50 protein-coding genes and 13 pseudogenes are annotated in these 49,651 nt (G+C 52.1%); 36 read left to right on the top strand and 27 right to left on the bottom strand.

Translation table 11 applies throughout. The features are described from left to right. A pseudogene (locus tag ACLJRU_RS21745) lies at positions 1–359 on the top strand (conjugal transfer protein TraD); the annotation flags it as partial. Positions 360–367: 8 nt separating this feature from the next. Here ACLJRU_RS21745 and vapC read toward each other — a convergent pair. Further along, positions 368–766 (bottom strand): type II toxin-antitoxin system tRNA(fMet)-specific endonuclease VapC, encoded by a 399-nt coding sequence (vapC, locus tag ACLJRU_RS21740; RefSeq protein ID WP_000911322.1) that lies wholly within the window; start codon positions 764–766, stop codon positions 368–370. Continuing rightward, positions 766–993 (bottom strand): toxin-antitoxin system antitoxin VapB, encoded by a 228-nt coding sequence (gene vapB / locus ACLJRU_RS21735; protein ID WP_000450263.1) that lies wholly within the window; start codon positions 991–993, stop codon positions 766–768. The genes vapC and vapB overlap by 1 nt, the downstream gene beginning before the upstream one ends. 81 nt (positions 994–1,074) lie before the next feature. On the opposite strand from vapB, the pseudogene mobF reads away from it, so the two are divergent. The 8 genes and pseudogenes from mobF to ACLJRU_RS21695 form a co-directional block, all read left to right on the top strand. Beyond that, positions 1,075–2,508, top strand: a pseudogene (gene mobF / locus ACLJRU_RS21730) (MobF family relaxase); the annotation flags it as partial. 360 nt (positions 2,509–2,868) lie between these two features. Beyond that, positions 2,869–3,534 carry a conjugative transfer relaxase/helicase TraI domain-containing protein gene (locus ACLJRU_RS21725; RefSeq protein WP_408990119.1) on the top strand — a complete coding sequence of 222 codons (666 nt, stop codon included), beginning with the start codon at positions 2,869–2,871 and terminating at the stop codon, positions 3,532–3,534. 53 nt (positions 3,535–3,587) lie between these two features. Beyond that, positions 3,588–4,328, top strand: coding sequence for a conjugal transfer pilus acetylase TraX (gene traX / locus ACLJRU_RS21720; protein ID WP_000177630.1), 741 nt, complete (start codon positions 3,588–3,590; stop codon positions 4,326–4,328). Positions 4,329–4,382: 54 nt separating this feature from the next. Continuing rightward, entirely contained in the window at positions 4,383–4,946 is a 564-nt protein-coding gene (locus ACLJRU_RS21715; RefSeq protein WP_000139307.1) for a fertility inhibition protein FinO, read from the top strand. 116 nt (positions 4,947–5,062) lie between these two features. Continuing rightward, positions 5,063–5,336 (top strand): annotated as a pseudogene (locus ACLJRU_RS21710) (disulfide bond formation protein DsbA); the annotation flags it as partial. Continuing rightward, positions 5,310–5,507 (top strand): hypothetical protein, encoded by a 198-nt coding sequence (locus tag ACLJRU_RS21705; protein ID WP_223155440.1) that lies wholly within the window; start codon positions 5,310–5,312, stop codon positions 5,505–5,507. The pseudogene ACLJRU_RS21710 and the gene ACLJRU_RS21705, both read left to right, overlap by 27 nt. Positions 5,508–5,557: 50 nt before the next feature. Continuing rightward, positions 5,558–5,727, top strand: a pseudogene (locus tag ACLJRU_RS21700) (phospholipase); the annotation flags it as partial. A 131-nt stretch (positions 5,728–5,858) separates the two neighbouring features. Continuing rightward, positions 5,859–6,104 (top strand): replication regulatory protein RepA, encoded by a 246-nt coding sequence (locus tag ACLJRU_RS21695; protein WP_000078115.1) that lies wholly within the window; start codon positions 5,859–5,861, stop codon positions 6,102–6,104. A 38-nt stretch (positions 6,105–6,142) separates the two neighbouring features. Here the strand turns inward: ACLJRU_RS21695 and ACLJRU_RS21690 are convergent. After that, a pseudogene (locus tag ACLJRU_RS21690) lies at positions 6,143–6,265 on the bottom strand (replication protein RepA). Positions 6,266–6,353: 88 nt separating this feature from the next. On the opposite strand from ACLJRU_RS21690, the gene tap reads away from it, so the two are divergent. Further along, complete coding sequence (tap, locus tag ACLJRU_RS21685) at positions 6,354–6,431, top strand: RepA leader peptide Tap (protein ID WP_001541552.1); 78 nt, start codon at positions 6,354–6,356, stop codon at positions 6,429–6,431. After that, complete coding sequence (gene repA / locus ACLJRU_RS21680; RefSeq protein WP_001676666.1) at positions 6,412–7,293, top strand: incFII family plasmid replication initiator RepA; 882 nt, start codon at positions 6,412–6,414, stop codon at positions 7,291–7,293. Before tap ends, repA begins: the two co-directional genes overlap by 20 nt. 463 nt (positions 7,294–7,756) lie before the next feature. Here repA and ACLJRU_RS21675 read toward each other — a convergent pair whose 3' ends face one another. The 5 genes from ACLJRU_RS21675 to pefB form a co-directional block, all read right to left on the bottom strand. Next, a complete protein-coding gene (locus ACLJRU_RS21675) occupies positions 7,757–7,933 on the bottom strand; it encodes a hypothetical protein (protein ID WP_162299956.1) in 177 nt (58 codons plus the stop codon). A 17-nt stretch (positions 7,934–7,950) separates the two neighbouring features. After that, the gene (pefD, locus tag ACLJRU_RS21670; protein WP_001038509.1) at positions 7,951–8,643 is read right to left on the bottom strand and encodes a fimbrial chaperone PefD; all 693 of its coding nucleotides are present in this window, start codon (positions 8,641–8,643) and stop codon (positions 7,951–7,953) included. Continuing rightward, positions 8,636–11,044, bottom strand: a complete 2,409-nt coding sequence (gene pefC, locus ACLJRU_RS21665; protein WP_187790683.1) for an outer membrane usher protein PefC — start codon at positions 11,042–11,044, stop codon at positions 8,636–8,638. The genes pefD and pefC overlap by 8 nt, the downstream gene beginning before the upstream one ends. Before the next feature lie 226 nt (positions 11,045–11,270). Continuing rightward, complete coding sequence (pefA, locus tag ACLJRU_RS21660) at positions 11,271–11,789, bottom strand: major pilin PefA (RefSeq protein ID WP_079961207.1); 519 nt, start codon at positions 11,787–11,789, stop codon at positions 11,271–11,273. A 274-nt stretch (positions 11,790–12,063) separates the two neighbouring features. After that, positions 12,064–12,366, bottom strand: a complete 303-nt coding sequence (pefB, locus tag ACLJRU_RS21655; RefSeq protein WP_000979451.1) for a transcriptional regulator PefB — start codon at positions 12,364–12,366, stop codon at positions 12,064–12,066. Positions 12,367–13,071: 705 nt separating this feature from the next. Between pefB and ACLJRU_RS21650 the strand changes: the two genes are divergently transcribed. Together ACLJRU_RS21650 and ACLJRU_RS21645 are read left to right on the top strand one after the other, a co-directional pair. Then, on the top strand, positions 13,072–13,458 hold the full coding sequence (locus tag ACLJRU_RS21650; RefSeq protein ID WP_001541549.1) for a YgiW/YdeI family stress tolerance OB fold protein: 387 nt from the start codon (positions 13,072–13,074) through the stop codon (positions 13,456–13,458). 52 nt (positions 13,459–13,510) lie between these two features. Further along, positions 13,511–13,639 (top strand): annotated as a pseudogene (locus tag ACLJRU_RS21645) (recombinase); the annotation flags it as partial. Positions 13,640–13,960: 321 nt separating this feature from the next. On the opposite strand, the gene ACLJRU_RS21640 reads toward ACLJRU_RS21645, so the two are convergent. Together ACLJRU_RS21640 and ACLJRU_RS21635 are read right to left on the bottom strand one after the other, a co-directional pair. After that, a complete protein-coding gene (locus tag ACLJRU_RS21640) occupies positions 13,961–14,950 on the bottom strand; it encodes a RepB family plasmid replication initiator protein (protein ID WP_000461383.1) in 990 nt (329 codons plus the stop codon). 493 nt (positions 14,951–15,443) lie between these two features. Then, positions 15,444–15,739 (bottom strand): annotated as a pseudogene (locus ACLJRU_RS21635) (cytoplasmic protein). A gap of 11 nt (positions 15,740–15,750) precedes the next feature. Here ACLJRU_RS21635 and ACLJRU_RS21630 point away from each other — a divergent pair. Beyond that, positions 15,751–16,179 (top strand): annotated as a pseudogene (locus ACLJRU_RS21630) (hypothetical protein); the annotation flags it as partial. Positions 16,180–16,222: 43 nt separating this feature from the next. Here ACLJRU_RS21630 and ACLJRU_RS21625 read toward each other — a convergent pair. Next, positions 16,223–16,744 (bottom strand): hypothetical protein, encoded by a 522-nt coding sequence (locus ACLJRU_RS21625; protein WP_079961209.1) that lies wholly within the window; start codon positions 16,742–16,744, stop codon positions 16,223–16,225. 675 nt (positions 16,745–17,419) lie between these two features. On the opposite strand from ACLJRU_RS21625, the gene ccdA reads away from it, so the two are divergent. The 10 genes and pseudogenes from ccdA (at position 17,420) to ACLJRU_RS21575 (ending at position 22,543) form a co-directional block, all read left to right on the top strand. Next, a complete protein-coding gene (gene ccdA / locus ACLJRU_RS21620; RefSeq protein ID WP_000813641.1) occupies positions 17,420–17,638 on the top strand; it encodes a type II toxin-antitoxin system antitoxin CcdA in 219 nt (72 codons plus the stop codon). A 1-nt stretch (position 17,639) separates the two neighbouring features. Beyond that, positions 17,640–17,945: a type II toxin-antitoxin system toxin CcdB gene (gene ccdB / locus ACLJRU_RS21615; protein ID WP_001541545.1), complete on the top strand. Its 306-nt coding sequence runs from the start codon at positions 17,640–17,642 to the stop codon at positions 17,943–17,945. Between the two features lies 1 nt (position 17,946). Beyond that, entirely contained in the window at positions 17,947–18,237 is a 291-nt protein-coding gene (locus ACLJRU_RS21610; RefSeq protein ID WP_001266176.1) for a hypothetical protein, read from the top strand. Further along, positions 18,234–18,755, top strand: a complete 522-nt coding sequence (locus ACLJRU_RS21605; protein WP_000198608.1) for a hypothetical protein — start codon at positions 18,234–18,236, stop codon at positions 18,753–18,755. The genes ACLJRU_RS21610 and ACLJRU_RS21605 overlap by 4 nt, the downstream gene beginning before the upstream one ends. Positions 18,756–18,789: 34 nt before the next feature. Then, entirely contained in the window at positions 18,790–19,572 is a 783-nt protein-coding gene (locus ACLJRU_RS21600) for a site-specific integrase (protein WP_000082169.1), read from the top strand. 8 nt (positions 19,573–19,580) lie between these two features. Continuing rightward, entirely contained in the window at positions 19,581–20,132 is a 552-nt protein-coding gene (locus ACLJRU_RS21595) for an EAL domain-containing protein (RefSeq protein ID WP_000545754.1), read from the top strand. 143 nt (positions 20,133–20,275) lie between these two features. Beyond that, on the top strand, positions 20,276–20,785 hold the full coding sequence (locus tag ACLJRU_RS21590) for a CaiF/GrlA family transcriptional regulator (RefSeq protein ID WP_001541544.1): 510 nt from the start codon (positions 20,276–20,278) through the stop codon (positions 20,783–20,785). Next, positions 20,779–21,264, top strand: a complete 486-nt coding sequence (locus tag ACLJRU_RS21585) for a membrane protein (protein ID WP_000905606.1) — start codon at positions 20,779–20,781, stop codon at positions 21,262–21,264. The genes ACLJRU_RS21590 and ACLJRU_RS21585 overlap by 7 nt, the downstream gene beginning before the upstream one ends. A 252-nt stretch (positions 21,265–21,516) precedes the next feature. Beyond that, positions 21,517–22,104, top strand: a complete 588-nt coding sequence (locus ACLJRU_RS21580; RefSeq protein WP_001541543.1) for a LysM peptidoglycan-binding domain-containing protein — start codon at positions 21,517–21,519, stop codon at positions 22,102–22,104. After that, positions 21,999–22,543: pseudogene (locus ACLJRU_RS21575) on the top strand (inverse autotransporter beta domain-containing protein). Before ACLJRU_RS21580 ends, ACLJRU_RS21575 begins: the two are co-directional and overlap by 106 nt. Positions 22,544–22,609: 66 nt before the next feature. Here the strand turns inward: ACLJRU_RS21575 and ACLJRU_RS21570 are convergent. Next, positions 22,610–22,960 (bottom strand): helix-turn-helix domain-containing protein, encoded by a 351-nt coding sequence (locus ACLJRU_RS21570; protein ID WP_001541541.1) that lies wholly within the window; start codon positions 22,958–22,960, stop codon positions 22,610–22,612. A 56-nt stretch (positions 22,961–23,016) separates the two neighbouring features. On the opposite strand from ACLJRU_RS21570, the gene tnpA reads away from it, so the two are divergent. Continuing rightward, complete coding sequence (gene tnpA / locus ACLJRU_RS21565; protein WP_000064919.1) at positions 23,017–23,442, top strand: IS200/IS605 family transposase; 426 nt, start codon at positions 23,017–23,019, stop codon at positions 23,440–23,442. A gap of 126 nt (positions 23,443–23,568) precedes the next feature. Here tnpA and spvD read toward each other — a convergent pair whose 3' ends face one another. From spvD to spvR, 7 genes and pseudogenes are all read right to left on the bottom strand, one after another. Further along, positions 23,569–24,219 carry an SPI-2 type III secretion system effector cysteine hydrolase SpvD gene (gene spvD / locus ACLJRU_RS21560; protein WP_001541540.1) on the bottom strand — a complete coding sequence of 217 codons (651 nt, stop codon included), beginning with the start codon at positions 24,217–24,219 and terminating at the stop codon, positions 23,569–23,571. 260 nt (positions 24,220–24,479) lie between these two features. Next, entirely contained in the window at positions 24,480–25,205 is a 726-nt protein-coding gene (gene spvC, locus ACLJRU_RS21555) for a type III secretion system effector phosphothreonine lyase SpvC (RefSeq protein WP_079961210.1), read from the bottom strand. A gap of 280 nt (positions 25,206–25,485) precedes the next feature. Beyond that, a complete protein-coding gene (spvB, locus tag ACLJRU_RS21550; RefSeq protein ID WP_079961211.1) occupies positions 25,486–27,261 on the bottom strand; it encodes an SPI-2 type III secretion system effector NAD(+)--protein-arginine ADP-ribosyltransferase SpvB in 1,776 nt (591 codons plus the stop codon). 51 nt (positions 27,262–27,312) lie between these two features. Beyond that, positions 27,313–27,480 (bottom strand): hypothetical protein, encoded by a 168-nt coding sequence (locus ACLJRU_RS21545; protein ID WP_001526987.1) that lies wholly within the window; start codon positions 27,478–27,480, stop codon positions 27,313–27,315. Further along, positions 27,443–28,210, bottom strand: coding sequence for a virulence protein SpvA (gene spvA, locus ACLJRU_RS21540; RefSeq protein ID WP_001541537.1), 768 nt, complete (start codon positions 28,208–28,210; stop codon positions 27,443–27,445). The genes ACLJRU_RS21545 and spvA overlap by 38 nt, the downstream gene beginning before the upstream one ends. A gap of 173 nt (positions 28,211–28,383) precedes the next feature. Next, positions 28,384–28,624, bottom strand: a pseudogene (locus ACLJRU_RS21535) (lysozyme); the annotation flags it as partial. A gap of 97 nt (positions 28,625–28,721) precedes the next feature. Beyond that, positions 28,722–29,615, bottom strand: coding sequence for a virulence genes transcriptional activator SpvR (gene spvR / locus ACLJRU_RS21530; RefSeq protein ID WP_001541536.1), 894 nt, complete (start codon positions 29,613–29,615; stop codon positions 28,722–28,724). A 608-nt stretch (positions 29,616–30,223) separates the two neighbouring features. Between spvR and ACLJRU_RS21525 the strand changes: the two genes are divergently transcribed. Then, positions 30,224–31,261 (top strand): IS630 family transposase, encoded by a 1,038-nt coding sequence (locus tag ACLJRU_RS21525; protein ID WP_001121399.1) that lies wholly within the window; start codon positions 30,224–30,226, stop codon positions 31,259–31,261. Between the two features lie 188 nt (positions 31,262–31,449). On the opposite strand, the gene ACLJRU_RS21520 is transcribed toward ACLJRU_RS21525, so the two are convergent. The 5 genes and pseudogenes from ACLJRU_RS21520 to ACLJRU_RS21500 form a co-directional block, all read right to left on the bottom strand. Next, a complete protein-coding gene (locus ACLJRU_RS21520) occupies positions 31,450–32,475 on the bottom strand; it encodes an ExeA family protein (RefSeq protein WP_077905935.1) in 1,026 nt (341 codons plus the stop codon). Continuing rightward, positions 32,408–34,072, bottom strand: coding sequence for a DDE-type integrase/transposase/recombinase (locus ACLJRU_RS21515; protein WP_187790684.1), 1,665 nt, complete (start codon positions 34,070–34,072; stop codon positions 32,408–32,410). Before ACLJRU_RS21515 ends, ACLJRU_RS21520 begins: the two co-directional genes overlap by 68 nt. Continuing rightward, positions 34,056–34,616 (bottom strand): recombinase family protein, encoded by a 561-nt coding sequence (locus tag ACLJRU_RS21510; RefSeq protein WP_010904491.1) that lies wholly within the window; start codon positions 34,614–34,616, stop codon positions 34,056–34,058. Before ACLJRU_RS21510 ends, ACLJRU_RS21515 begins: the two co-directional genes overlap by 17 nt. A gap of 206 nt (positions 34,617–34,822) precedes the next feature. After that, positions 34,823–35,563: a carbonic anhydrase gene (locus ACLJRU_RS21505; RefSeq protein WP_001541566.1), complete on the bottom strand. Its 741-nt coding sequence runs from the start codon at positions 35,561–35,563 to the stop codon at positions 34,823–34,825. A gap of 654 nt (positions 35,564–36,217) precedes the next feature. Then, a pseudogene (locus ACLJRU_RS21500) lies at positions 36,218–36,706 on the bottom strand (cytoplasmic protein). Between the two features lie 258 nt (positions 36,707–36,964). On the opposite strand from ACLJRU_RS21500, the gene ACLJRU_RS21495 reads away from it, so the two are divergent. The 4 genes and pseudogenes from ACLJRU_RS21495 (at position 36,965) to ACLJRU_RS21480 (ending at position 39,759) form a co-directional block, all read left to right on the top strand. Then, entirely contained in the window at positions 36,965–38,080 is a 1,116-nt protein-coding gene (locus tag ACLJRU_RS21495) for a DNA-binding protein (protein WP_001247118.1), read from the top strand. Then, positions 38,073–38,713 (top strand): annotated as a pseudogene (locus ACLJRU_RS21490) (3'-5' exonuclease). The gene ACLJRU_RS21495 and the pseudogene ACLJRU_RS21490 overlap by 8 nt, the downstream one beginning before the upstream one ends. Further along, the gene (locus ACLJRU_RS21485) at positions 38,685–39,101 is read left to right on the top strand and encodes a hypothetical protein (RefSeq protein WP_010904490.1); all 417 of its coding nucleotides are present in this window, start codon (positions 38,685–38,687) and stop codon (positions 39,099–39,101) included. Before ACLJRU_RS21490 ends, ACLJRU_RS21485 begins: the two are co-directional and overlap by 29 nt. A gap of 56 nt (positions 39,102–39,157) precedes the next feature. Next, a pseudogene (locus ACLJRU_RS21480) lies at positions 39,158–39,759 on the top strand (DUF2913 family protein). Here ACLJRU_RS21480 and ACLJRU_RS21475 read toward each other — a convergent pair. Further along, the gene (locus ACLJRU_RS21475) at positions 39,756–40,697 is read right to left on the bottom strand and encodes an Rpn family recombination-promoting nuclease/putative transposase (RefSeq protein WP_000728917.1); all 942 of its coding nucleotides are present in this window, start codon (positions 40,695–40,697) and stop codon (positions 39,756–39,758) included. The pseudogene ACLJRU_RS21480 and the gene ACLJRU_RS21475 overlap by 4 nt on opposite strands. 414 nt (positions 40,698–41,111) lie before the next feature. Here ACLJRU_RS21475 and ACLJRU_RS21470 point away from each other — a divergent pair, with 414 nt between their 5' ends. Then, a complete protein-coding gene (locus ACLJRU_RS21470; protein WP_000427676.1) occupies positions 41,112–42,317 on the top strand; it encodes an AAA family ATPase in 1,206 nt (401 codons plus the stop codon). Beyond that, positions 42,317–43,291, top strand: coding sequence for a ParB family protein (locus tag ACLJRU_RS21465; RefSeq protein WP_000064274.1), 975 nt, complete (start codon positions 42,317–42,319; stop codon positions 43,289–43,291). The genes ACLJRU_RS21470 and ACLJRU_RS21465 overlap by 1 nt, the downstream gene beginning before the upstream one ends. An 81-nt stretch (positions 43,292–43,372) precedes the next feature. Here ACLJRU_RS21465 and ACLJRU_RS21460 read toward each other — a convergent pair whose 3' ends face one another. Further along, positions 43,373–44,647, bottom strand: a complete 1,275-nt coding sequence (locus ACLJRU_RS21460; RefSeq protein WP_001541560.1) for a Y-family DNA polymerase — start codon at positions 44,645–44,647, stop codon at positions 43,373–43,375. Then, positions 44,647–45,069, bottom strand: a complete 423-nt coding sequence (umuD, locus tag ACLJRU_RS21455; RefSeq protein WP_000925627.1) for a translesion error-prone DNA polymerase V autoproteolytic subunit — start codon at positions 45,067–45,069, stop codon at positions 44,647–44,649. Before umuD ends, ACLJRU_RS21460 begins: the two co-directional genes overlap by 1 nt. Positions 45,070–45,370: 301 nt before the next feature. Here umuD and ACLJRU_RS21450 point away from each other — a divergent pair, with 301 nt between their 5' ends. The 4 genes from ACLJRU_RS21450 to traD all read left to right on the top strand — a co-directional run. Continuing rightward, positions 45,371–46,072: a hypothetical protein gene (locus ACLJRU_RS21450; protein WP_148201696.1), complete on the top strand. Its 702-nt coding sequence runs from the start codon at positions 45,371–45,373 to the stop codon at positions 46,070–46,072. Then, a complete protein-coding gene (locus tag ACLJRU_RS21445; RefSeq protein ID WP_024131413.1) occupies positions 46,069–46,311 on the top strand; it encodes a hypothetical protein in 243 nt (80 codons plus the stop codon). Before ACLJRU_RS21450 ends, ACLJRU_RS21445 begins: the two co-directional genes overlap by 4 nt. 302 nt (positions 46,312–46,613) lie before the next feature. Beyond that, positions 46,614–47,345 carry a conjugal transfer complement resistance protein TraT gene (traT, locus tag ACLJRU_RS21440; RefSeq protein WP_001541558.1) on the top strand — a complete coding sequence of 244 codons (732 nt, stop codon included), beginning with the start codon at positions 46,614–46,616 and terminating at the stop codon, positions 47,343–47,345. A gap of 371 nt (positions 47,346–47,716) precedes the next feature. Next, positions 47,717–49,651 (top strand): type IV conjugative transfer system coupling protein TraD (traD, locus tag ACLJRU_RS21435; RefSeq protein ID WP_410957184.1); only part of this gene is annotated, 1,935 nt, incomplete at its 3' end.

The raw sequence follows: 49,651 nt of genomic DNA, 5'->3' as shown, positions 1-49,651 counted from the left end.
AACAGCCGCAACAGCCGCAACAGCCGCAACAGCCGCAACAGCCGCAACAGCCGCAACAGCCGCAACAGCCACAGCCCACGGTTGTCAGCGATAAAAAATCAGCAGCGGCGGGTACCGCCGTGAATACGCCTGCAGGCGGTGTCGGACAGGAACTGAAAATGAAGCCGGAAGACGAAGAGCAGCCACTGCCCCCCGGGATTAATGCGTCCGGTGAGGTGGTGGACATGGCGGCGTATGAGCGCTGGCAGCAGGAGCAGGAGGTGAATACTCAGCAGCAGATGCAACGGCGGGAGGAGGTGAATATCAACGTTCACCGTGGGCACGGAAAGGATGAACCGGAGCCGGGAGATGATTTCTGATGGCGGTATCAGCTCCAGTCCTCAGTTCTCAGTCCACCCACACGTTCAAACTCCCGGGTGTTGTTCGTGACAACAATCAGTCCCCGGCTGCGTGCGTGACCGGCAATCATCTGATCGAATGGCCCGACAGGGCGTCCCTGACGGGCAAGCTCTGCCCTGATCTGCCCCGTATGGGTGGCGGCCGGCGTGTCATAATCCAGAACATCAAGTCGGGAAACAAACCCCTCTATCACAGCGAGATTTCTTTCGGGCATCTGGCTTTTTTCGGCACCGTAAATCAGCTCCATCAGGGTGACCGAGCTGATACACATTCTCCCCTGGTTCAGGTTAAAACGCTCCCTGACGCTGGCAGGTTTGTTTTTTATCGTGAAAATGCAGATGTTAGTATCCAGCATAAACTTCAGCATCAGAATGATTCCCGTTCCTGCACAGAGGGTTGTTCCCGGTTATCCATAAAATCGGCGCTGACGTTGTTCCCGTCGAACCATTCATCCCACGATTCTCCGGCCGGCGTGATGATCCGGGTTCGCCCGACAGCGATAACTTCCACACGTTTTACATGTTCCGGCAATGCCACTGCTTTTGGCAGTCTGACCGCCTGACTTCGGTTACTGAGAAATACGCTGGTTTCCATCATGTGCCTCCTTACAGGGATATGTCTTACGTATATCCATTATGGTTTTTGTGATGGGATATGTCAAAGGGATATACATTTATGATGAGCATTGCACAGGTCCGGTCAGCGGGGAGTGCCGCCGGTTATTACAGCGACAGGGATAACTACTACGTGCTGTGCAGTCTGGAGGAACGCTGGGCCGGAAAAGGCGCGGAGCAGCTGGGGCTGCAGGGCGCCGTCGATAAGGAGGTGTTCACCCGGGTACTGGAAGGCAGACTGCCCGACGGGGCTGATCTGAGCCGGCAGCAGGACGGCGGCAACAAACACCGCCCCGGCTATGATCTGACCTTCTCTGCCCCCAAAAGTGTTTCCCTGATGGCCATGCTGGCAGGCGATAAACGCCTGACTGAGGCACACAACCAGGCGGTGGATATCGCTGTCCGTCAGGTGGAAGCGCTGGCCTCCACCAGGGTGATGACGGACGGGCAGTCAGAAACGGTGCTCACCGGTAATCTGGTGATGGCGCTGTTCAACCATGACACCAGTCGTGACCAGGAGCCGCAGCTGCATACCCATGCCGTGGTGGCCAACGTCACGCAGCATGACGGGGAATGGAAGACCCTGAGCAGCGATAAGGTGGGAAAAACGGGATTTATCGAGAATGTCTATGCTAACCAGATAGCCTTCGGGAAGATTTACCGCGCGGTGCTGAAAGAGAAGGTTGAAGCGCTGGGCTATGAAACGGAAGTGGTCGGTAAGCACGGTATGTGGGAGATGCCCGGTGTCCCGGTGGAGGCCTTTTCCAGTCGTTCGCAGACTATACGGGAAGCAGTAGGTGATGACGCGTCGCTGAAATCCCGGGATGTGGCGGCGCTGGATACGCGTAAATCCAAACAGCATGTCGATCCGGAAGTGAAAATGGCTGAGTGGATGCAGACCCTGAAAGATACCGGTTTTGATATCAGCGCATACCGTGAGGCTGCGGACAGGAGGGCGGAAATACAGGCAGCGCAGCCTGTTCCGTCACAGGAGCAGCCGGATATTCAGCAGGCGGTGACGCAGGCCATTGCCGGGTTAAGCGACCGGAAGGTTCAGTTTACGTATACCGACGTGCTGGCCAGAACGGTCGGGATGCTGCCGCCGGAAGCCGGCGTGATTGAGAAGGCCCGGGCCGGGATTGATGAAGCCATCAGCCGCGAACAGCTTATCCCCCTCGACCGGGAGAAAGGACTGTTCACCTCAGGTATTCATGTGCTCGATGAGCTGTCTGTCCGGGCACTCAGCAGCGATATCATGAAGCAGAACCGGGTGACCGTCCATCCGGAGAAGAGCGTGCCCCGCACGGGAAGTTACAGCGACGCGGTGAGTGTCCTGGCCCGGGACCGCCCGTCACTGGCCATTATCAGTGGTCAGGGCGGTGCTGCCGGTCAGCGGGAGCGGGTGGCAGAACTTACGATGATGGCCCGGGAGCAGACGCTGATTGTCACGCATCTGAATGAGGATCGTCGGGTGCTGAACAGTATGATTCAGGATGCACTGGCTAAACCGAGTGAGCAGCAGGTCACTGTCCCTGTACTTACCACCGCGAATATCCGTGACGGGGAGCTGCGCCGTCTGTCCACCTGGGAGAATCATCAGGGCGCGCTTGCCCTGGTGGATAATGTGTATCACCGGATTGCCGGTATCAGTAAGGAGGACGGGCTGATAACCCTGCAGGATGCCGACGGCAACACGCGCCTGATTTCCCCCCGGGAAGCAGCGGCAGAGGGCGTCACACTGTACAATCCGGAAACTATCCGGGGGGGGGGGGGGGGGGCCAGTGAGACGTTTGCCATTGCGCTGTAGGGAACCGAAGGGGGCCGGAAACAGATGGCCGGTTTTGAGTCGGCGTATGTGGCGCTGTCGCGTATGAAGCAGCATGTGCAGGTGTACACCGACGACCGTCAGGGCTGGGTTAAGGCCATCAACAGTGCGGAGCAAAAGGGCACGGCCCATGACGTGCTGGAGCCTAAATCAGAGCGTGAGATGATGAACGCAGAGCGCCTGTTCAGCACCGCCCGGGAACTGCGGGACGTGGCTGCCGGCCGTGCCGTGCTGCGCAACGCCGGACTGGCGCAGGGAGACAGCCGGGCGCGTTTTATTGCACCGGGGCGCAAGTATCCGCAGCCATATGTGGCGCTGCCGGCGTTTGACCGTAACGGTAAATCCGCCGGTATCTGGCTGAACCCGCTGACAACGGATGACGGTGCCGGGCTGCGGGGATTCACCGGGGAAGGTCGGGTGAAAGGCAGTGAAGAGGCGCAGTTTGTGGCCCTGCAGGGCAGTCGTAACGGCGAAAGCCTGCTGGCTGGTAGCATGCAGGATGGCGTCCGGATTGCCCGGGAGAACCCCGACAGCGGCGTGGTGGTGCGAATTGCCGGTGACGGGCGTCCATGGAATCCCGTCGCCATTACCGGCGGCAGGGTGTGGGGCGATATTCCTGACAGTAACGTGCAGCCCGGCGCGGGAAAACCGGGGCTGGGAGCGGCTGCAGCAGATGGAGCAGGAGATGGTGCGTGACCTGCAGAAAGAGAAAACCCCGGGCGGGGACTGATACGGGAAGATAAACCACGATGACGATGGATAACGCCACACGTAACGATTCGCGGGCAGTCCGGGTGGATACCCGGCTGCAGCGACTGCTGGCCTGGTCGCCGGGACAGAGAGATCTCATCAAAACCGTGGCGCTGCTGCTGATGGTGGCTGACCATATTAACCGTATCCTGCACCTGAACCAAGAGTGGCTGTTTCTGGCCGGGCGCGGGGCGTTTCCGCTGTTTGCCCTGGTGTGGGGGCTGAACCTGTCCCGGCATACGCATATCCGCCAGTCTGCGATTAACCGGCTGTGGGGATGGGCGGTTATCGCGCAGTCCGGATATTTTCTGGCGGGATTTCCGTGGTATGAAGGGAATATTCTGTTTGCCTTTGCGGTGACCGCGCAGGCGCTGAAGTGGTGTGAGCAGCGCTGCCTGTTTCACTCTGCGGCCGCGCTGTTACTGCTGACGGCGTGGATACCCCTGTCCGGAACCAGCTACGGCGTTGCCGGCGTGCTGGTGCTGGTCATCTGTTACCGGCTGTACCGGATCACAGATACTGAAGAACATCTGGCGCTTGCGGCCTGCTTGGTGGTGGCCGTCCCCGCGCTGAATCTGGTCACCAGTGATGCCGCGGCGGTGGCAGGACTTCTGGTGACCGGGCTGACGGTATGGCTTGTTTCGCTGACAGGCAAATCACGGCCCCGGTTCTGGCCGGCTGATTTTTTCCCGGTATTCTACACCTGCCATCTGGCTGCCCTGGGCGTTCTGGCGATGTGACGGGTGTGGTATCTTTGGCGGTATGAGCAGGATTTGGCAGGGGCAGCATACAGCATGACTGAGCAGAAACGACCGGTACTGACACTGAAACGGAAAACGGATGGGGAAGCGCCGGCCCGCAGCCGCAAAACCATTATTAACGTCACCACGCCCCCGAAGTGGAAGGTGAAGAAACAGCAACTGGCTGACAGGGCTGTCCGGGAAGCGTCACTGGCAGAAAAAAAAGCCCGGGCAAGAAAAGATCTGTCCATCTACCTGCGATTTCAGTCAGTGGAGGAAGCGGTCAGCACGCTGAAACCCTGGTGGCCGGGGCTGTTTGACGGCGACACGCCCCGTCTTTTCGCCTGTGGCGTGCGTGAGGCGCTGTTTGAGGACGCCTCCAGGCGTGGTATCCCGCTGTCACACAAAAAGATAATCCGTGCGCTGAAAGCGATTGCCCGTTCTGAAGCATATCTCAGCGCGATGAAAGCCGGGGCCTGCCGATATGACACGGAAGGGTATGTGACGGAGCATATTACCGTGGAGGAAGAACAGTACGCGCTGGCGCGACTGGCAAAGGTCCGGGCGCAGAACGCCAGAAAAGCGGAACTCCGCGCGGTGCTGGCGCAGACGGTCTGAACCGGAGAAGCCCAGTATAATGAGTGAACGGATGAAACAGAAAGATCGTCTGTACGGCGTGGCACCGGCCTTACCCCGATGCTGCAGGCTGTGAAGCTAGGCCGCAGGTCCGCTATGTGTTTAAGTACTGGCCCACATTTGTACAGCAGTGGGAAAACTCGCTGAAAGCCGCACAGAAGGGGCTGGAAATCAGCGAGGGCGGATGCCTGGCTTGCGTATCACAACGGTATTTTTGCCACCAGTCATTATGAAGGCGCGCTCACCAGTGAAGATATCAGTAGTGCGGCGGCCGCCGTCCTGAAAGGGCATAAAATCAGGGGTGGAAACGTGAACACGAAAAGCATACTGGATGCCAGTAACCGACTGGCACATACGCTTGCGCTGCAGGGCTCGCCGGTGATGATAATGATGCCGGTTAAGAAGGCCACGGAGAAGAACGTGACAGTGATACCGGGCGGCGCGGGACAGGAAACTCTGGAAAACGCGGCCGTGCTGATTCTGGCCGGGATGGAGCGTAATGATCGTGCCACCACTAGGGAAGGCAATAACAATTTATCCTGACGCCTCCGCCGCTCGCGTCGTTGTCCAGCCCCGGCAATCCGGGAAAAACGAGCGACGGTCGCCACACCGAAGTGGGATCGTTTAACTATTCCCGTGCAGCAGACCGTTCGAATTCGGAGAACGTGCTGTCGTCTGGGATGACTCAGTCCTAGCCCGCAGCTACCTGAACCACTGGACATCCCGCTGGGCGCAGGGAACGGACTGGAAACAGACGTACTGACATCCCAGGAAACGATCTTGAAACGTAAACCGTGCGCCAACACAGGTTACGTTCATAAAGTAAGTCGCTGATTTTAGAAATCTGTAGTATTCTCTGCAAACGATCTAGGTTTGATCCTTGAGGAGACAGAGATGTCGCAGATTGAAAATGCAGTAACTTCCTCATCGAAACGCATTTACAGAAAGGGTAATCCCTTATCTTCCGCTGAGAAGAAGAGATTATCTATTTCACGAAAAAAGACGACGCATAAAGAGCTCAATGTTTTCATACAAAACATACATAAAGAAAGCTTGCAGCAGCTTTGTGAAGAGACTGGAACTACTCAGGCTCAAATGATTGAGCTACTAATTGAACGGGAAATGGCTAAAAGAGCCTGAGATAAGAAGGTGAATGAGTAACTTTCTTGATCGTCTCGTCAGTGAGTGTTAGATTGCTGATCGTCTAAAGAATTTTGATGGCTGGCCACGCCGTAAGGTGGCAGGGAACTGGTTCTGATGAGGTGCCTACCCGGGACCAGAAAAGCAAAAACCCCGATAATCTTCTCATTTCTTGGCGGGAACGAAAGATTAACGGGGCCTACTTAAACTGTATAGCCACCAATCAGGCTATGCAGGGAGTATAGTTTTATGCTCAGAAAATTTCAATACTTGTTTCTGTGGCATTTACTCCTTCCGTGCATTGTAAGTGCAGGCAGAAGTGACTGACACCCGAACACTGTTCACTCATTACCGACAGGTCAAAAATCCGAATCCGGAATTCACGCCGAGAGAAGGGAAAAAGACCCTGCCGTTCTGTCGTAAGCTGATGGCGAAAGCCGAAGGGTTCACGTCCCGTTTTGATTTTTCCGTCCATGTGGCGTTCGTTCGTTCGCTGGGAAAGCGTCACCGGATGCCGCCTTTGCTGCGCCGTCGTGCCATCGATGCGCTGCTTCAGGGGTTGTGCTTCCATTATGATCCACTGGCCAACCGTGTACAGAGATCCATCACCAATCTGGCTATAGAGTGCGGTCTGGCCACTGAGTCAAAAAGTGGTAATCTGTCCATCACCCGCGCCACACGGGCGCTGAAGTTTATGGCAGAGCTGGGGCTGATTACCTACCAGACCGAGTACGATCCGCAGATTGGCTGCAACATCCCGACTGATATCACCTTCACGCCGGCACTGTTCTCCGCGCTCGACGTTTCTGACGTGGCTGTTATGGCCGCCCGCTGCAGTCGTGTCGAATGGGAAAATCAGCAGCGCAAAAAGCAGAATCTGGAGCCACTGGAGATGGACGAACTGATAGCGAAAGCCTGGCGATTTGTGCGCGAACGGTTCCGCAGCTACCAGTCTGAACGTAAACTGCACGGACTGAAACGCGCCCGGGCGCGGCGTGACGCGGACAGAACCCGTAAGGACATCGAAACACTGGTGAAACAGCAGCTGACGCGGGAATACGCCAGCGGACGCTTTACCGGCGGGCTTGATGCCATGAAGCGGGAGCTGCAGCGGCGCGTGAAAGAGCGCATGATGATGTCGCGGGGCAAAAACTACACGCGACTGACCATGGCCACCGTCCCCATATAACCCACCAGATTATGAAAATCCGGCTGACGTCGGAGGATTTTGTACGTCTGTCGCCGGGCGCCGCCTGTTTTCTGCGCGGAACGCTCGTTCTTCCTGCTAAAATATCTCTCATTCTGCTGCCAGAATGGCCAGAAATGTTCCCGCCTGAGTCATTTCCGGTCGCAATATTCAGTTACTCACAAATAACTGCAAGGGACCTTTCCATAAAGTTACAACCGATATACTGACAAAGCGCCAGGCGACCTGATTTCAAAGTGCGTGGTTTCCTTTAAACCCCAGATCTGTACTTCTTTTAAAGACATAATCTTTCTCTCTTATAAATAAATAACCTGTTCATCACCTGCCCTGTGGACAGGTTCCAGAGGAGAATGCCCGCCCTTGCAGCGGACTCACGTCCGCGCCGGTTCGGAAACAACATTAGTACCTCCCGTCGCGATGCGCCGGGCCCCGGTCATGCAAATAGTTACAACATCCAAAATCCTGACCAACGAAACCGAAGCAAAAACCTGATATCCAGCCCATTCCCACCACTGAAAAGCGCCGCCGCCCCGGCCACCAGGGGAAGCAGCAGCCCGGCGGCCAGCATGCCCGCACGCATGTGTCGCGTTATCCACACGGTCCGGTATTCTTTCTGTTTCATTATCCTGCCCTCCCGGCTCATTTCAGCGTGTAGTCCTGGGTGCCGCCCCAGTCGTTAACAGCCTGTACCGTCACCGTTCCGTTCAGCGACAGTTTCCCCAGCGCCACCTCACTCTTCGGCGCCAGCTGCGCAATCTCATTCATCACCCTGTCGTTCAGCCTGACCGGCTGTCCGTTCAGTTTCACCCCGGTGACCGCAAAGTAGTACGGCGTCGGGTTCTTCAGGTAAGCCTCACCGCCGCGGTGCGTAATCTGCAGGTTCTTCTCGGCATTACGGCGTCCCTCAACAAGCGCTTTCGGCCGGTAAATCAGCTTCACCTTCGTGTTCACGGCCACCGCCAAGACATTCCCTTCCGACGCCTTTGGCTTCGGCGGGATTTCCTGAACGTTCAGCCAGAACAGCGACTCACGGTCTGACGGCAGCGCGCTGTCCGTCTTCATGATGCGGATAATCTGCTTTTCTTTGGGCCTGACCTTAAAGAACGGCGGCGCCGGTACCATATACACCGTACTGCTGCCCTGGGTGGTGTTGTCTATCCACACTTGGCCGCCAAAGGTCTCATCCGCCTGGTTGGTCACCTCAAATGAGGTGTTCTTTCTCCCTTCCTCATAGATAAAACGCGTGCCGTTCAGCACAAAGGCTGCCATGGCCTGCCCGCTGACGGCCAGGGACAGCAGGGACACCAGTCCCCACTTCATCATCTTATTCACAATAAACCTCCTGAACTTTGCCGGTATTGGGCACAATACCTTTCACTGAAAAATGGCAGACGCTGCCGTCCCCCCGCTCGACGCTGACCCGTGACGGCGCGCTCAGCATATTCATCAGCAGGACGCCGTTACCGGCAATGAACCCGGCATCCAGTCCCTGCTCCGTCTGCGCGCTGCCCCCGTTCAGTATCCGTCCGTCACGCTCCTTCACCCGCAGGATGTAGCGCAGCACATGCTCGGCGCCAAACTCACGGTACACGACAGCTTTTTCCGTCGGCACCACGTTAAAGGAGGTGGTCTGCAGCTCCAGGTCATCCGGCACGTTTTCCATGTCCACGCTGACCCGGTTCAGGGAGTAATCCGACAGGTTCACCACGGTGTATCCCTTGCTGTTGGTGGGGGCTGAGCCGTTAATCCTCACGCCCTTCACCCCCGGAATGCGCGCCACGCCCAGCGTGTTCCCGGTTTCCTTCGTCATCATCAGGCCGCTGTCTGCCGTGCCCAGAATGGTGCCGCTCACGCTGCCTGACACGGTGGTGTTATCACGTCCCTGCGACAGCATCATGTTGGTCTGGATGGCATCAAAGCCATACGAGAGGTTGCCGCTCAGGCTGCGGTCGCCCTTATCACTCAGGTTGGTGTTGAGGCCGTAGCTCAGGCGGTCCGTCGGACTTGCTGACACCCCGCTGTTCATCCCCATCCTGCCGCTGCTGCTGTAGCTCAGTCCGGTACTGCTGTAATGGCGCACGCCACCCAGGGTGAACGGAATGCTGAAGGAGAGCGACGTGCTGTAGTCCGGTTTGTCCAGGTACGGGCGTTTGCTGTAGCTGCCGTTCAGGAAGACCGACACACCATCAAGAATGGTGGTGCTGAGGGAGACATCGCCCCCGGTGGCCTTTCCCTTCATCCACCAGTAGTCCTCCTGCCAGCCGGCCAGGTTCAGGTTGCTGTTCCCCAGACGTTGCGAGAAGCGCATCTCATAGCGTGATTTTGTGTTGTAGCGGGTATACCGGTCCGTGCTGTAGAAGTCCGCGAATTCCACATACCCCTTACTCTGGTAACGGTAGGCCAGCAGCTGCAGGTCCGAGCTGTCAGAGAAGCTTTTGGCATACTTGGCGCTGACGCTGTGCCCGCGCTTGTTGTCCCTGTTGTCGTATTTCGCCTGTGACAGGTTCATCCCGGCAGACACGGCGCCGAAGCCCCCCAGGGCCTGCGTCACGCTCACCCCGCCGGCCTGGTATTTACCGTGCAGGATGGAGGCGGCATTCAGCGTGGTGGAGTCAAAGCCGTACCCCACGCCTCCCATCCAGAACGTGCCGCTTTCACCGTCCCGGAACGGTTTTTTCAGCTGATAGTTACTGGACTTGCGACCGGCCGCCACGTTGTATTCAATCTCCCCGGGACGCAGCAGCGTCGGCAGGGTGGTGACCGGATAGACGGTGGTGGTTTTGTGGCCGGACGCATCCTCCACGGTCACCACCAGGTCACCGTTCCCCACGGAGCGGACATCATCCAGCTGGTACGGGCCGGGCGGCACCACTTTTGAGTACACGGTGTACCCGTTCTGGCTGATGGTGACGCGGGAGGTGGAGTTTGCCACCCCGGTGATAAGCGGGGCATACCCGCGGGCCTCCCACGGCAGCATGTTACTGTTGGAGCGCAGTGCCGCCCCGTAAAAGCCGAAATCAGAGAACAGGGCGCTGCGGGTCTGGGATTTACCGAGCAGCAGGTCCCCCTGCACTTGGCTGATGGCGGTGGACAGCGTGATATCCCGGGCGGTGAACTCACCGGAGCCGTCAGCGTACCGGGATGCGCTCATGTTACTGGCCAGCACCCAGCGGCCAAGGTTGACCATCAGGTCGGCATTCGCATAGGCACTGGTGCTTTGCCCGGACGTCTGCGAGGCGTTGGCGGAGTACTTCAGGCGCGCCGCCGGCACGCCGTAGTCCCAGCGGCTGGGGTCCGTTTTACCGACCAGGAACGACTGGGGAATACTGAACACCAGGCTCTGGGAGCCATAGCTGAAGTCCACCCTGGTATAGGGGTTGCGGCTGAGGACATAGCACTGCCCGGCAGCATTCAGCGTGGAGGCATACCCCTCCAGGCGGACAGGAACCCCGGCAGCTTTCAGCCACTCCGGCGACAGGCACAGGGCGTTTGCTGACTCTTCCTGTGGCGTAATGGATAAACGGGCCTTACCCACGTTTTCCTGGTTAACAATGACGTCGACATAATACTGTCCGGCCGGAAAATCCGAACCGGATTTTAATACGGAGGGAATGGCGCCCATTCCCTGCAGGAAATCCAGGTTAAGCTCTGAGTCAGTACTGGCAAAAGACAGGTGAGAAAATAAGGCGAGACTCAGCGCCGACAGTTTAAATACCCGGTGATGAAATGACACAACAACCCCCTGACTCAGACAGTCCCTCTCCGGAGGAAATTGCACGGAAAATACAATTTCCTGTTAAACAGGTAATAACGGAATGCAGGATGGCGGGATGAATATACAGGTGCTGTCCCGGCCTGCAATCAGCGATATAAAAACAACGAACAAGGTAATTAAATGCGGCGCACCGCCGTACGCCGCGTCATTTAAATAAAATATGTAAGGTTCTGCTTACGGGTGATTACTTGTAAGTCACCGCGAAAGATGCCACAGATTTGAAGTCACCTTCAGTCTGGCCACCCTTCAGTTTTGCAGTGAACTTTAGGCCGTCGGTGGTCAGGTTAGCGCCGTCGAAGTCAACTGAACTGGCGTTAGCATTTACAGCACCCGGTGCTTTGGAGTTCACGCTGTCAACCAGTACCTTGGCATCAGCAGCTGTACCGCTGGTTGCCCCGAAGCCTTTACCATCCAGGGCAGCAGAAGCCCAGGTGATAGTGGCCGTTTTCTGAGCCAGGTTTCCACAAGCCTGTGCGGTCGGGTCAGCCGGCTTCATGGCGAACTCAACAGCATTACCCGTCTGGTTAGCCTGAACGGTACCCAGCTGAACAACCTGGTTCGGCTGAGCTGCGCCGTTGACAGAAGTGGTCAGGTCACAGGTCGTGGCGCTCACTGACCCCAGGAAAGTCACTTCATTGGCAGCGTGTGCAGTCCCGCCCAGAACACCCAGTGCAATAATGGAAGCAATAATGCTCTTTTTCATGTATATAACCTCTTGAATTTAATTTTTTGACTTTCACAAAATGAAAATACACATTCACATTTTCCAGCATGGCTGGCTTTATTCCTTCCCGGACAGGGCAGAAATAAAGTCAGCCATGACGTGACGGCGTAAAAATCCTGAGTTGTCATCCGACATATTTAATAACCGCTCTGTAAAACAGGCGCACAAATACGCATCTGAATTAAATTCAGTGTCTGTTATCTGTTTTTAATACCTGGCGGAAGCTGTCCTTCAGTCCGTGAACAACACAGACTTATGAATAGTAAACAACCATCTGCGCTGCGGCCTGACTGATACGTGACAGGCGGTTCAGACTGGTACTGAAATACCCGTTGTTCACTTCATAGCGTTCACAGACATCCTTTCTGGACACACCAAAAACAAGGTAGTCCCTGAGTGCCTGAATAATCTTCTCGCTGTGAATGGATGATATACCGATGAGTAACCAGAAATGTTCCTCATTTACTTTTGCAGGTATCAGCGCCCCTCTTCTTATTCTGGCCAGCATGATTTCTTTGCCCAAATAATAATCAGCATCTTTTCTGTTCAGCATCATTGGATTATCTCCGGCTCAATCTGGTGTTGTGACAGAAAATTTCCAAAGGAAACAAACTTTATGCCGGGAATTATATACAGATGTTTGTTTTGAAAAAGATCATTTTTGCAATCCTTTCTACCATACAAACAAAACAAACAAGAATACACCACCAAAAAATCAAAAAAAGTAGGGCAAGAATCTATTTGCCATACAAAATTCAGCATAAAAGATCGCCACAACACAAAAAATCAAAATATCTGCAATGCAAATATTTTTGCACATGAAAAGACATATATCAAAAAAGAAAAAATAAATATAAACTTTCAAAAATATAAAAATCAGCCACACCAGGATTAGAAAAAACATAATAAAAATAAGTTCTTAACATCCGTGAAATTATTATGTAATGCTTCGGGCTGTGAGATTATCCGGATGTATCTTTGCCTCCGGTGGCTTTAGGCAGGGCACTCCGTAAGAGATGAAAAAAATCACGGCAACCTTCACGCTAAAACAGAGAAGTAAGAACCAGGCCTCGTGTATTGCTCTGTAATGTTTATGCTCTCCGGGGGTAAGAGCCTCCCATGAAAGCACCCACTGGATAAAGTTTATCCATCGGATGTAATCAGGAAAAAGGAGCAAATACCCTGTCGCTTAGTTTCGCTTAAGGTTTAGTTAAGATTTGCTCATTAAGTTTTCCAAGAATTTTTTTCAGGGAAAACAGAAATGAAAAAAACTTTAATCACTCTTATTATTACCACTCTTTCTTTCAGTTCGCTTGCCCGGCAAACGGACATTGTTTCTTCCGTAGAGCAGCCCGGGTATGTTCAGGGAGGATTTACAGGCCTGGCCCCCACCCAGACATCGGTTTCACAGGCTAAAAAACAGTGGGATGATGCGTGGGTGGTACTGGAAGGCAACATTATCAGGCAAGTCGGTCACGAGCTTTATGAATTCCGTGACAGCAGCGGTACTGTTTATGTGGACATCGATAACAAATACTGGATGGGTCAAACAGCCTCGCCTGCGGATAAGGTTCATATTGAAGGAGAAGTGGATCGGGACTGGGATGGTATAAAGATAGATGTAAAAAATATCCGGGTAATGAAGTAATACCGGAGTTTAAGAACAAGTCGTATATCCAGACTAACTGTATCCATAACCAGTGCGGGCGCTGTCTGAAAAAACACAGGCACGACGCGAGTGCCCACCAAAAGATGAGGTTCGTCTGGTCCCGCTAACAGATATAAGCTATGTCAGGCAGATAGAGAGCTGGGTGATCACCCCCGTCCCAGCCGCACAGATCCTCCGGATACTCCCGTCCTGACATGACAACGTCACTCACCACAGCTTATATAAGCTGTGGTGAGTAAATCTTCCCTGAGATAAGCTGTAGTGAGCATATTACGATACATGGAGGGAGAACGACGGATTCACAGGGCTCCTGCAGTAACAGGAATGCCATTCTGAAAAGTTTGTGGATCAGGGATATGCTTCCGGTATGGGCTGCTCTCATCACTGCTTATATAAGCTGTAGTGAGCAGAACACTCACCAGAGGCAGTAATATAAGCTGTAATAAGTAAACAGTAGTGGATAACTCACTACAGATTATGTTCAGCGGGATTTGAAGAGTTTCTCCAGGTCATCAAGTGTGATGCCCAGTTTATCAAGAAGCGCAAGTTTTTCAGCCATCTCCGGACTGACGTCACCCGGTGTGGCTGGCAGTTGCGGGTTCTCCACACTCTCATCATGAGGTGGCTTTAACTTGGGCCGGCGGTAGTGAATACAGAAGAGTTTTGTGCGCCCACGCTGGATCTCAGTGTAATCCAGATAGCCAATCTCCCGGAGCTGCTCCATGGCACGCCTCACCGTCTGGTTCTGCGAGAACACAGGGGATTTCAGGTTCAGACGGGCCCGTAGACGCGCCAGTGATATCGGCGCCGGATCCCGCGGCAGACTCTCTATAAAGGTATAAAGAGCCTGAGCGGACTCCCGGCGCTTCAGGGCATTGATGGCCTTGAGCTGCAGCAGCACTTTCCGGTCAAACTGGTAGAGTTCAAAGAGGCGCGGATCGGCTTGCAGCTGAACGATATCTTTTTCCGTATCATAGTAAGCCGACTGTACCAGATGCGTAATGTACTCTTTGGTGTGCTTCTCCGTTGTGCGGGAAAACGAGATCACAGTACCCGCGATACGCTTAAGTGAAGGACTGATACGTTCCCGGAGCTTCCGGGATGACTGACTGGAGGGGATCCCACAGAGTTTGGCGAATTCGACAAACGGCAGCTCAACTTTATCGCCAATAACTTTATGTCGGGCAAAGGAATGGATCACCCCTACCCAGGTCTTGAAGTCATTATCCATATCCAAGCGGGGACCGGTGATCTCCACTTTATCAAACCCCTCGGCCCTGGCGAGAGACAGACGCGTCAGTTCTTCCGACGCATCAGTACGCGAAAGTGTGTTCTTTTTGCGGTTTTTCAGTGACTTAAGCGTAGGAACAAATACTCCAAGCCGCATCAGAGCTACAGGCTGCACGGTATTACTGGCATTAGGAGTGAGATTTACGATTTCACCGGAGGATTTATCCACCTCTTCAAACAACTTTTTTATGTCCAGATTGTCCTTGTCCAGAGCGCCTCCGATCGGTGGATAGTTTAAGAATAAAAGCAGCCACTGTTTTCATGTTATAGCCTGAAAGGTGCTAAACAACTGGCTTCAGCTTATACACAGCCCTGAAGAAGTTTCAGGGGAACATACTCACTGTAGTTTATATTACTAACTCATTACAGTATATCCTTTGCATAATACAGCTTATTGTTTACCAGTTACAGCTTATGATTAACATGCTACAGTTTAGGTGATCATCCTCCAGGCCCAGTACTGACGCGGCCTTTAGAAGAGTCGGGATCTTCTTTTGATCTAACAGGGATCGTTGTAAGGATCTTATTACTGGATCGAGTGACTGTATATGTGGATAACCTGCTGACCGACAAGGTGATTCGTATAGTTTTTCAATAATCACTTGCTGTGACTCCAGTGCGTATCTGCTTCCTTTAACTTCTGTTTTTTTGCGCTTCCTCGCCGGTTCCCGGGCTTATTCCCGGTCAAACTCTTCCTGACTTATTAATTGCCAGCGAATAAGGTGAAGTCGCATTTCTCTTATCTGGTGTATTGTGAATCCTGTACGGACCAGCAGTGTTTTCAAAGCTGAGGAAGTATCTTCTTCGTATGAAGCTGCTGAGAGGGAGAAGGCCTCTGGTTTTCTCGCAAAACATGCAGCAACCGCGCCAGTGCCGGCAGTAACCGGAGTGTCTCCCCGGGAGTTACAACGGCCTGCAGATCTGTTTCTGTCAGGCCGGTGAGTCCCTGTTTCTGAAATTCAGCATCCATCTGCCGGAACCATCATTGTGGATCAGCAGTTACAGTTTAATTCCTCCTAACGGGAACTAAACGAGCTTTATTTCAATATTCGCGAACAACCGTGGGAACCTGGACCAGGATTGCTCGTCATGAATATGACAAACATGCCAGCTGAACCACTTATTTTCCAGTCGGGTACGCAAAGCGCAGGGTTAGAACTGGTTAATATTTATTTCTGGATTTTCAGGCAATTTATGGAAGAGAAGGAATTAACCAAGCCTCTTGCGCGCCTTGTTTATACCAATCTTAAGACTGCCAGAACAGACAGCGTTTCCCTGCAGTCAGTTGGAAAACGTTTTGAGGCATCTTTTGAAAATTAACCTGAGCCTACAGCAGAGAAAATGGCTCAGGTACGTGAACTGCATGAATTAGAAGAGGCCAGACGTAAGCCATATATGATGTCCAAATAACTCTTTTAATACCGGTTATATATTTACGTTTACCTGTCCCCTCTCAGGGACAGGTAGTTGATCCAGTTTGCAGACGGCGATTTCTGAATCTCTTTGTGTCATGTAATGACGTCAGGAAATCCAGGACTTTATCATCGCTATCCGTCGCCAAGTCATGCAGGAACAGAAAAAATTTCCCTTCATTATCTACCAGATGCGAATCGAGATAACCTAACAACCACTTTGCATGCCTCAAAATATGACGTTGTTCCCGTTGCAGACGCTTTAACGGAAGGCGTGTCGTCATTTTATCCAGTTTTTGAGTCTCCTGAGAGAGTTTCTGCTGCATGATTCTCAGTTCTGATTTAAGCGCCTGCGCGGGGGCGCTCCGGCTGAATAACCTCGCGGTATCGGTCAGTGTATTTACCATCATTCTGTGGACCTTTTGGCACAGATCCCTGGAAGCCTGATATTTCTTAAAGTAATAGCGGGTATAAACGCCCACTCCGGATAATGCAGTTGAGATAAATGGAACGAGTAATGCTGTGTTCATAAAAATCTCCTTATAAGTAGGTGGAATGGCCACGTGATGTGGACGACGGATGAAATATAACCCACTTTAGCAATTTGTGCTATATTTTTTTGCAAAAAGTGCTAACTTCAATTTCATGTATTGATTTATGTTTTGTTCTGTGGTTCATGTATTTTGTATCTTCCTCTGTCACCTGAGATCCGGAAAAAGGTAGTCCCGGATCTTCTTTATCCTCACCGGTGCGCCGCGACCCGGTAACACAAGATGTAGCGGCTCAGTCATCTGCTGTTGCTACCAGATGTTGTGTTATACCCCTTCCCTGTGACCCGGCGCGCAGGGCAGAAAAGACCGCTTTGCTTATTCCCTGACCGTGGTACACTTCCGGAAAGTCGTGAATAGACAAAAAATCGGATCACCTGAAAATAGCCGTCCTGTAATTCCGTTACGTTTTTATAAGTTGGATTGTAATTGCATGTGGTTAAAGTTTCATTATGAAAAAGATGAGTTATTTACTAATAGCGTGATAACAGTATGCGTTTTAAGGATTGAAAACATGCATCAGTAAAATGCACGAGAAAATACATATAAGAGATATGTAGATAATGGCGGCGAACAGTTAACTCAGTCACTATAAGCTGGTTAACAGTATTCACAATGCGTGGCAGATTTTTGCTTCATCGGAATGTATACTTAATTGCATACCTGAAGTATGTAAAAAAGAGGTGAATCATGAAGCAGCGAATTACAGTGACAGTGGACAGCGACAGCTATCAGCTGCTCAAGGCATACGACGTGAATATCTCCGGTCTGGTCAGTACGACCATGCAGAACGAAGCCCGCCGTCTGCGAGCCGAACGCTGGCAGGAAGAAAATCGGGAAGGTATGGCTGAGGTGGCCAGCTTTATAGAGGCTAACGGATCGTTTGCTGACGACAACAGGAACTGGTGATATGCAGTTTAAGGTTTACACCTGTAAAAGGGAGAGTCGCTACCGGCTGTTTGTGGACGTGCAGAGCGACATCATTGACACCCCCGAACGGCGGATGGCTGTCCCGCTGGTCAGCGCCCGTCTGCTGTCGGAAAAGGTTCCCCGCGATCTTTACCCGGTGATGCATATCGGGGATGAGCCTTACCGCCTGCTGACCACGGATATGACCAGTGTGCCGGCCACCGTCATCGGGGAAGAGGTGGCCGATCTCAGCCTCCGGGAGAACGATATCAAAAACGCCATTAACCTGATGTTCCGGGGGATCTGATATGCGTGTCAGCGAACAGGTGCTGCTCAGTAGTCTACGTCAGGGCGGCTGTGTGCGGAGTTTCTGGCGCCGCTCCGCCAGACTGGCGGGTACGCCCTCTCCGATCGTTCCGGACGGGCTTGTGCTGGAAACCCCCGGTGAACGCGGGGATACCCCACTCTGTCATGTGGATTTTGCGGTGGTACAGAAGTGGCTGGTCTGCGAGGAAACCTGGACACAGACCCTCGGGGGAACGGAGTTCGGCGGGACGGTCTGGCGACTGCGTACTGACAGGGAGAACACCACCTCATGACACGGTCACGCATCTGTCCGGATACTGAATCCACCGGTCTCAGTCCGGCATCGGATGCCCTGCCGGTCAGGGAGACGACAGAACAGTTTGCACAGGTCTTTTTCGGAAAATCTGTGTCCCTGCTGACGCCGGAAGAGCGGTTCACGACGGTGTACGCCGGCTCCCGGGATATACCTGCGGATTTGCATCCGGCGAGCTGGTTTCCGGCCGACACCTGGTTTCGTAACGAACTTCGCGCCTGCGCGGCCTATGTCGGACGTCGTCAGGGCTGGCCACTGTATCACGCTTCAGAAGCGGAACGGCTGCGCGCACTCTATCCGCTACGGCTCGCCACGCCCGCGACCGATCCGGGAAAACAATTGCTGACCCGTACGGCGCTGCTGAAAGCGGGTTACTCACGTGCCACGATTGCGGCCATGACACCGGTGGCCGAACGGCAGAACCGTCACAGCGGCGACTGGTATCCTTTATACAGGGTTCAGACTGAAACCAGAGATGACTCCGGGGAAAAAACATGATGTCCCGGAATATTTCACTTAACGGAGAGAGGACATGAGTCAGCCACCGTTACCTGCTGTCTGTACGCAGGCAGCGTCCGCCCTGCTGCCGGTGGCCATTGATTACCCGGCGGCCCTCGCACTGCGCCAGATGGCAATGCAGCATGACGACTACCCGAAATATCTGCTGGCACCGGAGGTAAGTGCCCTGCTCCACTACGTCCCTGATCTGCATCGCAGGATGCTGCTGGCCACTCTATGGAATACCGGCGCACGGATTAACGAGGCGCTGGCCCTGACACGGGGAGACTTTTCGCTGGCACCACCTTATCCGTTTGTGCAGCTGGCCACTCTGAAACAGCGGGCGGAAAAGGCGGCCAGAACGGCAGGACGGATGCCGTCCGGCAGCCAGCCCCACCGCCTGGTGCCGCTTTCTGATAACCAGTATGTCAGCGAACTGCAGATGATGGTGGCCACGCTGAAAATCCCGCTGGAGCGTCGTAACAGACGTACCGGCAGAACGGAAAAGGCGCGCCTCTGGGAGATCACCGACCGGACGGTCCGTACTTGGATTGGGGAGGCGGTTGAGGCCGCAGCGGCTGACGACGTGACGTTCTCAGTCCCGGTGACACCCCATACATTCCGCCACTCCTATGCGATGCACATGCTGTACGCCGGCATACCGCTGAAGGTGCTGCAGGCGCTGATGGGACACAAATCGGTGAGCTCGACGGAAGTGTACACGAAAGTGTTTGCGCTTGATGTTGCCGCACGACACCGGGTGCAGTTTCAGATGCCGGGTGCTGATGCAGTGGCTATGCTCAAAGGAGGTTCATAGAGACGTGTATGCATTTTTCAGCCTTTCGCCTGCAACAGGCCATCCGGAACCGGGAGTTTACGCCGTTTTATCAGCCCATTGTCTGCGCCACAGGAGGGGAGGTGGTGGGCTGCGAAATGCTGGCCCGCTGGCTGCATCCGCAGAAGGGCCTGCTGAGCGCCGGGAACTTTATTCCCGCCATTGAAGCCACCGGCCTCGGCGGAGCGCTGCTGCGCGGACTGGCCGACGAGGTCTGCGGGGACGGGCAGGACCTTGCCCGCAGTGCCGGCCGCAGGCTGATGATGACGCTGAATCTCAGCCTGAGCCTGGTTATGACGCCGCTTTTCCGTCCGCACCTGCTGGCCCTCAGCATCCGGCTGGAGCAGGCCGGCATGACCCCCGTCTTTGAAATCACCGAGCGGGAAGATATCCGCGCCTTTCCTCAGGCGGCGGTATTCCGCCAGCTTGCCGCCGGGGGGCTGCGGTTCGCCGTGGACGACTTCGGCACCGGTCATGCCGGTCCCGCCAGCACGGTGGCTGATCGGATGATTGCGCGCACCGTCAGTCTGGCCCGGTGCTAGGGGGCCCGGGTCATTGCCGAAGGTATCGAGACCCCGGCGCAGGCGGCGATTACCTGCAGGGCTGGCACTGCGGCGCCCCGATGCCCTTCGGGCTGTTTCATTTCCGGCTGACGCAAAAAAGCCAGCCGGCCTTTGGTTAAGTTATGCGCACAGGAGTCATTTCTATGAACCAGCCGTTGTTATTCCGGACCGTTGCCGGCAGGCAGAGCAACCATGAAGGGTTTTACATGCCCCCGGGCATCCGCCATCTGGGCACCCTGTCCCTGTACCGGGCCGTGGCCTGGTGGGGGCTGTTTCTGGGCCGGGAGTTTACCCGCGATGACGTCAGCGAGGCGTTCAGCATTGAGCCCCGCCGTGCCAGCGGTATCCTCAATTACATCTGTAACCGTCACAATGACGACGACATTTGCTTTGATTCCCGCCTGCACCCCGTGCGGGGAGGCCGCGCCCAGCTCGTGGTGCGTATCCGGGCAGTGGAATCCCGCCCGGACACCATCCGCCGGCAGCGGACAGACCGGCCGGGCGGGAAGGTGAGTGACCGGCAGTATGACCGCCAGATGGCGCACTGGCTGCTGTCCCGCCCGGCCGGCGGTGATACGGCAAAACTAGCCGCCTGGCAGGCAGCCTGCCCGGTCCGGGAGGCATCATGCTGATTATCGTCAGTGACTGTCAGTTTACCCGCCTGGCGTTGACGCGCCTGCTCGCACATCTGGACCCCGTGAACATGAGTGTTGCCCGGTGGTTACAGACCGCGCCGCCGGCAGGCAGCCATGTGCTGCTGGCGGCCTCTCCCGGCATGCTGGCATCGCTGGTCCCGGCCTGCCATCACGCCAGGACATCACTGTCCCTGAAACTGGCGCTGCTGGGCTCAGGAGGACAGGCTGTCTTCCTGAACACCCTCGGTCTCAGGCCGGACTGCCTGCTGCCGCGCACCGCCTCCGCGACTCAGCTGAAGGCCGCGGTCAGCAGCTGGCTGCGCCGTGCGCGGGGCTGGCGGCAGGCGACGACGGAGAGTCTCTCCCTGCGCGAGCGACAGGCGCTGTGTGCCACGCTCGCCGGCCTCTCCGCGCGCACGGCGCCCGGCTCGGCATCAGCCCCAAAACCTTTTACGGCCATCGCCGCAGCGCGCTGAACCGCCTGGAGCTGCTGGCCAATCCGGTGATCGGCCTGCCTGACCCTGCGGCGCACTACAGCATGATGCTCCACCCGGGGTCGCCGCCCTTTTTCAGCAGCCGGACGACCGGCGCCGGTAGCCACAACGTTTCTGCACATCACCCCGTGCACCTTCCGGTAACACACCGTTCTCATTATACGGACATGACACTATGAAATTATCCTCCTGTACTCCCCGGCGTGGACGGGGTGTACCTGGGCCACATTGTGGATGCAGGCCACCACACCGCTGGTTTTAACGCTCACGCCGGCCATGACGGCCCGGGCGGACATCGCGTCCCGGATCGGGCAGAGCCCGTTCTCTGCCGACCGGGATGCCGCCCTCGCCGGGATCCGGACCGTGCCTTATACCCTGAAAAAGGGGGAGACGGTGGCGCAGGCGCACGGCCTGACCGTCCCACAGCTGAAAAAACTGAACGGGCTCCGCACTTTCGCCCGCGGCTTTGACCACCTGCAGGCCGGCGACGAGCTTGACGTGCCGGCGGTCCCGCTGACCGGCGGGAAAGGTGACAATAACCGCCATGACGCCCGCGGTCCGTTTGCTGCTGACCGGGAAAATGAGGACGCGCAGGCGCAGCAGATGGTCGGCATGGCCTCACAGGCCGGCAGCTTCCTCGCCAGCCATCCGGACGGTCAGGCCGCCGCCGGGATGGTTACCGTCACTTCCGGCCGTCTGACATGCTCGGGGCGAACATCTTCCTCGACTATGACCTCTCCCGCGACCACGCCCGCGCCGGCTTCGGCGGAGAATACTGGCGCGACCTCCTTAAGCTTTCCGCCAACGCCTATGTCGGCCTGACCGGCTGGAAAACCTCCCCGGATGTGGAGGACTACGAAGAGCGTCCGGCCAGCGGCTGGGACCTGCGTGCTGAAGGCTACCTGCCGTCGTACCCGCAGCTCGGGGCGAAGATGGTGTATGAGCAGTATTACGGAAATGAAGTGGGCCTGTTCGGGAAGGATGAGCGGCAGAAGAACCCGCACGCCCTGACCGCCGGGGTCAGCTGGACTCCGGTGCCGCTGCTGAAGCTCAGCGCGGAGCAGCGCGCCGGCAAGGCCGGGGAGCATGACACCCGCTTCGGGGCAGAAGCGAGTTACCGCATTGGTGACAGCCTGCGCAGCCAGCTGGATCCGGATGCCGTGGGCCCCTGCGCAGCCTGGCGGGCAGCCGCTACGACCTGACTGACCGTAACAATGACATTATCCTCGAGTACCGTAAGCAGGAGGTGACGTGCCAGTAATTTCACGATGCAATTGTGCTTCAATCACCTGGATTTTCGGGATTCTGACCGCACCATCCAGCACTTTTACCCCAACAGCTTGCCGTGTTTGCGCTTGAACATAGGGAAGCGGGCTTTTAGCTTCGGATTGAAGCAGTTGGAAAAGGCAACATCGAGATTGATCACCGCCTGTTGCAACGCAATAGAGTCATATTCCTTTAGCCATGCGTATTTACGGAATTTACGGAATTTTTTCGCTACAGCCAGAAGCGGTTTAATGTCTTTACGCGGGGTTAAACTTACGCCGTGTCGTTGATAAGCGTGTTTCTTGATATGCAGAGATTTGCTGTACACAAAACGGACTGCACCGAACTGGGCGTTAAGGTGCTCCGCCTGTTCCGGTGTCGGATATATGCATACTTTCGTGGCTCTTAACATATTCAGCGCTCATTAATATATTGTATTTATTTTAACATGTTAAGTGAAAAATTCAATTGAGTAATCACCACGAATCACTGGAAGGCTTTCTTCGTAAACGGCATAGTGTAAGTAAGCTGGTTGTGCATTTAATCTTTACGACAAAATACCGCTGCAAGCTGTTTGACGGGCAGATTATCGCTCAGTTACGTGATGCTTTTGGTTCGGCTGCGGCAAAGTTGGAGTGCGAAATTATCGAGATGGATGGTGAACAAGATCACGTCCATCTGCTGATAGCGTATCCGCTAAAACTGGGGGTCAGCGTGATGGTAAATAATTTAAAGTCGGTATCGTCGCGGCTTCTCCGTCAGCAGAATACCCACTTGCGGATGCAGAGCAAAACCGGGCTGCTGTGGTCTCGTTCTTACTTTGCCTGTAGCGCCGGTGGTGCCACGATAGAAACGCTTAAAGCATACGTGCTCAGACAGAATACGCCGGAGTAGCCTGCCCTAAAGCCCTTCGGGCTTTTCGCCTTATATCCCCGCCCGCATTGGGCGAGGGTTTACAGCGGATCTTGCTAAGGCTCTCTATTAACTTACTATTCATAAAATGAATATTTAAAAAAGTTATCAATCGTGTTTTTCATCATAAGCCCTGACATAAAATTCCCCTGATGATGAGAAGTGTTTTTTTATTTCTTGTAAGCTAGGAAGTATGTTGGATGTTTTCCAAGAATCAATGAATTGTACATATGGTTTTTTATCATATTCACAGATAACCACAGCGTTGAAATCATGTCTACATTCGCCAATTATTGGAGCTATGTAGTTCTCTGCGCTAATGATAAAAGAACTTTCCCTCTTAATGTCATAACGGTTTAATATTTCTTTTTCCACCTCCTCGATGGAATTTAAACAATATGATTGGTTAAGCTCATGACCAAAAATGATTTTATCAACAATGGCGCTGTCTAATCCCACTGTAGGAGAGGCAGTGTTCTTCGAACTTAATATATCCTGTCGGTGATGTATGTTATAATGTAAACACGCTGATAATAAAACGCAGTTCCCAGAGTAATGGACGTATGTATTATTTACATATCTAGCCATTTGTTTTAAATTATCTCGACTCAAATTTTGTGGATACAAAATTCTCTCTTTTGATTCAATACAAAGCGCATCTTTAATTCTCTTGACATCATTTGAATCATTATTATTGATATTTTTTGAATTTATACGTGATATTATATCTTGGGATGACGCACTACCAGAAACTCTCATAGTTACACTACCTCAATAAAATGCATATTACAAAACATTAAATATAATATTTTTCAAAAAACGCTCTTGCTTATGTAATTTTCACCATTACAGTGCGGACATATCAATATGCATGAGCGTTATTCCTTTACGGTGCCGGAATTCGTCAGTAAGGGGGGAGCCTTCAATGAAAATTTGTAATTTATTGATTAATAAATTAATGAGCATTTAAAATAGCTGTTTAACGGCGTTTACTGTTCCGTTGCTCCCCAAACCCATACTTACTCTGTCATCAAACGATAAAACGGTTCCTCACGTAAAGCCTGTCTCTGCATTTCACCACCATCACGCCCACTTCGTAGTTCATTACGATAACTGAGATATTTCCAATTTTCAGGATGAACGTCTGACTCAGGACACTGTCCTGAAATAACCCCATTTTCGGATAGTCTGGATTCCAGACACTCTATAAATTGCCGTGTCTTGTGGAGAAACGACGCACTGTACTGCGAATTTTCCTGGTCTGGTTTTATATACAACGTGAACTGAGCGCCCAGGCTAACACGGGCTTGTTGAACGACCTTCTCCATATCGGTCACTTTCCACTTATCTACCGGACTGTCCTCTGAAAACAGCAATCCGGACAGCGCTTGAAATGCTTGTGGCACCATATCCCTGAGCACACTGATGTGGAACTTGTCACCGGCAAATTTGCCCAGAGACTGAGGTGATTCTCGACGAGCATGGATGAAAACATCGTAACCATGGTTATTCAGCTGAAAACCTTGGCTCATAGCAAAGAAACCACTCTGGCGCATCCCTGAATAGTCAGGCACATCCAGCGCCTCTTTAAAGTGGGATACCGGCATCTTCCGCATTTGGTTGTGCAAGGAGTTGAAATTATTTTTCAGGTGCTTATTTGTAGATGGTATTTCCGCCCCATCATAAGCAGCTACAATATTCAAAGGAGGGATGTGTAGATTTAGATTAGGCCTATTTATGGGCATGGGAAATCTCCTTTGCGATATGGATATATCGCCATATTATTAGATATAAATTCTCAGTTTTTTTTAATAAAACGATTAGTTATCCAGAAAACCTCATTTTTTATCAGGCGAAAAAATGATATTTCGGTCCGTTCCGAGCAGAAAGTTAAAGAAGGGTAATGGCAAAAGTTTAGATGCACTACTTTGCGGGCCTAGGGTGACGGAAAAATCTGGGGTTCCGGAGTATAACCCCTTATAGAGCTAGGCCGCTCATACCACTTCTGGAATAGATTCTTAGTATCTATGAGTTGAGTACCCTCATGTTTATTATTCTTTTTATCCTGTTTGTGTCAGCAGTTGCATCATCACTTAATCTCAGCTTACTAAGCTGGCTTGCAAAGTCTTGGGATCCACAATTTACAATGCTTTCGATTTTGAGTTTAGTATTTGGAGGGAAAAGCATCTCTGCCTCTCCCTTAAAATGTGCAACATCTCCGAGTATTCTACCTTTATGTCCTTTTTCTAGGTATATGTTGAGAATAGTGTCATTTATCCATGCCTTATCTGGCGATGTACTCATAAAAGCTTTATCTATTATTATATTACCTATAGTAGTGTATTCCTTCAGCACATCCGATAATGCGGGCTTATCAAGCTTCAGGCCCCGGTATACGACTCTGTGATCTGTTTCGGGAAGTGAACTTAATCCCTCCGCAATATCATTTATATAAACTGACATGGCATTTTTAAACTCCTCATCACTGGGTTCATTTGTGGAAAGATAGTCTCTGGAGAGCAGAGTTTCTTTTGCCTGTGTTTCAGGATAATCATCCCCACGTAAATATTTATTAATCACACTGTACCCTTGAGCTGAATAGTACCTCAGAGCTTGAATCTGCTTTGATTCCTCTACAATCGCCCATTTTGATTTTGGTCGAGATGAATTACCTCCCATCATCGGAGGAGGCGGTGGCGGTGGCATCATATTGTTGACAGGAGCTCTTCTATAACCGTCGCCTTCATAGGCCAGCGTCCGAGCAGCGCAAAGCTGTGTCAGTATCGGATTTTCGTCATACTCCAGCAGCAGACGGGAAACCAGCGTATCGGCTTCACCCAGTTCATCAGGAAAGTGGTGGAACATCAGGACTTGGCGGCACAGGCGATGGAGGCGGATCTCAAAGCCGTAGTTATACAGGGAGAAGGGATCCTGGCGGGCGAGCCAGCTGTTCTGAGCAGTGAATGCAGGCGGTACCTGTGGATCTACACCACGTTCGCCGTAGTCAAACACTAGGGTGAACAGCCACTGTACCGCGGGTGTGGCGCTAGTCCAGAGGTACAGATCGGCGGCGGGGGTCGCGTTGCCATACTGTACCTTGCTGAGATAGCGCATGGCGCTGCGATCGCGTCCGGCCTCGTTCCCATTGAGGTCCACATTGTCACCGTTCTCCGCCAAGTAGGAGTAATAGATATGCTCGCCGGCAGGGGTCACCGACTCCTCAACCAGCCATTGCGCCGTATGAGAGGCGGCCTGCGGATCGCTGAGGCGTGCTGCGGCGGTTTTCCCCAGCAGGTGCAGGATGCCGTTACTGTCATGCAGTAACCAGAAATCATCGCCGTTGCTGTTGCCCACCCAGTACTCCAGGCGATAAAAACTGCTCTCCGTGCGGGGCTGATAGCGGGTCACCGTGTAGCTTTGCGGGAACGATACGTCACCGTACGCGAAGCAGGTGACGGGATTGGGGGCATCACCGGTGCTGAGCGTTTGAACCAGCACTTCTCCGTCCGGCCCCAGAAACTCATCGCTGTCGTTATACTGCGGCACGCCATGGCTGGTGCTGCGGGCAATGCTCATTGTCGCGCAGGACCAGCCCACGCCGAAGGGGCCATTGCCGCCACCGCTGCTGTAGTGCAGCGCCAGCGCAGGCGCAAAGCCGCGTTCGGCGCTGATGGGCAGAGGCAGCGTTATACTGGCTAGGCCGTCAGGGCCTGACTGACTCAGCGCCTTGCCCCCTTTTGGCAGGGAAGGGGGAGTGATCAGCGCTAAAGTGGCAGATGAAAAACCATTTAGTATCAACATACACTATCTCCTGAAACTGGCCGTCTGACGATGGCCAGGTATATTTTCTGCTTACAGCGTCTGCTCTACGGCCTGTTCAAAAGTGCTGCCGCCGTACAGCGCGGTAGAATGCACCTGAACAATGACGTCGCTCAGATTCTGCAGAATGGTCTGCTGCTCACTACTCTGGTAGCGCGGGAAGCTAAACTGCCGGCTGGCACGCAGAGTACCCGCAATCAACTGTTCCACCTGGGGGAACGGTAATCGCTAACTGTCGGGCAAAGGTATTCAGTGCTTCAAATGGCGTATAGTCGGCGGTTTTCAGCCCCAGATTGGTCTGGTAAAAAGAGGTCAGGTCAGTGGCGGTACTGTTGTCCGGCTCGGTCGGCAGTGTCTGCTGCTCTGGTGACAGCCGGCTGGCGAGCTCCATGGCATAGTTACTGTTATCGCCGGTCAGCGAGTTGCTCAGGAACCACGGCCAGTCAATGCTGCTCTCGCTGATAATATCTTCCAGCGACACATCGGTATTCAGCAGAGATAACTCCACCTGGTCGTGTGGAAAATGATACGGCAGCAGGGTCGGTATTTGCTGGTTAATGGCATCATTAACCACCATCAGGGTGGCCAGGTCCGGCCGACGCTCTGCCTGTCCCTGAATACCGCCGACAGCGGAACTGCTCAGGTTCGTGCCATTGTCCGGTGTCTGCTGCAAGGTCCCCCGAACTCTGCGGGTCAATTGATTTTCTCGGAACATGCAGCGGATATACTGCGCCTGGCCCATCGCCAGGTCCCAGGCTTTACCTCCGCGGGAGCCCGGCCATGACATATTGGCGTTAATAAACTGTTTACGGGTCTGACGGACAATATCAAACACGGAATAATAATTATATTTTGCAAAATTCCCTGCCGGGACCCGGATGGCGGTTTCGACCTGTGAAAGTGCCGGACTGGTGGTCTGATTCATATTCATAAATAATGATGACTCCTGAAAATAAACAGAATGAAATCCTGAAGACTGATAATGTCTGCAGGGGAATTATTTTGTATTGCCAGAAAATGAGTAGCTTATATTGAGTTTATTTATGTGCTATTTTTCTGCTGTGCGGAATCGCGGTTCCCGGTGTGCAAAGATGGCACAACAAATTAACTCAGGAATAAACAACGTTCAGCGCTCCGGCGTCGGGTCAGGCCGGGAACAACCTGACCGCTGGCGTGGTCCCATTTCAGGAATTCATTCGCTGCGCCGTCATAGTCACCGTTATTCAGTTTCTTCAGTAAAGTGGCGTGAGCCAGCGCGTTAATGCCCATGTTTTAGGTAATCCACCAGAGCATCAAACTGATTCTGTGTCAGATTGACGGCGACCAGCCGGTTTACTCCATGCTCCGCGGTGAACTACCGCTATGGAGGATGGGGATTGCTGACAATCTGAATCTGGCAAATGCCGTGAATACAGGTGTTGCGGCCCTTACGCTGCATAAGGTCAGAAGGTGGACTGTTTCAGTTCCTGCTGTATCAGTTTTATAGCTTTACGATAATCTGGTGTCTCCCGTTTCTTGGTCGGGTAATACAAGGAGGTACAGAGCGCTACGCCTTTGATGTGCAGTGCGTGATCTGTTGATAATCCCAGAGCCCGACAGACTCTGACGGGGATGAGTAACATCGCCAGCCCTTGTTGTAACCGGTACAGTGAACTGAACAAATCGACGTTATCAAAACTGAATGCAGGGTTGGTAATACCTAGTGTCTGTTCAAAAAAATGGTATATGGTGTCCAGATTAAAATTTTTAGCCCCCTCATGAAAAAGTACAGGTGTTCCGGCCAGCCTGTTGATATCAGGTTTGCCGCAGAGAAAGAATTTTTTAGGAATAAATAACATGACCCCACCCTCCACTGATGTCCGGCAGACAAGCGATTCCCGATGAAAATAATTTCTGGCAGAAATAACAATGCAGTTGTTTGTCTGACACAGTTCTTCTATTATTTGGCTGTTAACGGCTCTCCTCATTATATTTGTTTTTTGGCCGGAAATGGTCAGTGCTGAAATGATCAGATTTTTTAAACTTTCCGGATAAATTTCGTCAAATATTATTTCTAGTTGTTTCGTTTTACCCGTAGGTCCGATTTCCTGCTCCAGCGCATGTAAGAAAATATAATGGGATTTTACTTTTCGATAAATAGTTTGTGCAAATTCGGTTGGGATAAGAGTGCCATTCTTCCGTATAAAGAGTCTTTGTTTCAGCTCTCTTTCCAGGTCTGAAATAACCCTGCTCAGCGGGGTTCGGGTGATATACAGTACTGATGTTGCGATACTGAAGGAACCTGTTTCCATCAGTGTTATGAAAATTTTTAATTTTTTATTAATCAAGAAATCCATAATATCTCCTTTTTTTTTTCAGAATAATCCTGAAAAAATGTTTTGATGTGCAAAAACAGGATGGCGGTGACCTGTTTTTGCACAGACTGATTAGTTCTTACTAATCATGGTGTTACTGGATAGGGTTATGGGCGATAGATTTTATGCATACCCTGACTTTATTTCTGAGTGGATTTAATTGACCTGTTATGATGTATAGCTGGATAACAACGATGTATACCCATGATCAATGAAGATGCTTGGTTTCAAAAATAATCAGGATCATGCTGATGGCTATGAATGTTGAGTTGACCGCAGAACAAAAAATCGCTCTTGAAGCATTACAACGAAAAAGTCGCGATCCCATAAATGAACAGAACCGATGTACGACCGGGCCGGAATTAAACGGGAGGCGTTATTAGGCCTGGCGCACTACAGGACAGAATGCAGAGCCTTTTTATAGGTTCAGTCGAACGAAAACTCACGCCAGGCGAGAAAGGTTGTCTGAAAAATCGATTAGTGTGCACTAAATAGCTTCGCAAAATAGTAGATCACTGAAAGGGAACTCAGCCCGGATTGTGCGATCTGATCAATCGCCAAACATCACAAATCACCAACCGGACTGAGCGATGCCGATCATAGCAGCAATTCCTGATGAAGAACGACAACTGATGCGCAAAGAGGCCCAACAAACCCACGATAAAAACCATGCGCGACGGCTTATCGCCATGCTGATGCTGCATCAGGGAATGACCGTCACTGACGTTGCCAGATTACTCTGTGCCGCCCGTTCATCCGTTGGTCGATGGATAAACTGGTTTACTTTACATGGTGTTGAAGGACTAAAAAGCCTCAGACCCGGACGTGCTCCACGCTGGCCGGTCGCTGATATCCTTCAGCTCTTGCCACTATTGGTACAGCGTTCCCCGAAGGATTTTGGCTGGCTGCGCTCACGCTGGAGCACGGAGCTTCTGGCACTCGTCATCAACCGACTTTTTGATGTGACGCTGCACCGCTCCACCCTGCACCGATATCTGAGGCAGGCAGATATGGTCTGGCGCAGGGCAGCGCCAACGCTGAAAATCAAAGATCCGCACTATGAAGAAAAACGGCTTGTCATTGATCAGGCGCTGGCTCAGGAGCAGACTGCACATCCTGTGTTTTATCAGGATGAAGTCGACATCGACCTGAACCCAAAAATTGGCGCTGACTGGATGCCCAAAGGGCAACAGAAACGCATCGCCACGCCGGGACAGAACCAGAAGCATTATCTGGCAGGCGCACTGCATTCAGGTACGGGACGGGTTCACTACGTCAGTGGCAGCAGCAAGAGTTCTGATTTATTTATCAGTCTGTTAGAAACGTTACGCCGTACATACAGGCGGGCGAAAACCATCACACTGGTGGCGGATAACTACATCATCCATAAAAGCCGCAAAGTGGAACGCTGGCTGGAAGAAAACCCGAAGTTCCGGTTGCTGTTCCTGCCGATGTATTCGCCGTGGCTGAATCCGATAGAGCGACTGTGGTTGTCGTTACACGAAACCATAACGAGAAATCATCAGTGTCGGTACATGTGGCAGTTACTGAAACAGGTAGCACAATTTATGAATGCCGCTTCACTGTTTCCCGGCAATCAACAGGGTCTGGCTAAAGTGGAGCGGTAATATGCGAAGCTATTTGTAGCGGCTCGCAATCGAAATCCCCCCGACTCGCAATCAGCGCCAATTTTGGCTCACATTAACTGCAAATGAAAAACGCCACCGGCTCACATTAGGTGATAATGGGCTCGCATTTATCCTGCCCGGCTCGCAATCCATTCCACCGGGCTCACAATAACTGCAAATCAACATCGTCATATTGGCAGACCGACCGCCAGCATTCTGTCGCGTAGTTCGGCCGTGCGGGCAGGGTCTAACTGATTATTAAATAATGCCCTGATTTCAGCTGGTTTTGCATCGAACTGCTCCACCATATCCTTCAGCCGGTAACCATGTCGCGTGAGCGTCGGCTCCAGGTCATCCAGCTGACGTGACAGCACGGATTCAACCAGAGTGGCAGTAATCGGTTTTTCGCCCGTCTGGTATCCTGCTTCCATCGCCAGCGTCAGGTGCAACTGGACCTGCAGCGGTGTTCGCAGTTTCATCGCCAGCAGGTCAACGGCTTCGGTCGTTAGAATATCTTCCGGCTTACCCTTACCGGTGCTGGTCTTCATCAGCCACTGGATATATTCACGCTGACTGCCGGTGATCCCGTCCAGTGTAAAAATATCGGTACGATAGCCAATTTCCTCCACCGTCGGACGACGCAGGTCATTACGCAGTTTTGGGTGACCAGCCAGAACGACGGACAGCCTACCACCGCCGTCTTCAACCACTTCCATCAGCCGTTTGAGCCCCGTTAGTGTATTACCGTTCAGGTCATGGGCTTCATCAACAAACAGCGCCACCGGGCGTTTGCCTTTTTTGACCAGTTCCTGCAGCTCACGCTCGCGGCGTTCACCTTGTTTGTGGATCTGCACCTGTTTATCCTGTGCCAGGTCATAAAACAGGGCATTAATCAGCGTGGCGAGCCGGACACTCTGTTTGTCCACCGACAGGGAGCGGGCGACAATGATTTTATTTTCATCCAGCAGTTGCTGCTGCAGGCGTCGCAGAGTGACGGTTTTACCGCTTCCCACCACGCCACAGACCGCTATCAGTCGTCCTTCGCGTATCGCACCCTTAATGTCTTTCATCAGCTGCTTATGGTGGGCAGTTTCATAATACCCGGCCTGTTCAATAGACTGCGTCAGTCCATAATGCTCCATCACTTCAACCCGCATGGTCCTCTCCTGATTGTCTGCTACGAAAATAGTCTCTGATGCGGGCGAGTACTTCACTACGGTTAAGCGTCTCAGTCAGAATACTGTCGATAAACGCCCGGTCTTCATCCGACATTCTGGCCAGCGGTATGGCCAGATCGTCGGCAATTGCCAGTTTTGCCGCAATAACGGTGGGAAAGTGGTATTCAAATTTTCGGGTATCAAAGGGCTGATGTGGCAACGCATCAATGCGCTGCTGAGTGTCATCACTGACCACGCGGAGATCGCTGCCGGACAATGCGCTGATGGGGATGTTCAGCTGCCTGGCCAGAGCATGGATACGATCGGCCCGTTCAGCCGCTTTACCGCGTCTGAACGTCCGGTAACGGTGCAGCGGCACAGGCCCCGACACCGGATAATAAGGCCCCCATGTTTCACCGGTAAACTCCACATACATCTCTTCGTCAAACAGCCCCCACAGCAGAATGACGGTTTCACCCGCCATATCCGGTTCAACTTCCCATGCGGTGCCGTCTATCGTTATCCGCGCATCAACACCCACCTTGCGGGATTCCGGCTCCCGGGCGAACCGACAGTATTGTTCCCAGCTGCACATATCCCTCACACCTTCCTGGCCGATATTTGCCAGCCAGTCCTCCAGTCGGGAGTGTTTCTCGCTGCGGTGACGCTGCGCGTTATAACGGCTCAGATAGTTCCAGAGCCATTCGTTGGCCTGCAGCTCCGTTTCCGGTTTATGGAAATGGTACAGAGTTTCATGTGCCTCCTTGACGGTCCGGAAAGGACGTTCAACTTTACCTTTGGACCGTGCCGTCGTCCGGGTGCCGTCCTTGCCTGCCGGCGTATGCGTCAGCCAGTCAACCTTCAGGGACTGCATCACATTCTGGAATACATGGTTTTTGGCCATCGGTCCATTATCGAGGTACAGCAATTTCGGGCGGCCCTGAAAAGGAAAATCAGACCTGGTTTTTGGGGCCATGGCGTTAAAGAGAAAACGCAGCGCAGATTCCGCATCCTCACCGTACACACACCGGTATTCCTGGTATGCGACACCGCTCCGGTCATCCACTACGCTGAACAGCATCAGCGTGGGTTCGCCCCGGGCAGGATCTACCCAGTCAGGCCGCTCAATATGTTTGAGATCGGATGGCGACATATCAAACTGCCAACAGTCATTGCTGTTTTCAGCCTGAAATCTTACCGCCGGAGGCTCCCGTAACAGGCGGGGCTGGTCGAGACGCCAGCGGGAAAGCCAGCGATTGACGGTCTGCTTACGAAGTAAGCCTTTGGGACTTTTAATCAATCCCTGGACCGTCTCCACGCCATGCTCTTCCAGCAGCTGTATTGCCCGTCCGGTCGACAGATGGCGGCCGGATTTATTTGTGGTTCGTAATTTCAGTGCAGCAATCAGTTCGCAGTAATGCTCCAGCTCGGACGGTGGCAGTATCCGGGGTTGACCATGATCACTGCGGTGGGCCGTTCGCGGTTTCAAAACAAGGTGAAGAGCGCGATAAACCGTCGTGACTGAAATACCATACAGCTGGGCGGTAGCGGCAATCTGATTGGCACGTTCAGGGCTTTTTGGCGGCAGGCGATCGAGCCGTTGCCGTAGTTGCAACAGGGAGTCAGACGGAATCGCGCTACGCCGGCTGCTCATAATTTTCCAGCGCCCAGTAGACTGACGCCCTCCCAATCCCGAGCTGGCGGGCGATGGCTGTGGCTCCCATCTTCTCAATGGTATACAGACGATATACCTCAGCAGGATCTATGGACGGTTTCCTTCCCCGGTATACGCCCCTGGCTTTCGCCGCGGCAATGCCTTCCATCTGGCGTTCACGTCTCAGATTGGTTTCAAACTCAGCGAAAACACCCAGCATATCGAGGAAGGCTTTGCCTGCAGCTGAACGCGTGTCCACTGGCTGTTCTGTTGCCCTGAGCGTTACGCCCTGTTGATTCAGGGCATACACAATGTCCTGCAGGTCCTTAATGCTGCGGGCCAGGCGATCCACGCGTGTCACCATCAACGTATCACCAGGGCGCAGGAACTCCAGCAGCAGCTGCAACTCGCTCCTTCCGGTCCGGCCGCTTCCGCTGGCTTTTTCTGCACGAATAATTTCACAACCAGCAGCGCGGAGAATTTGTGTCTGCAGAGTAAGATCCTGATCGCTGGTTGAAACGCGGGCATAGCCGTAAAGTGCCATAATGGTGAAAACTGTCTCGTTTAACTCTAGATGATGAAAACGTAACACCGGAATGGGATAAAAACAACCCAAATGAGACAGAAAAACTGTCTCACCAGACTGTGCGTTTTGGGTGTACTCAAAAAATACATTTTCATTCCAGAGAAAATTTAATGAGCTCTTAATGTAATGCGAGGCTGACTGTATTCGGACTCGGACTGCTTCAGTTATACTTCGAAAAACTCAACCTTACCGCCAGTAAGGTGATACATACTGCCAACGATTTTAATTTTCTTCTCATCTTCCAGTTGTTTCAGCACCGGGCTGTTTTTGCGGATGTTTTCGATAGTCAGCTCGACATTTTTTCGTGCCACCGCATCGACAAAATCATAATTGCTACCTTTACGCTCACCGCTATACTCCGTTTTTGCAATCGCGGGTTTAATTTCATCCAGCAGCCCCGTCAGGTTACCCAGTTCAGCATTATCAATAGCACAGCGTACTGCGCCACAGCGGGTGTGTCCTATAACCAGCACTACTTTCGCGCCGGCAACTGCACAGGCAAACTCCATGCTGCCCAGCATATCGCGATTACTGATATTACCCGCTACGCGGGAATTAAACGTCTCACCGATCCCCGCATCCAGCACAATTTCCGCCGGCGCACGTGAGTCAATGCAGCTAAGGATCACCGCAGCAGGATACTGACCCGCAATACTGTTGCGCTTCTGTGCCAGGTAATCATGTTTAGCCGGGCGATTTTCCCGGAAGCGCAGGTTACCCTGTTTAAAATGTTCAATGACTGCATCTGGAGTCATACCGTCACGTTCCTCTTTGCTCAGTGATGCGGCGAAAGAGATAGTTGGTACCGATAAGGCCGCCAGCCCGGTGACAGACAAAGCAGATACTGCAAGAGTTTGTTTCAGTATTGCACGTCGTGAAGGTTGTGCTGGTTGGTTTTGTTCCATTATTTGCTCCTATTTACTGAGTTAACTCCAATTGCTGCGATTATACGTAGGTAAACGTTAATCAAACCAAAACGACAATTTTTAACCAGTATGAATAAATATCTGAGACCAGTCGAACTGGAAAATAGAATGCTGGCAGTCGGTTTGCCGATATGACGAAGTTGACTTGCAGTTATTGTGAGCCCGGTGGAATGGATTGCGAGCCGGGCAGGATAAATGCGAGCCCATTGTCACTTAATGTGAGCCGGTGGCATTTTTCATTTGCAGTTAATGTGAGCCGAAATTGGCGCTGATTGCGAGTCGGGGGGATTTCGATTGCGAGCCGCTACAACTAGGAACTCTGTGTGTTCCGAACTTCATAAGTCTGGAGCGTTCATCTCATTCTTTGAGTGTCCGTTTGGTAATTCCGGTTGTCGCGTCACAGTTATGATACGGAGAAATCAGGTGTGGCTCTCAGTCTGGTCTGGCTTGAACGTGGCCATCCCAGAGCCAGTGCTGTTGCTGATGTACTTTCAGCCGCAGGCTTTCCTGATTTCGGGAAGTAGCTCCAGCAACTGGCCAAAGAACCTTCGCAACGTTGAATAAGCCTGATTTATTTTCACTGACTTATGTGATTAATGCTAATGTACGCATACATTAGCATTAATCATGCATTTAATCCCCTGCGCCTTTCTGTCTGTTCTGATTTTTCTGGTAGTCCTGCTTCACTCTCCCGATATTCTTCAGAACTGTCTGCCAGTGGTCCTCTGCCTGCTGCCGGTAGCGTTCGGCAACGGCAGCAATAATGTCAGGATCACTGTCATGGCTGCGGTGCATGCGTCCCTTCTGGCCAAAGATATCAACAATAATATTCTGGCTGCCCTGCCTGTCGAAAAGATGAGCGCACAGGCGCTTTACAACCAGCGGAGTATAGTCCAGCCCGGCCTCATCAGCGATCTGGAAGAAGAAGTACAGCATCTCATACGTTTTGTAGCGCTTGACGGCCGCACTGAGTCTGGCTGCCCGTTGTGGTGCTTCCCAGGTGTCATCCCTTTAGTTACACAGTTCTGCCTGGTAGTCGGATTCCAGGTCTTCCTCTGTATACCGGTGGTGGCGGAAAAAGTATTCCCTGGCCCGTTTGACGACTGATTCATCCTGCGGCATGTCTGTCTCTGGTTAATGCTAACGTATGCGTACATTAGCATTAACACCAGTACCTGGCAAGGAGAGTGGCGTGCATCGTACCTGTGGTGCATCCCGCCCGGGCTCCGGACATGCTGTGCCAGCAATTCGACCGGCGGTGCGCTGTCCTGGTGCCCTTTTTCGCTACCCTGTCACGTCTTTAATTTGTTTGTTAGTTAGTTTATTTGTTAGTTTGTTTGTGTATAATATAAGCATACCCCTTTATGCGGAGACTGACAGATGCGTCCGGCGACATACGAACCAGAACAGATTATTGAAGCAGGGCTGGCCCTGCAGGCTGAAGGACGGAATATCACCGGGTTCGCACTACGTAACCAGGTGGGTGGCGGCAATCCGACACGTCTCCGCCAGATATGGGACGAATACCAGGCTTCACAGAGCACGGTCGTCACTGAACCCGTTGCCGAGCTGCCAGTGGAAGTGGCTGAAGAAGTGAAGGCCGTCTCCGCCGCGCTGTCCGAACGCATCACCCAGCTGGCGACAGAACTGAATGACAAGGCGGTCCGGGCTGCAGAACGCCGGGTTGCGGAAGTCACGCGTGCTGCCGGTGAACAGACCGCACAGGCAGAGCGGGAGCTGGCCGACGCCGCGCAGACAGTCGACGACCTGGAAGAAAAACTGGATGAACTGCAGGACAGATATGACAGTTTGACGCTGGCGCTGGAGTCAGAACGTTCACTGCGTCAGCAGCATGATGTGGAGATGGCCCAGCTGAAAGAGCGTCTTGCGGCCGCTGAAGAGAATACCCGTCAGCGAGAGGAACGGTATCAGGAGCAGAAGACAGTGCTGCAGGATGCGCTTAATGCGGAGCAGGCACAGCACAAAAACACGCGGGAAGACCTGCAGAAACGACTGGAGCAAATTTCTGCCGAAGCTAATGCGCGTACAGAAGAACTGAAGTCTGAACGCGATAAAGTCAATACTCTCCTTACCCGCCTTGAATCGCAGGAAAATGCGCTGGCCTCAGAACGTCAGCAGCATCTGGCCACCCGCGAAACGCTGCAGCAACGCCTCGAGCAGGCCATCGCTGACACGCAGGCGCGCGCCGGTGAGATTGCACTTGAACGTGACAGAGTCAGCAGCCTCACCGCAAGGCTGGAATCGCAGGAAAAGGCCTCCTCGGAGCAACTGGTGCGTATGGGCAGTGAAATAGCCAGTCTGACGGAGCGTTGCACACAGCTGGAAAACCAGCGTGATGATGCCCGTCTGGAGACGATGGGGGAGAAAGAAACGGTCGCGGCACTGCGTGGTGAGGCTGAAGCCCTGAAGCGTCAGAACCAGTCACTGATGGCGGCGCTTTCAGGCAATAAACAGACCGGTGGCCAGAATGCGTGATGATGACAATTCAGACGCCTGTGATGAAGCGCCCCGGGCGGAGGATAAATGCTACACCAAAGGGCGGCTTCGGGATGAGTTCAGGATGAAGCCAGCCCCTGGTGCGGAACCGGTCAGAATGTACAAAAGTCCTTACGGCGGGAAATACGGCGTATGGCGGCTGGCTGACTGCGTCCCGATGCGGGCGAAACGCCCTCAGACAGAAAAACAGCGGCTGGCCAGCACACGTCTGGGCCTGCAGGCCCGGATGAAGAGTGAGCGTGGCAGGTTCGCCATGCTGGCACATACCTGGTTAGCACTGGGCCCCGTCTTCCTCGATACCGAAACGACCGGACTTGATGCTGGCGCGCAGGCGCTGGAAATCGGTCTGGTGAATGCCCGCGGTGAGAGGATATTTGAGACCCGCCTGAAACCCACAGTCGGCATCGATCCGGCAGCAGCTGCAGTACAAATCGTTACGGAACCATATCGCTTTCCGGTGCTGTCAGTCAGGCTGGCCTGAGCTGGATCGGGGTGGCTCATTCCGCCGTCACTGACGCCGTTATGACAGCACAGGTGGTAAACAATATTGCCGGATACTGGCATGAACTCCAGTGTGAAATGAATGATGACGCAGGGAGTGAGCCAGCATAACGCTGCTCTCTGGCTGGTCAGACAGTTGCAGGGATTAATTCAGGAGTCTGAAATGGAGAATATGTTGAAAACTATGCGTGAGCATTTCCCCGTTCGAACAGTGGTGATCGAACAGTCTCTGGATATGTTTGGTGTCCAACGAAATGAGGACGGGACGTTACTCTTCCCCCGTCACTCCGATAAACGTTTTCCCGTTGCACGTATCCGTAAGCGACTGGCGGCTTATGGCTGGCGAGGAGAACGCCTGAATAAGGAGGTGGCGCGAATCGTCGCGGGCCCTGATATCCTCCCTGAGAGGAGGGACTACAGCATTATTTTCCCTTACGGATGGGAGAAGAAGCAGCTGACGCGTGAGATGCGGCGAATGTTTCTCCGTAAGACGGGCTGACGTGTGCTGATTATGCCTGATGAATTACATCATTTTTCTGACTTGCGGGAGAAGCCGTGACATTGACAGAAAAATCAGGTCATCTGGCGTGGTGTGCCCTGGTGGCGCTTGCGCTGGCCAGGCAGGATGGTGGCGTTCTCTCGCCGGCACAGGAAAACCTCTTTCTCACCCGCTGGCTGGCGACTGCGCTGAAGCAACGGCGTTTTTCTCGTGATGTGACGCCCGATATCGAGTGGCTTTTGAAACAGGGACGTCAGATGGGCGTCAGCGCCAAGCTGGCCAGCAAGCTGAATTACCTCTGGCGTTCATGCACCGGTGAGTTGTCCGAGCAGAACGACCTGTTCCGGCTGACGTATGCTCTGGAAACAGCGAAAGATATGCACTGGAACTACCGTCTGCTGAGCGATCGGGAATGGTCCGGCCGGAATGCTGTGGCGCTCAGTGCAGGCGTGAACGGCATTTATCTCTCACGGGCCAAACTCGATGTCGGTTTTAACGACAGCGGCCGACAGATAAATTCGCTGACAGCACGTTTGACAGGGAACGTAGCGGGGGTAATGAAGCTGTTTGATCGCTGTGGCTGGCAGAGCCTGATGCCTCCCTGCCCCACCAGTATTCGCTGATGGCCGGGCAGGGAGTGCCAGAAAAGGGGGATTAGTGGCGGATCTGCGCTAGGTCGTCTTCAGTCAGACCGGTCATTTTCATGACGGTATTGCGGTCAATGCAGTTCTGGAGCATGGTACGGGCTATTTTCAGAGTCGCTTCGCGCTCCCCTTCTGAACGGCCTTTTTCGATACCACGTTGTTCACCGAGCTGAATCCCCTTCTCGATGCCCTTCTGTTCGAGCTGTTGTGCGATGGTCATAAGTGCGTCTCCGTGTTGCGGCACACGCTGTGCCAGTTCGCGTACAAAGGCTTCGGCGTCCGATGTTTCGCCTGCCTGCACTATATAGTGTACCAGCGATATTACCTGCGATGAAGACAGATATCCGGCCAGCAAAATGGGCGCCAGCCGGTCAACCAATTCTGCCAGGTCCCGCTGATGAATATGTTTCTGCAATAAAGTCAGGGCGGCCATGCTACGGTGGCCGGCGATTTCATCATCCGGAATGACCGTAACGTCTACCAGCGGGAAAGCACTGCTGTAGAGTTTGTCTGCCAGAGCCGTATCGTCAAATTCGTCCAGCCAGCGGGTGGAGTATGGATACGGGCTGCGTTTCCCCGTATAGAACAACACTGGTATCACCAGTGGCAGTTTTTTATGCCCTGCCTCCAGGTGGCGCTGCATGGCGGCCACCGCATAGCGTATCAGGCGGAAAGCCATATGTTTGTCAGGTGTTGACTGGTGTTCAACCAGGACATGAATATATCCGTCGCCGGCTGTGGTTTTCAGGCTGTAGAGGACGTCGCTGAAATACTGGCGGAGATCATCCTCAACAAACGAGCCGGATTCCAGTTTCAGTGTACTGAGATCGCAGATGGCACGCAGCTCTGCCGGCAGATGCAGCTCCATAAAATCCCGGGCAATGTCAGGTTGTGTCAGAAACTGCCGGAATGTCGCGTCGTGGGGAGTCGGCGTAGTGTTTTTCTTTTTCATCAGTCCATGCTCTGAAAAATGACCCGGTCATAGTATCACAGGCAAAAAATGTTGACATTGCGAGGAACGGAATTGCAATTCCTTCAGGGGCAGTCCCCTCTTTCTTTTTTAATCATCAGCTTGCTTGCCCGGAGATATCCATGTCCTGGCAGAAACTGGTACTGCTGAACTATACCCTAATGTGCCTGGCTGACGCGCCCCTTGGGCTTGTCCAACCCTTCGCCTGCTCAGATGCAAGCTCTGAACAGACTCACGGTTTGCGCTGTGGGTTAACAAAATGATTGTGGATGTAGTGCCCTCTTCTCCATTTAATCTTCGGTGCCTCCTGTGAGAGCAAAATCAAAATATTATGATTTATTTCTTGCAACATGATTCTTTTTGTTCAAAATGACAAAAAAAATCATGAGGTGATAAATGGAAAATATTGAGCAGTTACGGAAAGTCGCCACACGTGCAGGTAAACTTCTGACATCCTTGAGCGAAAGTATCCGCCAGCAAAAAGAGGAATTGAAGCTTACCGAGTTCTATCAGGAATACAGCAAAGCCGCCCTATATAAGCTGCCTAAGCTCAGCAAAGGGAGTGTTGAGTATGCTGTGGCCGAAATGGAAGCCAGTGGCTACATTTTTAAAAAGAAACCTTCTGGCAATACCATGAAGTACGCGATGACGATTCAGAACGTTATCGATCTGTATTTCCATCGTAAAGTGCCCAAGTACAGAGATCGCTTCGATAAAGCTTTCACTATATTTGTATGTAACCTTAAAGGTGGCGGTTCCAAGACAGTTTCTACCGCTTCATTATCCCATGCATTTCGGGCTCATCCTCAGCTTCTGTTCGAAGACCTGCGTATCCTGGCCATCGATTTCGATCCGCAGGCATCTCTGACAATGTTCCTGAGCCATGAGAATTCAGTGGGCCTGGTTGAAAATACGGCTGCTCAGGCCATGCTCCAGAACGTGTCTCGTGAAGAATTACTTTCCGATTTCATCGTGTCGTCAATTATCCCGGGCGTTGATGTTATTCCCGCTTCCATTGACGATGCATTCCTTGCTGAAGGCTGGAAGGGATTGTGTGAGGAACATCTGCCAGGGCAAAATATTCATGCAGTGCTTAAAGAGAACATTATCGACAAGCTCCGGTATGACTACGACTTTATCTTCCTTGATAGTGGTCCTCACCTCGATGCGTTCCTGAAAAACTGCATCGGAGCGGCAGACCTGATGTTGACTCCACTTCCTCCGGCAACGGTTGATTTTCATTCTTCCCTGAAGTTTGTAGCCAGCCTTCCTGCGCTTATTGATTCGATCGAACAGGATGGACACACCTGCAATCTCATCGGGAATGTAGGTTTTATGTCCAAAATCCTGAACAAGTCTGATCACAAAATTTGCCATAGTCAGGCCAAAGAAGTATTCGGTGCCGATATGCTCGACATGGTTCTGCCGAGGCTGGATGGCTTCGAGCGATGCGGGGAGACTTTTGACACAGTTATTTCCGCAAATCCAGCAACCTATGATGGAAGCACCGAGGCGCTTAAAAGCGCAAAATCAGCAGCGGAAGACTTTGCGAAGGCCGTATTTGATCGCATTGAGTTCATTCGTACTAATGGAGGTATGTGATGTCGAATGAGAGAAGAAAAACTATTGGCAGACAGTTAAATACCCAGGCGTCAATGGTTGAGATGACTGACACCCAAAGAAGTCAGGTATTTACCCTAAAAACCGGCAGGAAGATAACGTTCAGGTTTGTTCGGGTACCTGCATCGGACGTTGAAAGTAAGACATTCGTAAACCAGGAAACCAACGGAAGAGATCAACTTGCTCTGACCAGGGAGTCCCTGAAATCTATTATCCAGACGATTAAGTTTCAGCAGTTCTTCCCCTGTATTGGCATTCAGCAAGGTGAAAGGATTGAGATACTGGATGGTTCAAGACGGCGAGCCTCAGCGATTTATATCCGTACAGGCCTTGATGTAATGGTTACCAATGAACTTTTATCAGCTGATGAAGCTCGCCATCTGGCTAAAGATATCCAGACAGCTAAAGAGCATAACCTTCGGGAGATCGGCTTAAGATTGATGGCTCTGAAAGAGTCTGGATTCAATCAAAAGGAAATTGCTGAACTGGAGGGGTTATCCCAGGCTAAGGTCACCAGGGCACTGCAGGCGGCAGCAGTACCGCAAGAATTGATTTCTCTGTTCCCGGTTCAGTCTGAGCTGTCGTTTAGTGACTATAAAATTCTGTTAGAGGTTAATGAAAAACTCAGTGAAAAGGGTTTAACGTCTGAAGGGCTCATTCAGTCTGTCTCAGATCAGCATGATGCAATTTTGAGTGACTACGAGCGACCAGACGACGAACAGAAATCCAGTATACTGAAATTGATTTCTCAGGCCTCTCAGGCATTGATAGCTCCGCCTCCTAAGGAAAAGTCAGTAATTTCCGCACTCTGGACCTTTGAAGAAAAGGACAAGTTCGCGCGCAAGCGTGTGAAAGGGCGTACGCTAACTTATGAGTTTAGTCGTATGTCAAAAGTGGTTCAGGATGAACTGGACAAAGCTATCAACGAGGTCCTTGAGAGAAATTTGAGTCAATAATTTCGCCACGGCGATTTCACATCTAACTTATTGTAATTAAGTAATTTATATTGAGAATTTCAAGGTGAAATCGCCACAATTTCAAGTCAATTTCGCTGCAGGAATATCTGCCCAACGTGTCGTATAAGCTGGCGAAAGTAGTTCCCTTTTCATCTGCCACTCGGGGGCAATCCCCCGACCGGCGAACCATATTTTCCCCTTGCCCGGATGGTTAATCCCATCTAGGACTTGCATCAGCTGCTCGCTCCGTTCCCGCGGCTGTACTTCATCAAACAAATTAAGCTGCGATACCCTGGTTGGCGTGAAATCGTTCAGCATACAGCCTGCCTTTGCGTAACGGTGACCATCCACCCAGATCCTGTCCAGAGCTCTGACGGCAGCGGCAATGATGTCCCGTGTATCCTGCGTGGGGATGAGCAGTTTTTCACTGGCCAGATTACCGTAGTAGGGCTCAGTTACGGCGAACGGCGATGTTTTCACAAACACGGCAATATGCCTGCAGAACTGCCGTTCCCCACGCAGCTTTTCGGCGGCACGTTCAGCGTGCTGACAGACTGCCTGCCGCATCGCTTCATAAGTCGTGACTCGTTCTCCAAAGCTTCTGCTGCAGACTATCTGCTGTTTGGGGGGCGGTGCTTCCTCCAGGGAAATACAGCTTTCTCCATTGAGTTCCCGGACCGTTCTCTCCAGAACCACATTAAAGTTTTTCCTGATGAACGTTGGATTCGCGCGGGCCAGCTGCAGTGCTGTGGTGATCCCCATTGTGTTCAGCTTCTTTGAGATCCTGCGGCCCACACCCCAGATTTCCTCCACCGGTTGCAGTGACAGCAGTTTCTCCGTTCGTTTCTGATTGTGTAACGTCAGGGCAAGCATGCCTCCGAACTGTGACCATTCTTTCGATGCCCATTGCGCGCTTTTAGCCAGCGTTTTGGTCGGTCCCATTCCGACGCCGATGGTCAGCCCTGTGCCGGAACGAACGTGCTCACGCAGCTGTCGGCCGAAATCCTCGAAATCGATGCAACTGTCTATACCGCGAATATCCAGAAACATCTCGTCAATGGAGTACTGCTCAACGCGTGGCGCCAGCTCTTCCTGGTGAACCATGACCCTGTTCGACATTGATGCGTAGAGGGCGTAATTACTGGAGAACGCGATAACCGGCTCCGGAAATTTCGCCGACCTCAGTTGAAACCACGGCACCCCCATTTTTATGCCCAGTTTTTTTGCTTCAGCGCTGCGCGCGATTACACAACCATCGTTGTTACTCAGGACCACCACAGACCTGTCACGCAAATCGGGGCGAAAGACCTTTTCGCAACTGGCATAGAACGAGTTGACGTCAGCCAAAGCGAACATCAGTCTGTGCTCCGGGTTTTGTGTATAAAAGCCGTCACCACCCCGAAAATCTGCAGTTCTTCCGGATAAAGCGTGGGGTAGGCCGGATTAATCGGCAGCAGGGCGATACGGGGCTTCAACTGCAGGCGCTTAACGGTGAACTCGCCATCTGTTTCCGCGATGACAATATCCCCCTGCATGGGTTTCTCAGCTTTGTCGACAACCATTAAATCGCCGGAATGCAGACCCATTTCTTTCATCGAATCCCCGATAGCCCTGACGAAGAACGTTGCAGCCGGACGCCGTATACAGTAGGCATTCAGATCCAGTTCCTCCTCCGTGTAATCGGCGGCCGGCGACGGAAACCCCGCCGGGCAACGTTCGGTGAACAGCGGGGCAGTGGACTGTACCGGCTCCTGTTCGGGTGCTACAAGCAGTAACATGGCATACCTCTTAAAATACCTGTTTTTATATACAGTATTATTTAAGATATTTTCTGTCCTGCAAGTGAAATTTTACTGTTTCCCGTCAGATAACTGTTCTGCCTGGAAAAACAGATGTCAGGTTATCCACAGAATCAGTTAATAACCCTGTGGAGGAGCAACGCAGAACTGTTGGTATGTCATCTGTCCTCCTCTGGTGTTTCCCTTCAGCTCCTGTTGTCACCCTGGCCGCTTGGACTACTTTACTAGTCGTAAAACCAGCCAGTCAGCCAGCCATACAGATAATAATGCAGAGTCTCGTGTGGATCAGCTTTCAGCATCACTTAATAATGCTAAGCAGAGTTATGATCAGTATACGACAAACCTCACCCGCAGCCATGAATATGCTGAAATGGCGTCCCGGACTGAAAGCATGAGTGGACAGATGAGTGAAGATTTGTCACAGCAGTTTGTGAATTATGTACAGAAACATGCGCCTAATGACGCAGAATCCATACTGACGAACACAAATTCCCCTGACGTGGCGGAAAGACATCGGGCAATGGCCTGGGCATTCGTTCAGGAACAAGTTCAACCTGGAGTAGATAGTGCGTATAGTGGCGCTAATGAGAATATTGGTATGGGAATGCCTACAAACTCGAATGGTGGTACCCGTAGCGATGTCGTGAACGATTATACTACCAATTCAGGTGTGATAGATCACCATACTCGGACATCAGGTATAAGGAGTGATATCAGTGGTGAGGTAGATAATATGATCGACCAAAACCAACAGCGCCATGATGCTGATAAAACTCAGATCACCAATCAGTCAAATGACATCAAAAACCAGAACTCTGAGCTGGAAAAACAGTATAATTTAGAAAAAAATAAACATGAAAAAATGTATAATGAGAAAATGGAGAGTCAAGGACATATACCAGGAGGTTATTCTAAAGAGGAATTAACCAAGATGGCAGAGGATATGCAGAAAAAACACAGGGGTGGTAAGGGGGATTCATGATAACAAATGAAGTCATAAAAAAAGAAATTGAAGATTTAAGAAAAAATTTGATATTAAATGAATTGGAAATACCATCTTTTTTTAGTTGTATATGGCCTGCTATATTTTTTGCTCTAATTTTCACTGGTGTTCCTTTTTTTCTGTTTTCTAATGATATTTATACGGATGACATTGACTTAATTGCAGTAACTGTTTTTGGTTGTTTTTTTGAGTGTTGTTTTTTTTGCATCAATCGGTAATGCAAGAGCTTTGTTTCTCTCTGTTCCTAGAAAATTCAGGCGTAACTCAAAACTATATGCTTTCTGGGGGAGGAAAGTGTGGATATATCTGATTAGTTATGCTGCGTTATATGCCATGCTGGCCGTATATATTAGCTCTATTTACTTTTCGGTTATATGGTTTATAGCCCTCTCAATGATTCTTATGGTGGTAATGGCCATTATAATGAATGTTGACTTTGGTCGATATCAATTGTCAGCCCTGACTTCATTAATTGAGTCATTTAAAAATAAGAAAGGTAACTGATGAAAAGGAAATCCTGATGAAAATGAAAAAAATAATGATGGTTGCACTGGTCAGTTCCACTCTGGCCCTGTCAGGGTGTGGTGCGATGAGCACAGCAATCAAAAAGCGTAATCTTGAAGTGAAAACCCAGATGAGCCAGACCATCTGGCTTGACCCGTCCAGTGAACGGACGGTGTATCTGCAGGTGAAAAACACCTCCGATAAGGATATGAGTGACCTGCAGAGCCTGATTGCAAAAGATATTCAGGCAAAAGGGTATACTGTGGTTACCTCACCAGACAAAGCATACTACTGGATTCAGGCCAACGTGCTGAAGGCCGACAAGATGGATTTGCGTGAGTCCCAGGGATGGCTGAACCGTGGTTATGAAGGTGCGCTCTCCGGGGCAGCGCTCGGGGCCGGTATCACAGCGTATAACTCTAACTCAGCAGGTGCCACGCTGGGGGTAGGGCTTGCTGCCGGACTGGCGGGTATGGCTGCCGATGCACTGGTTGAGGATGTCAACTACACCATGATTACGGATGTGCAGATTGCCGAACGGACAAAAGCGACGGTCACAACCGATAACGTGGCCGCACTTCGCCAAGGAACCTCGGGTGCTAAAATCCAGACCAGCACTGAAACCGGTAATCAGCATAAATACCAGACCCGTGTGGTATCGAATGCCAACAAGGTTAACCTGAAGTTTGAAGAGGCGAAGCCTGTTCTGGAAGAACAACTGGCCAAATCAATTGCAAATATTCTTTAATCATCTTCAGGAGGCCGGTCTGACTGGCCTCCTGACTGACGCCTCGCTTTGCTCGTTGTCCAGGGCCGGAAAGAAATAAATTTCATTTCTCTCCGGCGTTTCCGAAATAAATATGAAAACACTGAGCGGTTGTGCAAATTCTTTGTGCGGCCGTGAAGTGTTGCCGCGAAGCGGGAATAATAAGGATACGGAATGCCATTATCAGAACTTCTTTGTCACATGACTAACGGCAATCCGTTTTCCTGGCTGTTTGCTGTACTGGTAGCCTGTGCTGCTGTTCTTTATTTTCTGAAAAAACGAAAGTAACGGCTGGTCATTTATTCAAATTAATTCCCCGTCCGGACTGATAATCTTTCTTTGGAATAACATCTATGAGCTTTAATGCGAAGGATATGACCCAGGGCGGTCAGATTGCGTCCATGCGTATTCGCATGTTCAGCCAGATCGCCAACATTATATTTTACTGCCTGTTTATTTTCTTCTGGATACTCGTCGGCCTGGTGTTATGGGTGAAACTCAGCTGGCAGACGTTTGTGAATGGGTGTATCTACTGGTGGTGTACCACGCTTGAAGGAATGCGGGATTTAATTAAATCCCAGCCTATCTATGAGATCCGGTATTACGGCCAGACGTTCCGGATGAACGCCGCCCAGGTTCTGCAGGACAAATACACGGTCTGGTGTGGGGAACAACTGTGGTCGGCCTTTGTTCTGGCCGCCTGTGTGGCGCTGGTTATCTGCCTGATTACATTTTTTATGGCCACATGGATTCTGGGCCGTCAGGGAAAACAGCAGAGTGAGGATGATGTTACCGGAGGACGCCAGCTTACCGACAATCCGAAAGACGTTGCCAGGATGCTGAAAAAAGACGGAAAAGCGTCCGATATCCTGATTGGCGATTTGCCAATCATTAAGGATTCAGAGATTCAGAACTTTTTGCTCCACGGGACAGTCAGTACCGGTAAGTCTGAAATCATACGCCGGCTGGCTAACTATGCCCGTCAGCGCGGCGACATGGTGGTGATGTACGATCGTTCCTATGAGTTTGTCAAAAGCTACTACGACCCGTCCATCGATAAAATTCTCAACCCTTGTGACGCGCGGTGTGCCGCATGGGATTTATGGCGGGAATGCCTCACCCTGCCGGATTTTGATAATGCGGCGAATACCCTGATCCCGATGGGCACGAAGGAAGATCCGTTCTGGCAGGGTTCCGGACGAACCATTTTTGCTGAAGCGGCATACCTGATGCGTAATGACAGCTATCGCAGCTACAGCAAGCTGGTTGACACTCTGCTCTCAATCAGGATTGAAAAACTGCGAACCTACCTGCGTGATTCCCCGGCGGCCAACCTGGTGGAAGAAAAAATCGAGAAGACGGCCATTTCCATCCGGGCTGTGCTGACCAACTACGTAAAAGCCGTCCGCTATCTTCAGGGGATCGAGCGTAACGGTGAACCGTTCACCATCCGTGACTGGATGCGCGGCGTCCGGGAGGATCAAAAAAACGGCTGGCTGTTTATTTCTTCAAACGCTGACACACATTCTTCCCTGAAGCCGGTGATTTCCATGTGGCTGTCCATTGCCATCCGGGGCCTGCTGGCGATGGGAGAGAACCGTAACCGTCGGGTGTGGTTCTTCTGTGATGAGTTGCCCACGCTGCACAAGCTGCCCGACCTCGTGGAAATTGTCCCGGAAGCCCGTAAATTCGGGGGCTGCTATGTCTTTGGTATTCAGTCCAGTACACAGATGGAGGATATCTATGGTGAGAAAGCGGCGGCAACCCTGCTGGATGTGATGAACACAAGGGCCTTCTTCCGCTCACCCAGTTATAAAATTGCCGACTATGTCGCACATGAGATTGGTGAAAAAGAGATCCTGAAAGCCAGTGAGCAGTATTCCTATGGTGCCGATCCCGTTCGTGACGGGGTGTCGACCGGTAAAGAGATGGAGCGTGTCACACTGGTCAGCTACTCCGATATTCAGTCACTGCCCGACCTGACCTGTTATGTCACGCTGCCCGGACCCTATCCGGCAGTGAAGCTGGCCCTGAAATACCAGGAACGTCCCAAAGTGGCGCCGGAGTTTATTCCCCGGGAAATGAATCCGGAGGCGGAAGCCCGTCTGAGCGCCGTTCTGGCTGCAAGGGAAGCCGAGGGACGTCAGATGTCCAGCCTGTTTGAACCGGATACAGAAGCGGTTGCGCCGACAGCAGCAGAAGCGCAGGCTGAACAGCCGCAACAGCCGCAACAGCCGCAACAGCCGCAACAGCCGCAACAGCCGCAACAGCCGCAACAGCCACAGCCC

The organism is Salmonella sp. SAL00653 (assembly GCF_046552515.1).
Lineage (GTDB): Bacteria > Pseudomonadota > Gammaproteobacteria > Enterobacterales > Enterobacteriaceae > Salmonella > Salmonella enterica.
This window is presented reverse-complemented; position numbering and strand designations above follow the sequence as displayed.

What these genes read in the sequence shown, in the direction of transcription:
- ACLJRU_RS21475 (WP_000728917.1), bottom strand. Translation starts at nt 40,697, where the DNA reads ATGAAAAAGAAAAACACTACGCCGACTCCCCACGACGCGACATTCCGG.
- ACLJRU_RS21570 (WP_001541541.1), bottom strand. Translation starts at nt 22,960, where the DNA reads ATGTTAAGAGCCACGAAAGTATGCATATATCCGACACCGGAACAGGCG.
- spvB (WP_079961211.1), bottom strand. Translation starts at nt 27,261, where the DNA reads ATGTTGATACTAAATGGTTTTTCATCTGCCACTTTAGCGCTGATCACT.
- ACLJRU_RS21605 (WP_000198608.1), top strand. Translation starts at nt 18,234, where the DNA reads ATGACACGGTCACGCATCTGTCCGGATACTGAATCCACCGGTCTCAGT.
- ACLJRU_RS21675 (WP_162299956.1), bottom strand. Translation starts at nt 7,933, where the DNA reads ATGAAACAGAAAGAATACCGGACCGTGTGGATAACGCGACACATGCGT.
- ACLJRU_RS21585 (WP_000905606.1), top strand. Translation starts at nt 20,779, where the DNA reads ATGCTGATTATCGTCAGTGACTGTCAGTTTACCCGCCTGGCGTTGACG.
- ACLJRU_RS21590 (WP_001541544.1), top strand. Translation starts at nt 20,276, where the DNA reads ATGCGCACAGGAGTCATTTCTATGAACCAGCCGTTGTTATTCCGGACC.
- ACLJRU_RS21495 (WP_001247118.1), top strand. Translation starts at nt 36,965, where the DNA reads ATGCGTCCGGCGACATACGAACCAGAACAGATTATTGAAGCAGGGCTG.
- ACLJRU_RS21650 (WP_001541549.1), top strand. Translation starts at nt 13,072, where the DNA reads ATGAAAAAAACTTTAATCACTCTTATTATTACCACTCTTTCTTTCAGT.
- tap (WP_001541552.1), top strand. Translation starts at nt 6,354, where the DNA reads ATGCTCAGAAAATTTCAATACTTGTTTCTGTGGCATTTACTCCTTCCG.
- spvC (WP_079961210.1), bottom strand. Translation starts at nt 25,205, where the DNA reads ATGCCCATAAATAGGCCTAATCTAAATCTACACATCCCTCCTTTGAAT.
- ACLJRU_RS21715 (WP_000139307.1), top strand. Translation starts at nt 4,383, where the DNA reads ATGACTGAGCAGAAACGACCGGTACTGACACTGAAACGGAAAACGGAT.
- spvA (WP_001541537.1), bottom strand. Translation starts at nt 28,210, where the DNA reads ATGAATATGAATCAGACCACCAGTCCGGCACTTTCACAGGTCGAAACC.
- spvR (WP_001541536.1), bottom strand. Translation starts at nt 29,615, where the DNA reads ATGGATTTCTTGATTAATAAAAAATTAAAAATTTTCATAACACTGATG.
- vapC (WP_000911322.1), bottom strand. Translation starts at nt 766, where the DNA reads ATGCTGAAGTTTATGCTGGATACTAACATCTGCATTTTCACGATAAAA.
- pefA (WP_079961207.1), bottom strand. Translation starts at nt 11,789, where the DNA reads ATGAAAAAGAGCATTATTGCTTCCATTATTGCACTGGGTGTTCTGGGC.
- ACLJRU_RS21460 (WP_001541560.1), bottom strand. Translation starts at nt 44,647, where the DNA reads ATGTTCGCTTTGGCTGACGTCAACTCGTTCTATGCCAGTTGCGAAAAG.
- traT (WP_001541558.1), top strand. Translation starts at nt 46,614, where the DNA reads ATGAAAATGAAAAAAATAATGATGGTTGCACTGGTCAGTTCCACTCTG.
- ACLJRU_RS21485 (WP_010904490.1), top strand. Translation starts at nt 38,685, where the DNA reads ATGATGACGCAGGGAGTGAGCCAGCATAACGCTGCTCTCTGGCTGGTC.
- ccdB (WP_001541545.1), top strand. Translation starts at nt 17,640, where the DNA reads ATGCAGTTTAAGGTTTACACCTGTAAAAGGGAGAGTCGCTACCGGCTG.
- ACLJRU_RS21510 (WP_010904491.1), bottom strand. Translation starts at nt 34,616, where the DNA reads ATGGCACTTTACGGCTATGCCCGCGTTTCAACCAGCGATCAGGATCTT.
- ACLJRU_RS21445 (WP_024131413.1), top strand. Translation starts at nt 46,069, where the DNA reads ATGATAACAAATGAAGTCATAAAAAAAGAAATTGAAGATTTAAGAAAA.
- vapB (WP_000450263.1), bottom strand. Translation starts at nt 993, where the DNA reads ATGGAAACCAGCGTATTTCTCAGTAACCGAAGTCAGGCGGTCAGACTG.
- ACLJRU_RS21610 (WP_001266176.1), top strand. Translation starts at nt 17,947, where the DNA reads ATGCGTGTCAGCGAACAGGTGCTGCTCAGTAGTCTACGTCAGGGCGGC.
- ACLJRU_RS21600 (WP_000082169.1), top strand. Translation starts at nt 18,790, where the DNA reads ATGAGTCAGCCACCGTTACCTGCTGTCTGTACGCAGGCAGCGTCCGCC.
- ACLJRU_RS21525 (WP_001121399.1), top strand. Translation starts at nt 30,224, where the DNA reads ATGCCGATCATAGCAGCAATTCCTGATGAAGAACGACAACTGATGCGC.
- ACLJRU_RS21580 (WP_001541543.1), top strand. Translation starts at nt 21,517, where the DNA reads ATGCAGGCCACCACACCGCTGGTTTTAACGCTCACGCCGGCCATGACG.
- ACLJRU_RS21595 (WP_000545754.1), top strand. Translation starts at nt 19,581, where the DNA reads ATGCATTTTTCAGCCTTTCGCCTGCAACAGGCCATCCGGAACCGGGAG.
- ACLJRU_RS21695 (WP_000078115.1), top strand. Translation starts at nt 5,859, where the DNA reads ATGTCGCAGATTGAAAATGCAGTAACTTCCTCATCGAAACGCATTTAC.
- spvD (WP_001541540.1), bottom strand. Translation starts at nt 24,219, where the DNA reads ATGAGAGTTTCTGGTAGTGCGTCATCCCAAGATATAATATCACGTATA.
- ACLJRU_RS21465 (WP_000064274.1), top strand. Translation starts at nt 42,317, where the DNA reads ATGTCGAATGAGAGAAGAAAAACTATTGGCAGACAGTTAAATACCCAG.
- pefB (WP_000979451.1), bottom strand. Translation starts at nt 12,366, where the DNA reads ATGATGCTGAACAGAAAAGATGCTGATTATTATTTGGGCAAAGAAATC.
- ccdA (WP_000813641.1), top strand. Translation starts at nt 17,420, where the DNA reads ATGAAGCAGCGAATTACAGTGACAGTGGACAGCGACAGCTATCAGCTG.
- traX (WP_000177630.1), top strand. Translation starts at nt 3,588, where the DNA reads ATGACGATGGATAACGCCACACGTAACGATTCGCGGGCAGTCCGGGTG.
- ACLJRU_RS21470 (WP_000427676.1), top strand. Translation starts at nt 41,112, where the DNA reads ATGGAAAATATTGAGCAGTTACGGAAAGTCGCCACACGTGCAGGTAAA.
- umuD (WP_000925627.1), bottom strand. Translation starts at nt 45,069, where the DNA reads ATGTTACTGCTTGTAGCACCCGAACAGGAGCCGGTACAGTCCACTGCC.
- ACLJRU_RS21505 (WP_001541566.1), bottom strand. Translation starts at nt 35,563, where the DNA reads ATGGAACAAAACCAACCAGCACAACCTTCACGACGTGCAATACTGAAA.
- ACLJRU_RS21515 (WP_187790684.1), bottom strand. Translation starts at nt 34,072, where the DNA reads ATGAGCAGCCGGCGTAGCGCGATTCCGTCTGACTCCCTGTTGCAACTA.